Origin of the sequence: Actinoallomurus soli, assembly GCF_024055715.1 — a bacterium.
Taxonomy (GTDB): Bacteria; Actinomycetota; Actinomycetes; order Streptosporangiales; family Streptosporangiaceae; genus Actinoallomurus; species Actinoallomurus soli.
Genome location: NZ_JAMXMV010000003.1, coordinates 280975 through 338251, shown reverse-complemented (window position 1 = coordinate 338251; position 57277 = coordinate 280975). Strand labels below are relative to the sequence as shown.

Sequence of the window (57277 nt, the reverse complement as noted above, 5' to 3'; positions counted from 1 at the left end):
ATCTGTTTCGACGAACTGCAGGAGGTCGTCAGACGCATCAACGACCCCGCGGAGGAGCTCAGCGGCAGCATGCTGTCCTGGCTGCGCACGAAGGTGCAGTCCGAGTCCGACCTGCTTTTCCTCTGCACCGGGTCGGAGTCGTACGACGCGACCAAGCGCCGAGTGGAGAGCCGCCTGTGGGCCAACATGCAGCCGTACAACATCTCCTTCGTCGACAGGTCGGCCATGACGCGGATCGTCACGGTCCCCCTTCAGCGGGACGACGTCCGCTGGCTGCCCGAATCGCTCGACCTGCTGTGGGACCTCACCGAGGGCCACCCGTGGGTGATCCAGGTGCTGGCCGCCGGCGCCGTCACCGCCCTCAACCGGGAGCAGCGCCGCGTGGTCCTGCCCGGAGACATCATCCGCGCCGCCGACGTCGCGGCCACCGAGTCGCGGGTGAGCGACTGGTGGTGGAACGAAGAAGAGGGCGTGGTGACCGAGGCGCACCGGCAGATCGCCTTCCTGATCCTCAAGCACCAGCCCGGCCCGCGCCGCGGAGTGACGACGAGCGAGCTGTTCCAGGCGTGCGCGCGTTCGGGAATCCAGTCACCCGGGATGTACGTCGACACGATGGCGGCGCTGGAACTCCTGACCCTCGAAGAATCCGCGGACGGCGACCGCTGGCGCATCCGCGGCGGGTTCCTGGAACGGTACCTCGAGAGCCTGCTCGCCCGGGTGATCAGCGAAGCGCAGGTGGACACCTCGGCCAAGGCGGCCAACCAGCCGCTCGGGGTGTTCCTCGACGTGGAGAACATCAAGCGCTCGCTGATGGAGCTCATCGAAGAACGCCCGGTGCACGAACGGGCTCGCCTCGAACGCCGGATCCGCGGTGACGAGTTGGGGAACCGACTGCTGAAGGCGGCGGCCCGGCACGGCAATCCAATGATCAGATGGGCCGTCGCGAACTGGCATGTGGCCTACCTCGAGGGCGACCAGATGTCCTACAAGGCCGCCGGCTACCAGCCCGACATCGCCGGCGCGGACAAGGCCAACGCCTCGGACCATGTCCTGAAGGAACACATTCATGCCGCGCTTCGCGACAACGAGTTGAGCGCGTTCGTCATCGGAACCGGGGACGGCGATTACCAGGCCATCACTCAGACGCTGCAGTCGCAGGGCAAGTACCTTGTCCTCTGGGCCACCCGGAGGAACATGAGCAACGCCTTCGGGGCCAACCTGCGCAGCAGCGACGGGATGCTCGTCGTCGAATTCCTGGAGGACATCGTCTTCTCCGCCGACGACCTGACTTGACAGTTCTCCGACGGCCTACGCATCCTGAAAGGGAGGCAAGCCCCATACCTCGCTTCCTTATATCTCCTCGGTACGCGTCCGCCCAGCAGGAGCCGGCGTGCGAGCGAGGACAGGAGCGGGGAGATGCGAGGATTGGGTCGCCTCACGGCTGGAGCCGCCTTTGGAAGCGCATCCCTTCAGCTCGCGGGGCATGCCGCCGGTGGGCTCTTGATCCTCTTGGTGCCGGTGCTGTTGTACTGGCTCCTCATCATGGTCCTCGCGCTGGCCGCCGTGTTCTGCGGGCCGGCCCGGCGCCGCGCGGCCCGTGCCGTGCTCGAGCTCCTGCTCAGCCACGACGCGCGCTCCACGAGCCGGTCTCGTCGGTCCCGCGCACGTCGACGTGGCGCTTGACCCCCCGCGGCGGTCGGCATCCGGTGGCCGGTCAGCGCCCGGTGGCCGGTCCGCCCTCCTGGCCGCGTCCGTGCCCTTCCCCGGGTTCGTCGCCGGCGGTCGTCGCGGCGATGCCCGTCACGGCGGCCGTGGTCGAGGCGTCCGGCGGACCCGCACCGTCCGGCGTGGCCGGGACGGTCGCCTCGGCGGGGTCGGGGGCGGTCGGGGGGCCGACGGCGGCGGACAGGACCTGGGCGTTCGGCAGGTGGTAGTCGCCGTCCTCGGACCGGAGCAGGACGTACGTCAGGCCGATCTCCAGCACGGTGCCCTGGAACTCCCCGCCCAGCGGCCCGGACGACAGGCGTACCTCGTCGCCGACGGTGAAGGGCCTGGACAGCAGCAGGATGATGCCCGCGAAGAGGTTGGCGAGGGTCTGCTGGGCCGCGATACCGACGAGCACCCCGGTCAGCGCGCCGCCGAGCACGAGCTGCCCGACGGGCAGGCCGAGCAGTTGCAGCGTGAGCACGAGGGTCGTGAGCCCGCCGATCAGCACGAGGACGAGCCGCACCATCGTGGCGTGGCTGGTTCCGAAGCGGGGCAGCAGAAGGTCGCGCGCCCGGCCGGACAGGCCCAGCGTCGCGGCGAACGCCAGCAGGCAGAACACCACCGCGCACCCGACCGCCGCCAGTTGCCAGGGCAGCCGCTGACCGTCGGACAGCCGGGCCTGCTGGCGGGCGAGGATCGACCCGGCCATCGCGAGGACGGCGAGGACCGCCGCGATGATCGAACGCCATGGCCGTGCCCTCCTGCGAACCCGGGCGACCTGGTCGGCCAGGTGGATCTGGTTCACGCACGACCACCTTCACGAGCTTCGGAACCTGAATCGCGCGCATCCTAACGCCTCGTGGTTGGCACGATCCGGCCGATAACGCGTCAACCGCGGTCGTACGGGTTAGCGTCCAAGAAGGTGGTACGCGAACCACGATGGGGGTCTCATGGGCGCGCGAACCAGGGCCGAAGAGCCCGACGTCGACCTCGCCGGACTGGACTTCTGGGCACGCCCCGCCGAGGAGCGGCTGGCCGCCTTCGCGCGTCTGCGCTCGTGCGACCGGCCCGTGTTCGTCCGGGAGCGGCGGGTGCCGTTCGTACGGGACGGGCGGGGCTTCTACGCGCTCGTACGCCACGCCGACGTCGTCCACGCCAGCCGGAACGCCAAGGTCTTCAGCAGCGAGCCGGCGGCCACGTCGCCCGAGCCGCCACCGTGGATCGTCCTGCTGTTCGGGCGGCCGATGGTGAACATGGACGACCCGCGTCACGCCCGGCTGCGGCGGATCGTCTCCCGCGCGTTCACCCCGCGCCGGCTCGCCCGCATCGACGAGCACATCGCCGCGACCGCCCGGGCGATCGTCGACGACGTCCTGGAGCGCCGCTCGGGCGACTTCGTGGCCGACGTCGCCGCCCGCCTGCCCATCGCGGTGATCTGCGCGATGATGGGCATCCCGGAGCGGGACCACCCGAAGGTCGCCGCCTGCGTGGACGCCATGACGGAGTACTCCGGGATCCGCGGCGACGTCGTACGGCTCCGCGCGCTCCGCCTGTTGGTCGGCAACCTCAAGGCCATCGTCGTGCTGCACCGCCTGGTCGCGCGGCTGGGCCGGGAGCGCCGCCGCCGGCCGGCCGACGACCTGGTGTCGGCGCTGGTCACCGCGGACATCGACGGCGAGCGGCTGTCGCTGCGCGAGCTGGGCGCGTTCTTCGACCTGCTGCTGGTCGCCGGGAACGAGACGACGCGGAACGCTCTCGCGCACGGGCTGCGGCTGTTCACCGACCATCCGGACCAGCGGGCGCTGCTGCTGGCCGACTTCGACGGCCGGATCGGCGGGGCGGTCGAGGAGATCGTGCGGTACTCCTCCCCGATCATGCAGTTCCGGCGTACCCTGACCCGCGACTACGAGATGAACGGGCAGTCCTACCGCAAGGGCGACAAGGTCGTGCTGTTCTACGGATCCGCGAACCGGGACGAGAGGGTGTTCGCCGCCCCGGACGTCTTCGACATCACCCGGGATCCGAACCCGCATGTCGGCTTCGGCGGCCCGGGACCGCACCTGTGCCTGGGAGCCAATCTGGCGCGGCGGGAGCTGACCGCGATGTTCCGTGAGCTCTTCACCCGGGCGCCGGGGATCCGGGCGACCGGCGAGCCGGAGTTACTGCTGTCCGGCTTCGACAACGGCATCAAGCGCCTGCCGTACGAGATCTGAGGCGAGTCCGCCGTGGCCATCCGCAAGCGCCTGCCGATGCTGATCATCTGTGCCACCCTGCTGGGGGCGCTGGCCGCGACCCTCGGATTCGCGATCCAGCGCGCCTCGGAGGGCCGGGAGCCGGTGCGCACGGTCGGCGTCGTGGGGGCCCGCGGCCTCGGCGACTGGCCGGTGTGGGGCTTCACCCACACGGACTACAGCGCCGACGTGGGTCCGTCCGGCGGTACGGCCGCCTCCGCCATCGCCCGCCGGCCGGTCCTGCAGAACCAGCACATCATGGGCTGGGGCGCCGGCAACCCGGAGCCCGCCCCCGGGACCTTCGACTTCCGCTCGCTCGACCGGCGGATGGACTACATCCGGCGGACCCACGGCGTCCCCGTCATCACCCTGTGCTGCGCCCCCGACTGGATGAAGGGCGGCACGCCCGGCCGGACCGACTGGAACACGCTGGAGGTCGCCCCGACGCGCGACCACTACCAGGACTTCGCCGCGCTGGCCGCCACGGTCGCCCGGCGCTATCCGGACGTGCGCTACTTCGCGGTGTGGAACGAGCTCAAGGGCTTCTTCGACCAGAAGGCCGGCCGGTGGCGGTACGAGGACTTCACCGACTTCTACAACACGGTCTACGACGCGGTGAAGGCGGTGAATCCGCGGATCCGGGTCGGCGGGCCGTACATCCCCATGTACAGCTACGTGGGAGGCGGCCACCGCTCGGCGGTCAGCGGACCGTGGGGGAGCGTCGACCAGCGGGTGATCGACGCCATCGACTACTGGCTGGCGCACAAGCACGGCGCCGACTTCATCGCCGTGGACGGCCCGACGGCCAGCGACGACCGCGACGTCTACCCGGATGAGGTGACCGCCCTGGACAAGCTGGGCGCGATCGACGCCTGGCTGCGCTCGAAGACGAACCTGCCGATCTGGTGGGACGAGTACTACGTCGAGCCGCAGAGCCTTCCGTGGACCGAGCGCAAACGCGTCGCCATCAACGCGGCGGCGTTGATCGAACTGGCACGGACCGGCGTCAGCACGGTCCTGTACTGGAACAACGAGGCACAGGACGCGCGCTGCCAGGGCTGCCTGTGGATCAGCACGCTCGTGCCGAACGGCGGTGCGCCGGGAGGCATGCTGACCCTCCTGCAGGACTTCGCCCGGTGGTTCCCGGCCGGCACACCGCTGATCGGCCTGTCGTCGGCCGACCGCCGGGTTCGGGTGCTCGCCCAGCCGCGGGAGGCGGTCGCCGTCAACGTGAGCGATCGCCGGGTCCGCACCCGGATCGGCGGCGACGAGGTCACCCTCGCTCCGTACGAGATCCGCTGGCTGGACGGTTAGCGGCCCGGCGATCGTCGTTCAGCCGCTCCGCTCACCGCCGGAAGTGCCGGAAGCGGTACGGCCGGTAGTGCCGGTAGTGCCGGAAGTGCCGGTGGCGGTACGGCCGGTAGTGGCGGTAGTGCCGGAAGTGGCGGTGGCGGTACGGCCGGTAGTGCCGGAAGTGCCGCCGATAGCGGCGGTAGTGGCGCCGGCGGTGGTGGTCGCCCCGCACTACGGTGACCGGCTCGGTCCTGTCCTGGGCGACGCCGGCGGGTGCCGGCGCCTCAGGGGCCGTGCCCTCCGGTGCCCCCGCCACGCGGGAAGCGGTGCTCCGGCCCAGGTCGGACTGCGCGCTCGCGGGTGTTCCCGCGAACACGACGGCCGCCGTGGCGGCGCCGAGCAGGCCGATGATCGCGCTCTTCTTGATCAGCACATCGAACTCCTTCTTCCGAAACGGACTGTCGGGTTCTTCTCGGGCCGGGACCGGGGCGAGAAGAGCGTGCACGCGGTGCTTGCCACCGCACTCGCCTCCTCACTCACTACGCGGCCGGCTCGTACCTCACCGGGCACTCCGCTCGCTCGTCGGTTCACGCGGGTCAGTCGACGAAGGCCGCGGCGTCGCCCGCCCGCGCGAAGGTGCCGCGTCTGCCTACGACGGCCGTGACGCCATCGCCGAACCCGTCGACCCCGTCGATGAATCCGTCGCGCCCGAGGAACCCGTCGCGTCTGATGAAGCCGTCGCCGAGGAACCCGTCACGACCGAACCGGTTGCAGCAGCCGCCGCCGCCGAAGAACCGGTTCGGGCGGTTGACGTTCCTGGCCACCGCGACGTTGTTGTTCCGGTTGATCACGCGGACCGGGACCACGACGCGGGTCACGTTGATGTTCCGGTTGTGGTTGCGCGAGAACACCCGGTGACTCGCGACGTAGCGGTGGTATGAGCCCCAGCGGTGGTGGCCGTGCCCGGTGAGAGCCTGGGCCGACGCGGGCGAACCGGTGAGCAGGATGCCGGCTGTAGCGGCGGCGATGGCGAGACCGCCGGCAGCGCTTGTCGTCTTCAGCACGTTCATCTCCTTGTTGCCGGAAATGGCCCGATGGCCATGAGTGCCCGTTTTGGGCGCCATAGCCGTACTTTCCCGACGACTCTCTTAACGCGGCAACCTCGGCGTAACTTGCCTACAAAAGCGACGAAGACGACACCAGCCCCGGGGCGGGATTTCGTACTCCCTGCCCCGGGGCTGGATGTTCTGTCGGCGAGTCTTTACCGGCCAATGCCGCCCTTCACGGAAAAGGCACCTTAAAACCACCAAGTTCCCGTGCGGCATCCCTTTCGGCGCAAACCGCCGACGTGGGCGCATCAGACGTCAGACCGAGCGGAGGTCAGCGGATCACCGGCGGTCCTGGTTCTGGTTCTCGTCGACCTGCCGCTGGTTCTGCCGCTCGCGCTGGTTCTGTCGCTCGAACTGGTTCTGCCGCTCGTTCTGTGCCTGGTCGTTCCGGGCGACGGCGACGTTGTTGTTCCGGTTCCTGAGGCGGAGCCGGATGTAGTTGAACGTGCTGTGGTTGTTCCAGGTGAAGGCGTTCCAGCGGTTGCCGAGGGCGCCGAAGGCGGCACCACCGAAGCCGCCGCCACCGCCACAGCAGCCGAAGCCGCCGCCGCCGAAGCCGCCGCCCCCACCCCACTCCGGGGTGACGGCCGACGCGGGGGAACTGGTGAGGATCGCGCCTGCGGCGCAGGCGACCACGAGGCCCCCCAGGGTGAAGGACTTCTTCGACATCTCAATCTCCTGTCAGTGCTCGATCGGACGATGTGGTGGGTGATCAGGGCGTCTGCCACTCACTACTTCCGGCACCCTGCTCGGCACTCGCGCTCTGCCGGGCCGGCGCGGCCCCGGAGTCACCTGATGCGCCGGAGTCGCCGGGATCGCGCGCGACGCCGGATCCGCCGGCGACCTGCGGCCGGGCCTGCCGGGCCGCCGCCCCGACCGGCGCGGTGCCCGTGCCGGTCGTGGCGGGCGTGAGGTCCGAGCGACGGGTCAGGCCGCCGCCGTCGTCCCCGGCCCGCTCCTGCTGCAGTAGCCGCTGGCGCTCCAACTGCCGCTGGCGCTCACGCTGGGCCTGCTCGTTCCGCGCGATGGCGATGTTGTTGTTCCGGTTGTAGATGAAGATCCGGATGAAGATGCGCGGACGGTTGCTGTTGAGGTTCAGACTCCGGTGCCGGTGCACGGAGTAGTGACGATGGTGGTTGCTCCACCAGTAACCGGCGAGGTCGGGCTGAGCGTTCGCCGGCGAACTTGTGAGCAAGACGCCGGCGGCGGCCGATACCACCAAGCCGAGAGAGGCGTATTTTGTTTTCAGCACGCCGATCTCCTTTCGCTGTCGGGGAGAAGGGCGCCGAAGAGGTCATCTCCGGCGCCCTTTCCTGACCGGACGGCGCGGCGGCCGTCACCGCATGGTTCTCCGAGCCGTCGCCGGGCTCTGCCGGCTTTTACCGCCCTGGGTCAGACTCCGCTGGACTCAGACGACGGGAGCGCCGACGCCCGGGTTCTGGTTCCTGTCACGCCGGTCGCGGTCCTGGTCGATGAGGTCCTGCCGCTGCCGGTCGGCCTGCCGCTGACGCTCGAGCTGGAACTGGTTCTCACGCTGGGCCTGTGCCTGGTCGTTGCGAGCGATCGCGACGTTGTTGTTGCGGTTCCGGATCCGCAGCCGGATGTAGTTCCACACCGAGTTACCGTTGAAGTTCAAGTTGCGGTGGTTCGAGAAGTGGCGGAAGTTCTGGCCGGAGAACCAGCCGCCGCCGCCCCAGCCACCACCACCCCAGCCGCCCGGACCGAACTGGGCCTGGGCCGGCGAAGCGGTGAGGATCGCACCCGCGGCGGTGGCGATCACCAGGCCACCGAAAGCGAACTTCTTCTTAAGCACGTCGGTCTCCTTATCTCGGAATGGCGCGATGGCCTTCACGAAACGGCTCTGCCCCCCCGTTTCGGGTGGACGCCGTTGTTTGTAACATTCCCACGTCCTTTCTCGGCAAGATAACTACAGGGTAAGATGACAATAAAGAGCGAAATTCAAAAACCGGACTTATCGCCCTGTTCTCCGACCTGTCCGTTCTTTGTTCGCGGAATGGGCGCGATGACCCTCTGAGCCGTTCCGGATCTTGTTCTGGAGTCCGCCCCGGACGGTGTGTCGCCGCGTACGGGAGGCCCGCCCGGCACTAGGTTCAGGACGCCGGGCGTGCGCCCCGGCCGTTCCGGTCAGCGATCGAAGGCCCAGGACTCGTCGTCGTCATCCGGGTCTGTTTCCCTCAATAGCCGCGATTCCGGCGAACCATCGTTATTGCGATGACCGATGGCCAGTGCGGCGATAGGCGCGCAGATGGCGGCGACGGCGCTCAATCCGCCACGCGGCGACCAGATCGAGCACACCAGCATGACCTCGGCGACCGCGGCGTTCAGGACGATCGCGCCGATGCCCGCGACGACGACCCGCGCCGTCCGGTCGAGCCGGCTGAGCAGCCTGGCCAGGCAGAACGCCGGCGTGCCGAGGGCCAGCGCCGGCGCCAGCGGACGGGCGAGCGCGGGAACGGAGGGCAGGAGCGCCATCGCGACCAGGCCCGCGAGGAGGACCGCGCCGACCGCGCCGGAGAGCATCCGCCGTCCCGTCATCAGGACGACCCCAACGCCAGGAAGCGCTCGGCGATGACGCCCGCGCAGGCGATGAGCAGAACGGCCGCTCCCCAGGTGAACGGCCGCAGCCGCGACCCCGTACCGGGCGGCGCGTACAGCCGGACGATCTCGCGCGCGAGCAGAAGAACGATCAGCGCCGGCAACGCGACCAGGCCGATCGGCGTCCAGCGCGTCGAGCCGAACGTGAAGCGCGCCGCGCGGGCCGGAGGCGGTGGCGCGCCCGGCGCTGGGGTCCGCAGCGCGTAGACGGCGGCGTCGCCGTCCGTGAAGACGGGACGGAGCTGCGGCGCGGCGGCCAGCGCCGCCCGCAACCGGCCGGCGTACGCGGCGGGCAGGCCGTAGTTGTAGTGGTTGTACGCCTCGTTGGCCCGGCTGGTGACGAAGTACCCGCCGGGCCGTTCCCGGAGGGCCGCGACGATCCCGGAGAGGTCGGACGGGTTCGCGGAGGCGCGAACGGCGGTGTAGTCGAAGCGCTCCATCGACCGGGCGCCCCACGGCATCATCGGGAAGTACCCGGCGTCGTCCTGCGGGTCCGCCTGCCACACGACGTTGATCACGCCGGTCGGGGTCTGCCGCAGCATCGCCTCGAACGCCTTCACCTCGCCGGGGCGAACCTGCTCGAACGTCTCATTGCCGAAGCGGACGAACAGGAAGCCGCCCGCCAGCAGCAGCCCGGACAGCGCCGCGCCGCCGACCGCGAGGGTACGGCGCGGCGCGGGAAAGGTCGTCGGGAAGAAGGCGTACGCCGCGAGGAGGCAGGCGCCCGGAAGGACGAAGAAGTACACCCGCAGCGCGATCTCGCCCCCGTAGTTCTGCAGACCCGCCGCGAGGAACGGCGCGGCCAGCAGGACGAACGCGACCCGGTCGTCCAGGCGGCGCAGCCGCCGCCGTACCGCCCCGTACACCGCGAGCAGCACGGTCACGGCGGCGATGAGGATCCGCACGAGCTGCACCGTCGCCAGGCTCTCGCTGCCGTTGCTCACCCGGCCGGCGACCCCGCCGGTCAGGTTCGACAGCAGCGCGCCCGCTCCGGAGAACAGGTCGCCGATGTGCCCCGCCCAGTACGCCGTCGCCATGAAGCCGACCCAGCCGGCGACCATCACCGCGAGCAGGACCGGCAGCCCGCGCGCCGTGCAGCGCCGGACGACCACGAGCCCCGTGCAGGTGAACAGGGTCAGGAACGGGGTGAGCTGGTGGCTCGCCGTGGTCACCGCGAAGACCACCACGAGCACCACGAGCAGGGCGGCGCGGGTACCGGCCGGGACGTCGACGGGCGGGCGTTCCCCGGCGGCCAGCGGCCCGCTGACGAACGCCCGGACTCGCCCCGCGTCGGACCGCCACGCGGCGGGCCGTACCGGCGGGCGGAACCAGTTCAGCAGCACGCCGATGAACAGCAGGTAGAGCAGGTACGTGAAACCCTGCGGGCTGAAGTAGTCCTGCCCGACCCAGTCCACCACCACGAACAGCCACGCGGCCAGCCAGCGCGCGCGCCAGTTCGCGCGCATGGTCCGCAGGATGAGGTACAGCGGTGCGAGGTAGAGCAGCTGCGCGGCGACCGGCGCCCAGTGCAGCAGGGGCTCCAGGTCGCGTAGGCCGGCCGCCCGGGTCACGAAGGCGACGAGCGCGAAGAACCCCGGCCAGCTGAACCGCGCGTCCAGCGCGTAGTCCGCCGCGCCGGTCCGCCGGATGTACTCCACGAACCCGTAGTGCTGCCAGGCCGTCTCCGGCCGGGCGTACGGCTCCAGGGCCGGGGCCAGGCCGTGCAGCGCGACGACGATGGCGACGAGCTGCAGGAGCAGGAGGACCCGGCGCTGCCGGTCCAGCCACAGCGTGCCGAAGAACGCGGCGACGAGCAGGCCCGCGCCCACGAGGGTGGCGACCGGCAGCACCGAGATCAGGCCGTACCCGTTCATCCGGGCGAGCCGCACCTGCCGGAGCGGCAGCCAGTACAGGCCGAGCCCGGCGGCGAACAGCACCCACGGCGGCCAGGCGACCCGCGCCCTCCGGCGCGGCCGGCGCCCGGCGGCCCGCCGCCCGGGCCCGGAGACCGCGACGTCCCCGGACGCCGCGCCGGCCACCATCTCGTGCGCCATCTCGTGCGCCGTGCCGGGCGGCACCTGGGCCACCACCTCGGGCGTCGCGTCGTGCGCCACCTCAGAGACCGCCACATCCCCGGACGGCGCGTCGGCGACGGCCACAGGCGCCGCGTCGGGTACCGCCTCGGGTACCGCGCCGGACGCGGGCTCAGGCGGGACGGGCGTGACCGGGCGGATCACGCGGAGCATGGCCGGGAGGACGGCGACGGCGAGCGCGGCGGTGACCGTCAGGACGGCGTATCCGGGACCGGTCGCGTGCGCGCCGCCGGGCAGGAGGAGCACGAGCCCGAGCACGCCGGCGAACCGCACACCCTGCAGCAGCGCCACCAGCCGGGTGCGCCGCCGCACCCGCAGGACGCCGATGTACATCTCGATCAGCGCCTTGGGCAGGACGGCGAGGGCGAGCAGCCGCAGCAACGGGGCGCCCTCCCGCGCGTACCCGTGGCCGAAGATCGACAGGCCGAGCCGGGCGCCGAGCAGGAGGGCCACGGTCGCGGGCAGGAGGATCAGCGTCATCCGGACGAGCGCCGAACGGCAGGCGGCGGCGAGTCCGCCCGCGTCGAACGCCCCCTCGACCGTCAGCGACGTCGCCATGTTGACGGCCAGCACGTCGACGGTCGCGCCGAGCACCCACGCCAGGTAGAAGTAGGCGTTCGTGCGGGCGTCCAGGCGGGTGGCGACGACGACGGGCACCAGGTTGCACAGGGCGTAGTAGAAGAGCGTTCCGGTGTAGTCGCCGAGGATGTAACGGCCGATCTCCGCGCCGGTCGGGACGGGCCGGTCGTCGGCGGTGGCGGCGACGTGGCGGGGGATGAGCCGCTCGTGGAGCAGCGCCTCGACCGGGATGAGGACGAGCAGCGCCGCCAGCACCCAGGAGATCGCGATGCCGTCCTCCGGCAGCGCGCCCGCCAGGACGACCAGGAGCACGATCTTCAGGCCGGCGAACAGCGTGTTCTTGCCGAGCACGCCGGTGGCGTGCCGGAGCCCGGTGAGCACCCCGTCCTGGGCGGTGAACAGGCTCCACGAGACGACGGAGACGACGAAGAAGATCCCGGTGCCGCGGCCGGACAGGTGCGCGAACGACGGCCCCCACCAGCGCAGGGTGAGCAGGAACCCGGCGGCGAGGGTGGCGGCGGCCGTGATGCCCGCGATGTACGTGCGCAGCACCAGCCGGCTCGTGCCCTTCCCCATCTCCGGGACGAACCGGATGAGGATGAAGTTCAGCGCCGTGAGGCCGCCGAGGAACATCATGGCCTGGTTCTGCGCGGACTGCCGGCCGACCTCGGCGGGAGGGTAGAACCGGGCGGCGAGGAGCCAGTAGCCGAGCCCGAGCACGCCGGTGAGCCCACCGTTGATCATCAGGGCGTAGGCGTTACGGAACAGCGGATTGGACAGCTCGCTCCGCAGGGCCGCCATGGGCTCCAGTGTCGCCCTCTCGTCCGTTCGCGCAAGTGCCTTCGACCGCGTCACACGGTTCCTCGGAGGCGTCGTACGGCGTAGCGGGACCGGCGCAGGAGCGCGTATCCCTTGGTCAGCGCGTGGTCGGCGAGGAATCCGCGGCCGTGCAGCGCCCGTTCGAATCCCGCGAGCGACGTGCCGGCCCGTACGGTCACGCGCGGCACGGCCAGCCGGTCGCCGTCCCCGGGCGCGAGGGCGTTCGCGACCGCGCACGCCGCGTGGTACCCCGCCGCCCGCACCTCCCGGCGCACCCGCGCGCTGGAGTAGCCGTACGGGTAGGCCATCGTCGTGACGGCGCGGCCGACCCGGTCCTCCAGGAGCCGCCTGCTGCGCAGCAGTTCCGTGCGCAGCACCGCGTCGCGGAGCTGGTCGAGCTGGGCGTGACTGTGGCCGTGCCCGCCGACCTCGATCCCGCAGCTCGCGATCTCCGCGACCTGGCTCCAGCTGAGCGTCGGCCCGAGCGGCCGTCCGGCGGCGTACGGCCCGGCGTCCCGGATCCAGCCGGTGGTGACGAACACCGTCGCGCGGAAGCCGAACTTCTCCAGCAGCGGCAGCGCCCGCTCGTGGAAGTCGGCGTACCCGTCGTCGAACGTGATCACCACCGGACGGCCGGGCGCCGGGCCGCCCGCCGACAGCTCGCCGAAGGTGATCGGCGTGAAGTCGTTGTCCCGCAGGTGGGCGAGCTGCTCGGCGAACGCCTCCGGGCGGACCGCGAGCCGGTCCGATCCGCCGATGGAGTGGTACATCAGGATCGGGACGGGAGCAGTCGGGTCGTCACCCATGGGACCTCCGGAGGGAGCCGGCGGCGTATCCGGGGAGTCTGAGGGACCCGGCCGCGTACCCGGACATCGTGAAGGCGAGCCCGGCCACGATCGCCGCCGCGCGCCCGAGCCCGGCCGGGTCGCCGGTGACCGCGGCGCGCAGCCCGCGCCCGACGCCGCGCGGCAGTTCGATGAGGGCGTGCCGGCGTTCGCTGGCCAGCCCGTCCCCGACGCCCACGCTCCGGGTGACCATCGCCTTCGACAGTCCCTCGGCGTAGCAGCGGGTGCGGAAGTACGCGAAGCGCGCGCGCTCGCCGGGCACGCGGTGCCAGATCACGGCGCGGTCGTCGAACAGCAGCACCGTCTCCGGCGCGGCCTGGCGCAGCCGGATGCAGAATTCGGTCTCCTCGCAGCCCAGCGGCCGTTTGCCGGGGGCCCGCCCGATGCCGCTGCGGAAGCCCCCGGCGACCTCGAACGCCGCGCGCCGGAACGAGGCGTTGCCGCCCATGAGGTTCCGGATCGGGCCGGCGGCCATTCCGCGGTACGTGCAGCCGACCACCCACGCGAACTCCTCGGGGAACCAGCGGGGCGCGTCGGACGGCCAGAGTGGCAGCGTACGGCCGCCGACCCCGGCGACGTCCGGGTCCGCGTACCCGGCGGCGAGCACGGACAGCCAGTCGGCGTGGGCGACCGCGTCGTCGTCGAGGAACGCGACCACGTCGCCGCGCGCCGCCGCCACGCCCGTGTTCTTGCCGCCGGACAGGCCGCGCGGCCCGGCGTTGGGGATCACCCGGACGTCCGGCAGCGCGGCCCGCAGGCGGTCCAGCAGCGCCGCGTTGTGGTCGACGACGAGGATGATCTCCGAGGGCGCGAGCCGCTGCGCCCGTACGGAGGCGACGGCGGCCAGGACGTCGTCCCATCGCCGCTCGGTGTAGGCACAGATGACCACGGAGATCCTCACGCCGCGTCCCCTTCCCGGACCGCGGCGCGCCCGGCCGCCCCTTCTCCGGCGGTGGCGTGGCCGGCCGCCCCGTCCACGGACGCGGTACGCCCGGCCGCGCGGCCCTTCGGGCGCAGCCGGGCGTACGTCCGCAGCACCCGGTCCGCGCCCGCGTACAGTGCCGGGTGCGCCAGCACGGCGCTGCGCGCCCGGCGGACCGGGGCCTCGCGGACCCAGTGCAGCCCGGCGGCGGCCGACACCCGGGCGGCGCGGCCCTCGGCGATGCCGAACTCGGCGTTCTTCAGCCAGTCCTTGTACTCCCGGCCGCCCCGGCCCATCGCGATCCAGCCGATCCCGGCGCCGGCCGCCGCCTCCGCCATCCGGAGGTGACCGATCATGCCGGGGGAGTACCGTCCGAAGTCGACGTCGTACGCGGGAAACCAGCCCGCCATGACCGGGCCCGCCCGCAGTCCCAGGTGCGCGGAGACGGGACGGCCTCCGGCGCGCAGCACGCTGAGCACCCCGGCGCCGGTCTCGTGCAGGTGCTCGACGAGCGCCACGATCCAGGGCACGGCGAACCGGTCGGTGCGGCCGGTCCGGCGGTACTGGGCGGACTTCCATGCCATCAGCCGCCGCAACTCCGCCGGGTCCCGCTCGTCGAACGTGTAGGTCACCTCACCGGCCTCGCGGCCGAGCTTGCGCTCCTTGTACCGAACCGTCTTCAGCGTCTTCGGCGACCGCTTCCGAACCTCCTCCGCGTACGCGGCGAAGCCCGCGCGCAGGTCCATCACCGGCTCGACGCGGGTCTCGGCGTGGAACGGCGCGAACGCCGCCTGGTCGGCGAGCAGGTGGTCGAACTCCCACACCGACAGGCGGCAGGCGCGCAGCAGCGCCCGTACGTCGAACTCCAGGTCCGGCGGGCCGATGAGGCCCTGGCAGTCGGTCAGCCCGGCGCCGATCGGACGGCCCAGCCCGAGCGCGTGCCGTTCGTACGGGAAGAAGCCCGCGATCCCGGTGCCGTCGCTCAGCACGGCCACCCGCGCGCCGGCCCGGAACCGGCCCACGGCCAGCGTGAACTCCGGCGCGAGGAACGGGTTGCCCAGGGCCGGGCCGCCGGGGATCGGGCTGGTGGGGACCGGCCCGCCAGAGACCGGAGCGGTCGCGACCGGCCCGGCAGAGACCGGGCTGGGGCCGTCGGGGGCCCGGCCGGGGGCGCCGAGGGGCGGGCCGGCGTACTGGAGCGCGCGCCAGCGCGCCAGCTCCGCTTCCCCGAGCTCGTCCGGGCGCGCGATGTCGAACCTCACCCGCGCGCCTCCTCCAGGACCTGCTCCAGGGCCGCGCGCTCCGGGGCGAGGGCGGTCCGCGGTCGCGGCCGGGCCCGGTTCGCGGGTCCCCGGCGGCCCCGGATCATCGTGCGCAGCACCCGCAGGCCGTCCCGCCCGGCGTTCAGCTTTGAGACGCCGGACCTGCGGTCGAGCTCGTGACTGGGCAGCTCGGCGATGCGCAGCCCGGTCGTGACGGCGTTGACGCACAGCTCCGTCTCGATCTCGAACCCGTCGGCGGCCAGGCCCAGCCGGTCCACGACGGAGCGGCGCAGCGCGATGTACCCGTAGCACAGGTCGGTCCAGCGCACCCGGTACAGCACGTTGGCGAGCCTGGTCAGCCAGAGGTTCCCGGCTCGCCGCAGCAGCGTGAGGTCGTCGGAGCCGCCGCCCACGCAGTAGCGCGAACCCTTGACGACGTCGAACCCACAGCAGATCAATGCGACGAACGCGTCGATCTCCCTCGGGTCCATGCTGCCGTCGGCGTCGATGGCGACGATGACGTCGCTGGTGGCGGCCTGGAAGCCGGCGCGCATCGCCGCGCCCTTCCCGGCGGGCGGCTGGCTGATGACGACGGCGTCCGGCCGCAGCCGCCGCGCCACGTCGGCGGTGCCGTCCGCCGACTCCCCGTCGACGACGATGACCTCGTCGACCCCGGACAGGCGGGGCAGCAGCCAACGGAGGTTGTCGGCCTCGTTGAGGGTGGGGATGACGGCCGTCACGGTCGGTCGGGTCGCGCGGTGCCGCGCGACGTCGCGATGGTGGTCGCGATGATGCAGGAGCGCGCCGGGTCGGACGCCGGCGCCGTGGAGGAATTCCGGCTCGTGCATGGTGGTGCCCCCGGTTAGGCAGGGGAGGCTCGGAGGGGACGAGATCCTGCCGAGGTCGATTGACACCATCGATCGTCGCCTCGCCAGGGCGGAAAGCCCTCCCCTGCCTGACGCAACCGGCCTACGTCAGCCGGAGGGATCCATCCGGTGAGAGAAGCCTCACCTTTGATGGACGCTTCTATTCCGGCGGGACCTAAAGGAGGGCTTTGGGCCGACTTTTCCGCGAGTGTTGACGTTCGCAAGCCCGGCATGTTTTGTTGATCAAAGCCGTCTGAAACCGGGCGGCCGTATCCGGTCCGTCGCACGAAGGGATGGTCGCATGAAGATCAAGCGCCGCTCGAAGGTCGTCGCCCTTTCCGGCGTGCACCTTTGATCCAGAACACGGGCCGGGTCGTGGCGGGATTCCGCCGCGGCCCGGCGTTCGTCGGCGACCTTTCGCGAAGGAACCGGACATGAACGAACAGCACGGCGACGGCAGGATCGTCCCGGAAAGACCGCTGCTCCTCGCCGAACACCGTCGAGTGGGCGACGCGATCGAGCTGCGCACCGCGACCGAGACCTTCGACGTCGAACCGGCCGAGGGCCTCACCGTCGAGCAGCTCGCGGCCGTGCTGGGCCGCCTGGACGGCGGGACACCCCTCACGGAGATCGCGGCGCGGACCGAGGTGCCCGAGGGGACCCTCCGCGACGTCCTGGTCCCCGCGCAGGTCGCGGGCCTCCTCGACGAGGGTGCTCCGGCCGTGGGACGCCACCCCCTCGCCGTGCTCGCCGACGTCGAGCACGTGCTGAACGAGCTCATGGAGGAGCTGATCTTCGACGGGCCGTTCTGGCAGGCGGTCGTGCGGCGTCCCGAGTCCCTTCCGCCCAGCGTCTTCCACGGCTTCGGGCTGGAGAACTGGTTCTTCCTCTTCCATGAGAACGAATTCGACTCGGCCATTCTCGCGCTGCCGCAGAACGCGGGACTCCGTACCCTGGCGAACGAGTTCTACCAGGAAGAGCATAAACACGACGATATCGTCGTACGGGCGTTCTCCTGCCTGGGGATAACGAAGGACGACCTGCTGCGGTCCCGCCCGTTGCCGACCACCACCGCGCTCATCAGGATGCTCTCCTGGTGGGCACGGACCGACCCGCTGTTCTTCATGGCGACCATCGGCGTTCTCGAAGGGCGTTTGAACAGCGAGGGCGACGCGGAGAACGCCGCGTACGACTCGTTCCTGGAGGCCTGCGGAAAGGCCGACCTCGATCCCGAGTTCGTCGAGCCGCTCCGCATGCACGCCAAGATCAACGCCGCGCACGACCACGGCAGCGTCAGCAGGGAGCTGTTCTCCCGGCTGCCGGGTCTCGACGCCGCCACCGAGGCGCGGCTGATCGGCAAGGCCCACCTGTTCGTCGAGGCGTACGCCGCGTTCTTCAACGGGATTCTCGACTACTACGGCGACCCGGCACGCCCCCTGCTGCGGCCGGCGTACGAAGGGGACGGCAGATGAGCGGACATCGTCTCTTCGAGCGGCCGGCGCTCCGCCCGCAGGTGCGGATCGAGGCGGGCGACGCCGGAGCCACGCTGCGCTACCTCGGCGACCGCCGCTGGCTCGAACTCGACTTCCTCCACGGCGGAGACGCCGAGCAGCGCTTCCTGAAGCTCCTCCAGGAGGGCGGACGGAGCGCCGCGGACCTGGCCGAGGTCTTCCCCGGAACGGCGGACGAACTCGACGAGCTGCTGGCCGCCCTCGACGAGCAGGGCATGCTGACCGAGTCGGCCACCGCCTCCGCCGAAGGACTGTCCGGCGTCGCCGCGTACGGGCGGCTCAAGCGCAACGCCGACGCCGTCCGCGCCCGGCTGCACAGCCCCTTCGTGCAGGCCCTGGCCGCCGGTGAGGTGACCCGCGACCAGCTCATCGGCTACGCCGTCGAGTACTGGCACATCACCCACCTGTGCCCGCGCGCCCTCGCCCCGGTGCTGGCCCGCGACGACATCAGCCCGACCGCCTGGGCCAAGACCATGGCCTTCTACCAGATGGAACGCAACCACGACCGGCTGCTGGAGAAGTCCCTGCAGGCCGTGGGCGTCTCACGGGAGGTGCTGCGGCGCGTGCAGCCGCTCCCGGCGACGATGGCGCTCATGGCCGCGCTGGGCGTGTACGCCTACGAGTTCCCGGCGGCGCTGTTCGCCACGCTGTTCCCGATGGAGGAGCCGGAGCCGGAGTTCCTGGAGCTGTTCGTACGGCGCTGCGAGGAGCTCGGCCTGCCCGGGGAGTTCACCGGGCCGATCGTCGCGCACTCCGGCGTCAACGAGGACGAGGACCACGAGGCGGTCACCCTCGAACTGCTCGCCGAGCTGCCCTTCGTCGGCTTGGAGGAGGTCCGCGAATGCGCCGCCGCCGTCACCGACATCCTCGAGCAGCGCGCCCGCCTCGACGGAGAGATCATCGCCTGGTACGGCCGCGCGAGCCTGCGCGACCTCACCGCGGGGTCCTACCCGTCCGCCGCCGGTAAGGCACTGACGTGCGTGTCCTCAGCGTCGTCGGCCTGACCGCACTCGCGGTCATCTGGGGCACCAACTTCCTCCTGGTCGAGGAGGCCCTGCACGGATCCGACCCCGCGCAGATCGTGCTGGCCCGTCTCTGGCTGGGCGGGCTGCTGCTGCTCGCCTGTTCGCTCGCGACCCGGACCCCGCTTCCCCGGCGGCCGGGCGTGTGGCTGCGGCTGACCGGCATGGGCCTGCTCGGCCAGGCCGTGCCCTGGCTCCTGTTCGCCTGGGGACAGGAGAGCGTCACCAGCAGCCTGGCCGGCATCTACAGCGGCGCCACGCCCCTGATGACCATTCCGGCCGTCTGGCTGATCCTCCGCAGCCGCAGCAGCCGGATCGAGGTCGTGGCCTCCGCGATCGGCTTCGCGGGCCTGTTCGTGGTGCTCGCCCCGTGGCGGGGCACCGGCGGCTCCTCCCTCACCGGCCAGCTCGCCTGCCTGGGCGGCGCAGCCTGCTACGCCCTGGCCTACACCTACGCCCGGCACCTGATCGACCACCTGGGCTATTCCAAGCTCACCCTCGCCACCACCCAGGCCCTGTCGGCCGGGCTGGTCATGCTGGTGGTGTCCGCGCCGGAGGTCACCCGGCCGCTGCACCTGACGGCGGGCGTGACCGTGTCCCTCCTCCTCATGGGCATCGGCACCGCCGTGGCCTTCGGCATCAACTACTGGCTCATCGCCTCCATCGGCCCGGTCCAGGCGGGACTGGCCTTCTACCTGCTCCCCGTCGTCGCGGTCGTCATCGGCGTCACGTTCCTCGACGACCGGCTCGCCGCGCACCAGCTGACCGGCATGGCGATCGTCTTCGCCGCGCTCGCCGTCCAGTTCATCGGCCAGGGCAGACCGGCCGCCGATCCCGAGCCCCCCGCCGACCGGCCGCTCGAACCCCCACCGGCCGACCGGTCCGAGGCGAGTGACGATCTGAGGATCGGCAGGCGCCTTCAGGGGTGAGCAGGCCGGTCAGGTGGCCGTGGCGGGGAACCTCACGAAGCGGTCGGCGCGGTGGCCGCCAGGTACGTTCCGCCGCACGCCTCGGCCAGTGAGGGGCCGAACAGGGCGGCCGGCGTGTACGCGCCGGGCCGGCCTTCGCCCGACAGCAGGCGGCGCACCACCTCGGCCGGGACCGTACCGGTGAACTCCTGCGCCTCACCGACGCGCAGCCAGCCCTCCTGGACGGTGCCGTCGGCCCACTCCAGGCGCGCGTGTCCCCAGGAGTGCGGGCGTGGCCGCGGGCGGGCCTTGACCTGCACTCGGGCCAGTCGGCGCCGGGCGAAGTCCCGTATCCGGGTGCTGGCCAGCAGCGAGGTGGCCGCCGGCAGGACCGCGCGCATCAGCGGCGAGGAGGGTGCCTCGCTGGACGCGGCGACGACGTCGGGCGCCCCGCTGGCCCGCTGGGCCGCGACCAACTCGCCGAGCGGGACGCTCGCGGTGGTGACCCGCTCGCCGTCGGGGAGTACGAGGTGGGCCGGTTCACCGCCGATGGGTGCCGGTGCGAGCCGGCCGTCCCGGTAACGGCGACCTCCGTACCGGCGGCCGCCCTCGACGCCAGGGATGCCCTCGACGAGGGTGGCGGCGAGCGCCTCGCCGACTTGCCCGGCGGCCATGTCCATCGAGGGCACCATGTCGACCCTTACCCGCACCGGCGCCGGACGGCCCGCGCACAGGTGGACCACCACGCTCTCGGTGGCCGTGACGCCGAACCCGGCCCCGGTCACCAGGCATCGTCCCGCGGCCGACGCCGCCTCGTGCAGGCCGAGCACGCCGGTCACCGCGGCCACGTCGTTGGCCAGGTCGACGTAGTCGCCGACGGCCAGGCAGGCGCGCGTGACCGGCGGCGCGGTCGCGGTGAACGGCCCGACCGTGTTGACCACCACGGCCGGTTCCTGCCGGTGGATCTCGTCGACCATCGCCTCGACCGAGCCTGCGGCCACCGTACGCGCGCCGTCGACCCGCGCCGCCGCGGCGGCCAGCCGCTCGGCGTTCCGGCCGACCAGCACCGGTGCCACGCCCCGGCGCGCCAGCTCCGCCGCGATCGCTTGGCCGCTGCGGCCGCTGCCGCCCAGGATCCAGACCTCGCCACCCACGTCGTGCTCCTCTCCACCGTCACCAGAGTGATGACATGTCGTGTCATCACGGTAGCCCGATGATGACACGACATGTCATCACTTAGACTGGTCCCATGAGCAGATGGCGGCCGGACGCGCGTGAGCGCCTACAGCGGGCGGCGCTGGAGCTGTTCGCCGAGCAGGGATTCGCCGCGACGACCGTGCCGGAGATCACCGCCCGGGCGGGCCTGACCACCCGAACCTTCTTCCGCCACTTCGCCGACAAGCGCGAGGTGCTGTTCGCCGAAGACGAGTTCTCCCAGATGGCCGCCCGGATGCTGGCCGACGCGCCGGCGTCGATGGACCCGGTGACGGTGCTCCTGGAGGGCGTCCGCGCCGTGGCCGAGACCCTGTTCGACGGGCGGCGGGACGAGATTCGGCGGCTGCGCGCCATCGTCCGGTCCGACGACGGCCTGCGCGAGCGCGACCTGCGCAAGCGTGCCGTCATGCGGGAGGCGATCCGGGACGGCTTCGTGCGCCGCGGCCTGGCCCCGATGACCGCGGCCGTGCTCGCCGACACCGGCGTCACCGTGCTCACCGTGGCACTCGACGAGTGGCTGGACCGAGACGACGAACGCCCCCTGTTCGAGATCGCCCTGGACGCCCTGGAGTCGCTGCGGACGGCCCTGGCCGCAGGCCCCGCCTTGGCGCCCCCGGCCGGACCGACCGAACCGCCAGAGCCGGCCGACGGCCTCGGCGAGCCGCGAACCGCATAGCCGGGCGTCCGCCTTCGTCGAAGTTGCGATTCAGAAGCACGTCGAACAGGCTGCAAGGCGCTGGCCATTGCATACTTTCTACTTCTCGTCACGAACGCAGCCGACATGGCCTATGTGCTCCGCCGTTCCCACCTTCGGCGAGCGCACGATTCGGGACGCATGCAAGGTAGAATAAAGCGGTTATGTCTGGTCACCTCGCCGAATTCTGCAGAGAATCACGTCGGTTCGCTGTTCGCCGCGCAGTCGTGCCGGTCATGATCTTAGTTGGGGTGGTCATCGCCGCTGTACAAGCGGGCCTCGTGATTCGAGCGCATGGGTCCGGAGTGGTGAAGTGTCCCTCGGTCCCGCCTGCGGTCGGACGCCTGAATCGGGACGATGAATACCGTAAGCTGGATGAAAGCGGATGTTCTCCGGAGATCCCAGCGCGCTTCGAGCCTGCTTCTACGTTGCGAGTGATCACAGCGCCGACAATGTCGAGCTGAATGCAGATGTATCAATCTCCGTGCGTCATATCGATCGTATAGCGACTCTGATGAGATCGCCTATACTGCCGGGCGATCACGGGTGTCCTGAGGTGGCTTCTCGGTCGCAGGTATTCCTGATTTCGAGTTTCCCTGCGGCGCCCAGGCTGGTTGTGTCCATCCGCACCGACTGTGGCACCGCGACGAATGGGTCTCTGGTGGGATCTTTCGCTTCCCGTTCGGTCGGTCCGACACTCGTGTCCGTGCTCCGCGAAGGCTGAGCCCGGGTCCTCACGGGGCCGACCAGATCCGGCGCCGCAAGGACCGGGGCAGCCAGGGCGGTCGGCCGCCTACGTTCTGCGCGATCGACCACCGGCAGCACTGAGCTGTCGTTGAGGCAGGCACTAGTAGGGTTGTCGTCCTCTCATGTCGACCTTCTCCCCTTCCCCCGCCGCGATCGTCGCCCGTCTCCGGGCCGCCGGCTGTGTCTTCGCCGAGGACGAGGCCCGGCTGCTGCTGGACACGGCGCGTACGCCCGGTGACCTCGCCGCCATGGTGGACCGGCGCGTCGCCGGCCTGCCGCTCGAGCACGTCCTCGGCTGGGCAGAGTTCTGCGGGCTGCGCGTCGCGGTCGATGCGGGCGTGTTCGTGCCGAGACGCCGCACCGAGTTCCTCGTCCACCAGGCCGCCGCCTTCACCCGCCCGGGCGCGGTGATCCTCGACCTGTGCTGCGGCTCAGGCGCCTTGAGCACCGCGCTGGCCACGCTGCTCGCCGGCACGGAGGCACTAGACGCCACCGGGACACGCGGAGCCGAGACGTGTGGAGCCGAGGTGTACGCCGCCGACATCGATCCGGCGGCCGTCGCCTGCGCCCGTCGCAACCTCGCGGCCGTCGGCGGCCGGGTGTACGAGGGCGACCTGTACGAACCGCTGCCCGCGACGCTGCGCGGTCGTGTCGACGTCCTCCTGGCCAACGTCCCGTACGTCCCCACGGGAGAGGTTTCCCTGCTGCCCGCCGAGGCCCGCGACCACGAGGCGCGTGTCGCGCTCGACGGCGGCGCCGACGGTCTGGACATCGCCCGCCGCGTGACCGCGGAGGCGCCGGCGTGGCTGGCCCCGGGCGGTCACCTGTTCTTCGAGACCAGCGACCGCCAGGTTCCGTCCGCGCTGGAGGTCGTCGCGCGCGCCGGCCTGTCCGCCCGCGTGGCGACCTGCGAGGAGACCGACGCGACGGTCATCATCGGCACCCTCCCGTGAACCGGGGCGCGGCACCGGCAGGGCACGACGGGCGGGCGTCGGTCCGGCCCGGTTGAATGTCCCGATTGCTGCATTTCGCTGATCAGTAGAGACCAGGGCCGCCGTTATTGCCGTGGATTTTGGTTGCTGACGGCACCACGATCCTCGGCGTTGTCCAGAAGGCAGCTTCCCTTACCGGCGGGCGTCCCGGATCCGCTTCAGTTCCTCGGACGTTAACGTGACGTCGGGTGCCGCGACGACGACGTGCACCGTCTTGCCGTGCTCCGCGTAGGTGACCCATCGGGCGGCCGCGATGTGGTCGACGATTCCGAGGCCGCGTCCGTGCTCGACGAGTTGCCCGCCCTCATCGGATGCGGGTAGCGGCCGATGATCGGGGTCCGTGACGGCGAGGTACGCGCACCGGCTGCAGGCGGCGACGTCGAGGCGCAACGGCCAGGCGTCGTACGGCCATTCGCGCAGGGCGCGGGCGGCGTTGACGGCGTTCGTCAGCAGCTCCGAGACCAGGAGCCGGACCGTATAGGCGTGATCGGCGTCGAGGGTGTGCCCGGAGATGACGTCACCGGCGAAGCGGCGGCCACGAGCGACGGCGGCGGGTTCGGCGCGCAGCGCGATCCATGACGGCCGCCGGAGGCCGGGGGTGACGAGGGGCGAGGCGCCGGCGGGGGTGACATGTCCGGCAATAGTTGGTTCAGGTGACATCGTCACTACTCTCGGTAACGAATGAAGGCCTGGGCTGTCCGACTTGGTGGCCAGGTACTGAGCTAGCATGGCGTTGATGAGGCAAAGTTTCAAGGGCAATGTTTGCCTGGCATGAAAAGTGACTTATGACTGGTTCCCTGACGGTGGTGGCTACGATCGCCTGCATGCCAGAACGCCGTAGCCCGACCCTGCGCCGTCGGCGCTTGTCCGCCGAGCTACGGCAGTTGCGTGCCCATGCCGGGATGACCTTGGAGCAGGTCGCCGAGCGACTGGAGTTCTCCGTCGCGAAGCTGCGGTTCATCGAGAGCGCTCAGTGGATCCGGCCGAACATCGGCGACGTCCGTAACCTCCTGGAGATCTATGGCGTCACCGATGAACGCGAGCGAGAGGAACTTCTCCGTCTTGCTCGGGAAGGCCGCCAGAAGGGTTGGTGGCAGCCGTACAGCAAAATGCTCTCGGCGACGTACACGACTTACATCGGTCTCGAAGCAGAAGCGACGAAGCTCCTCACCTACCAGCCGCTGATCGTCCCGGGCCTTTTTCAGACCGAGGCGTACGCCCGTGCCTTGATCCGGGTCACGCCGGACGAGGCCAGTGAGAAAGTACTCGAAGACCGCGTCACCGTACGGATGGAGCGCCAGCAAATCCTTACCGGGCCTGATGCGTTGAGTGTGTGGGCGGTCATCGACGAGGCGGTGCTGCGCCGCCCGATCGGCGGACCGCAGGTCATGCGTGCCCAGTTGGAGCGGTTGGCGGAGGTGGCCCGCCTGCCCGGCGTGACCTTGCAGTTGATCCCGTTCGCCATCGGCGCGCATCCCGGTGCCGGGCGTGGCCCATTCACGATCCTGCAGTTCCCGGAAGAGGCCGATCGGGACGCCGTCTACGTCGATAATTTCGCCGGCGAACTGTACGTCGAGGAGAGAGCCGAGGTCAGCGCGTTTCACGAGGGATTCAGGCATCTCGTCGGGGTGGCGTTGAGCCCCGCCGATACGATGACGTTCATCGCCGGGGAACTGGCGAATTCTTGACCCACCCAGCGAGGGACGTGCGTTCATGTCCGAGATCGATCTGTTGAACGTCGACTGGCGGAAGACTGAGTCCAGCACGAACACCGGGGAGTGCGTCGAAGTGGCGGTTGTGATCTGCTGACGGACACTGCGGAGTCCCGGGTCTTACGCCGTTCGGTGCGCCCTGGGGGCGGGGGAGCGGGTCAGGAGGCCGGGTCGGGGGTCTGCGGGTCTCCCTCGGTGGCCCAGAGGTCGAGGTTCTGGTCGATGACCTGGCCGGGCGGTACGTGGCCGGCTCTCAGCCGGTACTCGACGCTGCGGCCGATCGGCAGGACGGTCGCCGCCGAGGCGCCGACGACTCCGACGGGGTTCCGTACCGAGCGCACTCCGCCGTTGCCGTCCGACACCTGGTACGACATCATCCGGATGTGCCGCTTGCCGTCGGGATAGCGCTCTCCCGTCGGGGTGGTGCGATACAGGTGAAATCCGAACTTGTTGAGAGCGCCGTTCTGCGTGGCTCGTACGGCCTGCTTGGACGTGCTCACGAAGATGTGGAAGTCGCTGATCTTCGCGTGCCTTCCCCGTACCGCGTCCTCTTTGACGTAGTCCATGGTCTGGCGTCCGCCGCCGTACGGCGAGTTCCAGAACTTCGCGCCGACGGACGAGTCGAGGAGTTTCGCGAAGGACTTCTCCTTGATGTGCCGTAGCTCGGTGCGCAGCCGGGCCATGAGTTCGCCGATGCGCCGGATGAAGGCCTTGAGCAGGGTCAGCACGCTCGTCACCTGGCCGGCCGTTCTCGACGACTCGGCGGTGATCTGCCTGACGGCGGCGACCTCCGAGACGCCGAACGACTCGGCCGCGAGCAGTCCGGCGCTGATCCAGGCGTAGACCGCCCAGGCGACGAGATTGCTGATCATTCCCCGCAGGATGGTCTCGACGTCGGCGATGAGCGAGCTGACGAGTTGCAGCAGGGCGGCGATCCGGTCGGCGCTGTTCCCGGTGTCCGCGATGCCGTCGCGCAGGGCCGTCAGGCGGGTGCGCGCCGCGTCCGCGGCGTCCCCTCGTTCTCCGCTCAGGGCGCGGCTCAGGGCCTCGCCGAGGTCCTCCGCGAGTCCGCGGCAGCTCTCGGCGATGCTGTCGAAGTTGTACGCGGCCTGTCCGACGGCGATCGGATCTCCCGTGAGCCAGTCCACGACCCACTTCGTCCAGTAGAAGGCGTTGAGCAGGAAGCCGAGGCCGTAGCGGACCAGGAAGCCCATCGGATCGGCGAGGAGGAAGTCGTAGTTGGCGCGGATCTCGAGGAAGGCCGAGGAGGCGTCCGTGGCCAGCAGGGCGATGTCCGTGCCGATGTTGTACTTGTCGTCGCTGGTCAGGTCGCCGGTGAAGCGCCATGCGTCGAGAGCGGCCGCCCCGGCCGCGCCGAAGGGCGGGGGAAGGGCGGTGATGACCCCGTTCCAGGTCCGGTGGTCCCGGTAGAAGCGCGAGGCCGGATTCAGCCGGCGGACCTCCTGGCCGCTGCCGTGGTCGCGCCCCGCGAGGGCCAGGGTCTGCAGGATCATCGTCTCGGTCGCGGAGTAGTGGGCCCCCATGGTGTGGAGGCGTTCTCGCGCGCCCTCGATCGCACCGGACATGTGGCCGAGGTGCTGCTGGAACTCGGCCGCCAGCGACAGGAACTCACTTCGTACGGGCCTGAGGATCCCCCACGGGTGCGAACCGGACAGCGAGTGCGCCACGGCGTCGGTGGTGCGGTGGATGTCCTGGACGCGGGAGGCCAGGGCATCGGCGCCGCGGGCCGCGTCGCCGATGGCCTCGGAATGAGCCGTGAATCCGTCCATGCGGCTCGGCGCTCCTTCGGACTCCTCCACGCCCCGGAAGGCTCAGTGAGCTCCGGGGGTCACGACGGACAAGAGGACATCGACGAGCCGGTCGGCGGCGTCCGGGCGTCCTGCGGCGCGGGCCCGTTCGGCCATGGCGACCCGCCGGGCCGGGTCGGAGAGCAGCGGATCCACCGCGGCGCCGAGGGTCTGCGGCGTCGCCTCCCCGAGCAGGGCGACGGCGGCGCCGGTCTCCTGCAGGTGACGCGCGTTGTGCGCCTGCTCGTCGCCCGCCGCGGAGGCGAGCGGGATGAACACGGCGGCCTTGCCCAGGGCGGTGAGCTCGGCGATCGTGCCGGCGCCGCTCCGGGAGATGACCACGTCGGCCAGCGCGAGGACGTCGGGCAGCTCCGGGCCGACGTAGTCGGTGAGCAGGTAGCGGGCCGCGAGCTCCTGCGGCAGGGACGCGGTGTGCTGCCGGAGGCCGGCGAGGTTGTCCGGCCCGCACTGGTGGATGACGTTGGCGCGGGACAGCAGCCACGGCAGGATGCCGGCGACGAGGGTGTTGATCTGCTGCGACCCCTGCGCGCCGCCGGTGACGTACACGGTCGGGCGGTGCGGGTCGAAACCGTGCAGGTTCAGCGCGTGGACCGCCTTCTCCGGCCGTCCCTGGAGGACCTCCGGCCGTACCGGGTTGCCGGTGACCACGGCGTTCGCGCGGGTCTTCTCGGGCAGCAGCGGCAGGGTCGATTCCGAGGAGACGGCGACGCGCGTCGCCCGGCCGGCGAGGCTCCGGTTGGCCAGGCCGAGCCGGACCGTCTGCTCGTGGACCACCAGGGGACGGTGGCACAGCCGGGCGGCGGCGACCCCGACCGGGACGGCGACGTAGCCGCCCGTGGCCAGCACCACGTCCGGGCGGAACCTCTTGATGATCTTCCGGGCCTGGAGCACGCCCAGCGGGACCCGGAGCATGTCCTTCACGTTGGCCGGCGACAGGAGCTTGATCGGGTTGCTGGAGCGGCGGATCTTGCCGGTGACGACCGTGGCGAAGGGGATGCCCTCCCCGGCGGCGACCCGCGACTCGAGGCTGTCGGCCTTGCCGACCCACAGCACCTCCAGCGCGCGGCCCGAGCGCTGCAGCCGGGCCCGGAGGGTCCGCACCGCGGTCAGGGCCGGGTAGGTGTGGCCGCCGGTCCCCCCGCCGGTGACGATCAGGCGGAGCGGCGGCTCCGCGGCGAAGGGCGGGTGGGAGACGTTCTCATTGTTCACGGGAGGCAACCTCGGTCGACGTAACCGGTTGATCTTCATACCGGCCCTCCCACGGTAGCCATGAGCACGGGGGCGGGGCGCGGGAACCGCGGCCATGTGATCCATCCCGCCCCCGGACAGGGGCCTGGCGGGGCCGTGCGTGCGCTGCACGGCCCCGCCAGGGAGCGGGGAGAGGAAAGTCGGGTCAGCCGGTGAACGCCCTGGTGAAGTCCAGGTCGTTCTGGGCGACGCCGCTGCAGGTGGCGCTCGCCCACTGCTGCGGTCCGCCGGGGCACGCCTTGTCGCGGGTCGCCGACCACATCGACAGCCACGCGAGGTTCTTCTGCTTGGCGAAGGCCGCGAGCTTCTTGGCGTCGGCGACGGTGAACACCTCGGTGTTCGTGTCGTTCACGCCGATCATCGGGGTGACCGCGATCCGGCTCCACGCGCTGCTCAGGCCGAGCGCGTCACGGACCTGCGCCTCGGTGGAGGTCGCCGCCTGGATGGCGTAGTCGCCCATCTTGCCGCTCGGGTTCGGTGCCTGGCCGTCGCCGTAGTCCATCGCCATGATGTTGACGGCCGAGACGGAGTCGCCGTTCTGCCTGGCGTTCTTCAGCAGGTTCACGCCGTCCTGGGTCAGCCCGGACGGCAGGACCGGCAGCGTGAACGACACGTCCAGGCCCGGCACCTGCTTCTGCAGCGTGGCGATCGCCTGGGCGCGCCGGCCGTTGGCGGCCTGGTCGGCGATCGCGGCGCCCTCGACGTCGAAGTCGACCTTCTTCAGCTTGAACGCGTCGATGACCTGCCTGTACGCGGACGCGAGCGTTCCCGCGTCGGAGCACGCCTGGGCGAGTTCGGTGCCGTTGGCGCCGCCGAACGACACGCGGACGTCACCGCCGGCCGTGCGCAGCGCGCCGATCTGCTTGGCGACGTCGTTGTCGGCGAGCGCCTGGGAGCCGCCCCACTTGGGCGTGCAGCCGCCGCCGGCCACGATGAAGGCCAGGTTGAACGTCGTGACGCCCGTCTTGGCGGCCGTGCCGGTCAGGTCGAACGGCGGGTAGAGGCCCACGTCGACGTACGGCGCGAAGCCGCCGCTCGACGAGGACGGCGGGGTGGTCGGCGGATCCGAGGGCGGGGTCGACGGCGGGGCGGGAGTGCTCGTGGTGGGGGAGGGCGCGGGCGCGCCGTCACCGGAGCAGGAGGCGCCGTTGACCTGGCAGGCGGTCGGGGCCGCCGCCTTGCCGTCCACGGTGAACCCGACCTGCCGCTCCTGGCCGGGCGCGAGGTCGGTGTTCCAGCTCTCGTTCTTCACCGTGACGTGCGTGCCGTCCTGGTGGGACACGCCGTTCCACAGACTCGTCACCTTCGCTCCGGCCGGCAGGTCGAAGGACAGGTCCCAGCCGTGCACGGTGTCGGTGCCGCCGTTGGTCAGCGTGTACTGGCCGGTGTAGCCGGTGTCCCAGGAGGAGACGGTGCGGTACGCGGCCCGTACGGAGGCGGTGTCGGCCGAGCCGCTCGCCGCCATCAGGCCGCCGGTGCTCGCGCCGCCGGTCGCCAGGGCGACGCCGCCGGCGCCGATCACGGCTGCGAGGCCGACCAGCAGCGGCATCCGCCGTCGGCGGCGCGCGCGGTCTGCGTTCATGAGGGACTACCTCCAGTGGAACCGGGGATGCGGGGTCTGCGCCTGCAGGGCGGTGCCAACGTACGGCCGCGCGGCGCCCCGTGGACGGCCGTTAAGGCGTGCTTAAGGAGCGGTTGAAGCGCGTTTGATCCGGTGCCCGGCTCCGAGTGGAGCGTCCGGCTTCACGCCACCCCGGGTCCGTTCGCGGAGCTTGGGGAACGGAAGCGGTCGGTGGCGTCGATCAGCTGGTGCCGGATTCCGGATTCCATGCTGCCGTGGCCCGCGTCCTCGACGATGTGGAACTCGGCCTCGGGCCAGGCCTGGTGCAGATCCCATGCCTGGCGAGGCGGGGTCTTCATGTCGTAACGACCATTGATGATCACGGCGGGGATGTGCCGTATGCGGTCGATGCCCGGCAGCAGGCCGCCGTCGGGGAGGAACCCGCCGCCCGCGATGTAGTGGTGGAGGATGCGGGCGGAGGCGAGAAGCGCCACGTCGTCGAGTGCCGGGGGCTCGACGGGGAGCAGGGTGTTGGCGGACATCTCCCAGTCCATCCAGGCACGGGCGGCGGGGAGGTGCACCGCCGGGTCCGGGTCGCCGATACGGCGGCCGTAGGCGGCGATCAGGTCGTCCCGCTCGGCGGCGGGGACGGCGTCGCGGAACGCCGCCCACTCGGCGGGGAACAACTGGGCGATGCCGGTGTCGGTGAACGTCCAGGCCTCGTCGGACCGGCGGACCAGGTAGATGCCGCGAAGCACGAGTTCGGTGACGCGGTGCGGATGGGCCTGGGCGTACGCGAGGGCGAGGGTGCTGCCCCAGCTGCCCCCGAAGACCAGCCAGCGGTCGATGCGCAGATGCTCGCGGAGCCGCTCGATGTCGGCGACCAGGTGCGGGGTCGTGTTGTGCTCCAGCGAGACCCGCGGGTCGCCGGCACTGGGCCGGCTGGCACCGCAGTTGCGCTGGTCGAACAGCACGATGCGATAGGCGGCCGGATCGAAGAACCGGCGGAAGCCGGGCAGGATGCCGCCGCCCGGGCCGCCGTGCAGGAAGACCACGGGCTTGCCGGCGGGGTTTCCGCAGACCTCCCAGTGCAGGTCATTGCCGTCACCGACACCGAGGAGGCCGGACTCGTACGGCTCGATCGGGGGATAGAGCTCTCTCAACGCCATGAGGGTAATTAGTAGCCAACCGGTGATCAGCGGCCCGCACGAGCCCCGGATGCGGACGGACGGTCCTGCGACGCCACGGACGGTTCTGTGACGCTAGGGCCGCCGGTTCCGGCGGGGGCGCTTGGGCGTCGTGGGCAGCCAGATCTGCACCTGCGCGCCACCGAGCGCGGGGGAGCGGTCGATCCGGACGTCGCCGCCCACGGTCTCCGCCATGCGGCGGGCGATGTCCAGGCCGAGGCCGGTGGAGCCGCCGCCGCTGGATCCCCGGCGCAGCGCGGCCTCCGGGTCGGCGATGCCGGGGCCCGCGTCGGCCACGAGGATGCCGACCAGGCCCGCGCCCGCGTGCAGCGTCACCGCGAACGCCGTGCCCTCCGCGGTGTGCCGGAACACGTTGCCGAGCAGCGAGTCCAGCACCGCGCTGAGCTCGCCGCGCGGCACCGGGACGGCGACGGGCGTGTCCGCGCCGATCAGCTCGCAGTCGCGTTCCTGGTCCTCGGCGAGCGCGGACCAGAAGGCCATCCGGTCGCGGAGCACCTCCGCGGCGTCGCACCGGGCGGTCTCCTTCGGCTTGCGCGCCGAGCGGATGATCGAGTCGACCTCCTCCTCCAGGCGCGCGACGGCGAGCCGGGTCTGCTCGGCGGCGGGTTCGGGGCCGAGCGCCGCGGCGTTCAGCCGCATCGCGGTGAGGGGGGTGCGCAGCCGGTGGGACAGATCGGCGATCAGCTCGCGTTCGGCGGCGAGGAGCTGCTCGACACGGTCGGCCATCGTGTTGAAGGCGCGGCCCGCGTCGCGCAGCTCCGGTGGCCCCTGCGGGTCGATCCGGGTGCGCAGGTCGCCGCCGCCCAGGGCCGTCGCCGCGCGGGCCAGGGTCCGCGCGGAGCCGACCACGCGGGCGCCGAGGCGGTCCGCGACGACGACGGATCCGGCGACGAGCACGGCGGCCACGACCGTGAGCGTGATCCACGCCGGCCGTACGCCCCGCGCCAGGTCCTGGCGCGGCAGGTACACCTCGACGATCGCCGTACGGTCCTGGTCCAGCGCCACCGGCTGCAGCAGCACGTAGCCGCCCGCCGCCGGTGCGGAGAAGGACCGGCCGCGCGTGGTGGCGGTGGCGAGGTCACCGGACCGCGCCCGCGAGGTCCCCACCGTGCCTCCCGTCCGGAGGGGGAGGTGGACCGCCATCCGGCCCGCCGCTCCGGCCTGGGTGCTGGCGACGGCGCGCTGCAGCGCGGCGCGGTCGGTGGTGACGGCCAGGGCGGGGGCGAGCGACCCCGCCTGGCGTTCGGCGTCGTTCAGCGCCCGGTCGCGGGCGATCTCCTTCACCATCAGCGCCAAAGGGATGAGGAACGCCAGCGCGACCATCGAGGTGACGGCCGCCGACACGAGCGCGAGCGACCGCCTCACGGCGCCATCAGCTTGACGCCCACGCCGCGTACGGTGTGCAGGTAGCGCGGGCGGGAGGCGGTCTCGCCGAGCTTGCGGCGCAGCCAGGACAGGTGCACGTCGATGGTCTGGTCGTCGCCGTACGGCTGCCGCCACACCTCGGTCAGCAGCTCCCGCCGGGAGACGACGTGGCCGGGGCGGGACGCCAGGTGGGCCAGCAGGTCGAACTCCCGTCGCGTCAGGTCGAGCGGCCGGTCGTCGAGGAACGCCTCGCGCCGGTCCGGATCGACCCGCAGGCCGCCCACCTGGTACGCCCGCGGCTGGGCCGTCTGCTGGGACCGGCGGAGCACGGCGCCGAGGCGGGCGCTCAGGTGCTCGGCGGAGAACGGCTTGATCAGGTAGTCGTCGGCCCCGGCGTTCAGCAGCCGTACGATCTCGGTCTCGTCGTCGCGCGCGGTCGCCACGATCACCGGGACGTCGGAGACGCCGCGCAGCATCTTCAGCGCCTCCGCGCCGTCGAGGTCGGGCAGCCCCAGGTCCAGGATGACGACGTCCGGCGCGGCGCGGGTCACCTCACGGAGGGCGTCCAGCGCCGTACCCGCGCTGCGGACGGCGTGCGCCCGCTCGGTGAGCTCCCGGATCAGTGCCGACCGTACGAACGGGTCGTCCTCCACCACGAGCACATTCGCCATGCCCGGCACCCTAGAGGTTGAGCGCCGCATAACCGCCGAAAAGGCAACAAAGTACGGCTATTGCGGCACCATGGGGCGGTGCGACGGGCGATGACATACGTGGCCGCCTGGGGCGGCGCCACCGCGCTGGCGGTGATGCTGGTGTGGTTCGGCGCGCGCCCGGTCCTGCACAACGCGGTGTTCGGCCCGCCGCCGGCCCGCTCCGTGGTCGACCACGTCCCCGTCTCCCCGGGTGCCGACCCCTCCTCGCCGTCACCGGCGAGCCCGACCGTACGCGCGACGCCGAAGCGGACCGTACGGCGCGCGTCGCCCCGGCCGTCCAGTGCGCGGCCCACGCCGTCGCCGCACACGGACGCCCGGAGCTACACCCTGACCGGCGGCCAGGTCGTGCTCTCGATGACCGCGACGTCCGCCCGGCTGGTCTCCGCCACCCCGGCCGGCGGGTACGAGGTGCGGACCTGGCACGCGCCGGGCTGGCTGCGGGTCGACTTCACGAAGGACGCGCACACCTCGACGTTGTTCTGCACCTGGAACGGTCACGCACCCGCCGTACAGGTCCAGGAGCAATAGCGGTCGGACCGCTTGGACAATTTTTGATACGCGTGAGTAACATCACTAGAATTTGATTCGGCCTCGTCCGGTAGCCTCCTGCTCATGGACGTAAACGGAGTTGCCGCCATCGTCACGGGCGGCGCGAGCGGACTGGGTGAGGCGACCGCGCGGGACCTTGCCGCGCACGGTGCCAAGGTGGTCGTCGCCGACCTCAACGAGGACAAGGGCAAGACGATCGCCGACGAGATCGGCGGCGTCTTCGTCAAGGTCGACGTCTCCGACGAGGAGCAGGTGCAGGCCGCCGTCGACGCGGCCGTCGCCACCGGCGCGCCGCTGCGCGTCGTGGTGAACAGCGCCGGCATCGGCTGGGCGACGCGGACCGTCAACCGCGACGGCTCTCCGCACGACCTCGCCTCGTACAAGAAGGTCATCGAGGTCAACCTGATCGGCACGTTCAACGGCCTCCGGCTCGGCGCCGCCGCGATCGCCAAGACCGACCCGGTGGACGAGTTCGGCACCCGCGGCGTGGTCATCAACACCGCCTCGGTCGCCGCCCTCGAAGGGCAGACCGGCCAGATCGCCTACTCCTCCTCCAAGGGCGGCATCGTCGGCATGACCGTGCCCGCCGCCCGCGACCTGGCCGCCATCGGCGTCCGCGTCAACACCATCTGCCCCGGCATCATCGACACGCCGATCTACGGCCAGGGCGAGCAGGCCGAGGAGTTCAAGAAGAAGCTCGTCGCGCCGGTCGTCTTCCCCAAGCGCATGGGCCGGCCGTCCGAGTTCGCCCACCTGGTCCGCTCCCTGGTCGAGAACGACTACGTCAACGCCGAAGTCATCCGTTTCGACGGCGGCATCCGCTTCCAGCCCAAGTGAGGTCCTGATGTCGGACGCGGTCCTGACCGAGGTGGACGGCGGCGTCGCCGTCATCACGATCAACCGGCCCGAGGCGAGGAACGCCGTCAACGGTGCCGTCGCCCAGGGCATCGCGAGCGCGATCGACGAGTTCGACGCGCGCAAGGACGTCTCCGCCTACGTCCTCACCGGCGCCGGGGGCACCTTCTGCGCCGGCATGGACCTCAAGGGGTTCCTCACCGGCGACGATCCGAGCAAGGGCGGGCGCGGCTTCGGCGGCATCACCGAGCGGCCCCCGGCCAAGCCCATCATCGCCGCCATCGAGGGGTACGCCCTGGCGGGCGGCTTCGAACTGGCGCTGTCCTGCGACATGATCGTCGCCTCGTCGGAGTCGAAGTTCGGGCTCCCGGAGGTCAAGCGCGGCCTGGTCGCCGGAGCGGGCGGCCTGCTCCGGCTGCCGCAGCGGATCCCGTACCACGCCGCGCTGGAGATCGCGCTGACCGGCGACCACTACCCTGCCGCGCGACTGGCCGAGCTCGGCCTGGTCAACCGGGTCACCGAGCCCGGAGAGGCCCTGCGGACCGCCAAGGAGCTGGCCGCCAAGGTCGCGGCGAACGCCCCGCTGGCGCTGGCCGCCACCAAGCGCGTCATCGTCGAGTCCCGCGACTGGCCGAGCGATGAGCAGTTCGCCCGGCAGGGCGAGATCATCATGCCCGTCTTCGGATCCAAGGACGCGATGGAGGGCGCGGCCGCCTTCGCCGAGAAGCGCACGCCCAACTGGTCCGGCGAGTGACCCTCGCGCCGGGGGCGTGACCCGCCACGCCCCCGGCGCCCCGGCGCCCGGGAGACCCTCCCACTCCCACGGCGCCCGCCCGTGGAGGGCCCGGCCCAGGGAGGCGCCGCACGTACGGGATCACCGCGCTGGGGAAGGAACGCCCGCGCCGGTGCGACGTCTACGCCGATCCGGCCGTAAATGAGGCGACAGGGAGCGCGTGCGCCGGGGATAATCGGGCGTATGTCCGAACCCGTGCGTGTCCGCGGCTCGGTCGTCATCCCCGACGCCGAGCTCCGCTGGCGTTTCTCCCGCTCGTCGGGGCCGGGCGGGCAGCACGTCAACACCAGCGACACCGCGGCCGAGCTGTCCTTCGACCTCGCCGGATCGGCGGCGCTGCCGCAGGTGTACAAGGAACGCGCGCTGCAGCGCCTCGCCGGACGTCTGGTCGACGGGGTGATCAGCATCCGCGCCGAGGAGTACCGGTCGCAGCTGCGCAACCGGGAGGCCGCCAAGGCCCGGCTGGCCGCCCTGCTCACGGAGGCCACGGCCCCTCCGCCCAAGCCGCGCCGTCCGACCAAGCCCAGCCGCCGCGTCCACGAACGCCGCCTGGAGAACAAGCGCCGCCGCGGTGAGGTGAAGCGGGGCCGCTCCGGCCGCTTCGACGGCTGACCGCCACCGCCCCGAAGGGCGCTGTACGGGCGGGGCGGCGCGCGCACGTTAATTCGATTGCGAGACTGTCGGTGCCCCCCGGCATGATGGTCCGCCGATGCGACACGGCATCATGGTTCGCCGCTGAAACCGCAGCTAGTCGCCCCGATGGGCGTCACCGACGATTGGAAGACCCAGATGAGTGCCGTCCCCTCCCCTGAACTCGCGGAGGATCCACCGCAGATATCCGAGCCGCCGGCAGGGCTCGACCGGGGAGTGCTCGCGGTCGCCATGGTCGTCGTCCTCGGCGCGATCATGTCGATCCTCGACGTCACCGTCGTCAACGTCGCGATCAACCACCTCGCCGGAGCCTTCCACTCGTCACTCGCCACGATCCAGTGGGTGGCCACCGGCTACACGCTGGCCCTGGCCACGGTGATCCCGGTCACCGGGTGGGCGTCGGCGCGGTTCGGCACCAAGCGGCTCTACATGATCTCCATCGCGCTCTTCGTGCTCGGATCGGCGCTGGCCGGCATGGCGTGGTCCGCCGAGTCGCTGATCGCCTTCCGTGTCCTGCAGGGCCTCGGCGGCGGCATGATCATGCCCGCCGGCATGACGATCCTCACCCAGAAGGCCGGCCCGTCGCGGGTCGGGCAGGTGATGAGCGTCGTCGGCATCCCGATGCTGCTCGGGCCGATCTGCGGTCCCATCCTCGGCGGCTGGCTGGTCGACGACGTCTCCTGGCGCTGGATCTTCTTCATCAACCTGCCGATCGGCGTCGTCGCGCTGTTCCTCGCCGCGCGGATCCTCGAGCGCGACACCCCGCGCCCGGGTGAACGCCTCGACCTGCTCGGCCTCGTGCTGCTGTCGCCCGGCCTGGCCTCGCTGATCTACGGCCTGGCCAAGGGCGCTCAGGCGAGCGACTTCAGCAAGCCCGAGGTCCTCATCACCACGATCGCCGGAGCGGTGCTGGTGGTGCTGTTCGCGGTCCGCGCGCTGACCGCCCGCGTTCCGCTGATCGACCTGCGGCTGCTGAAGCGGCGCTCCGTCGCGGCGGCGTCGGGCACGATGGTCCTGTTCATGTGCGCGTTCATGGGCGCGATGCTGCTGTTGCCGCTCTACTACCAGGTCGTCCGCCAGGAGAGCGCCTTCTCCTCCGGTCTGCTGCTCGCCCCCCAGGGCATCGGCGCGATGGTCACGATGCCGGTCGGCGGCAAGCTCACCGACCGGATCGGCCCCGGCCGGGTCGTCCTGATCGGCCTGCTCGTGGTCGTCGGCTCCGTGGCCGGCTTCACCTCGGTCCTGCACGCCGACACCTCGTACTGGACGCTCGGCGCCGTGCTGTTCGTCATGGGCCTGGGGATGGGCATGACGATGATGCCGACCATGGCGGCCGCGATCCAGACGCTGTCCCACGACGAGGTGCCCAAGGCCAGCACCATGCTGAACATCATTCAGCAGGTGTCCGCCTCGATCGGCACCGCGCTGATGTCCGTCCTGCTCGCCAACGCCCTCACCGACAAGCTCGGCGGCGGGGCGGGCGGCGGCGGGCTGTCCGCCGCCCAGAAGCTGCCGCCGCAGATCATGCAGAAGATCGTCGGCCCGATGGCCGACGCCTTCCAGAGCACCTACTGGTGGGCGGTGGGCCTGCTCGCGCTGGCCTTCATCCCCGCCCTGCTCCTGCCGCGCCGCAAGCCGACCGGCGCTCCGGCGGAGCCCCCGATGCCGATGCACTGATCCGCATCGAGCACTCGTCCCGGCCCCGTGGCCTCCCGGCCACGGGGCCGTCGTCGTCCTCCGTCTCGGCGCCGCCGAGCGGGTCATGCCGACGACCTCGTGCCCGGCCGGCCCGCGGAGCGCTGGTCGGGGGTGGGCCGTCGCGGGGAGCGGGTCGCCACCGGTCGTACGCCCGGTGGCGTAGGGGAGGTGCCTCCGGGCAGGGGACGACTCGCCGAAGTGACATGGGGATCGTGGTCTGACATGACCGACGTGTCCAGTCCTCCTTCGTCAGCCTCCGCCGTTCGTACGCCGTCGCGTCTCCGGCTCTCACCGGCCGCCCGGAAGACCACGCTGGTCGTGCACCTGATCACGTCGATGGGGTGGCTGACGCTGATGGTCTGCGTGCTCGTCCTCGCGCTGTGCGCCCTCGCCACCTCGGACGCGGACACGCTGCGCACCGCCTACCGCGCCATGCCGCTGCTGGGCGACGCGCTGGTCCTGCCGCTCAGCCTCCTCTCCCTGATCAGCGGGCTGATCCTCGCGCTGGGGACGCCGTGGCGGCTGTTCCGGTACCGCTGGGTGGCGGTGAAGTTCTGGCTGACCCTGGCCGCGACGGCGGCGTCGAACCTCGCCTTCACGGCCAGGCTGCACGACGCGGCGCGTGCGGCGGCGCGGCATCCCACGGGATCCATCGCGCGGATGCACCTGGGCTTCCTCCCGTACAACCTCGTGATCATCTCGTGCGTCGCCATCGCCCTGTACACGACGAACGTGGTGCTCTCCGTCGTCAAACCCTGGGGGCGCCGCGGCTGAGCGCGGAGTGCCGAGGGCTCTGGTGGCGGGAACGACGAAAATCCTCGGCGTAGAGCGGGGCTTATCCACAGACCTTCCCCGGACCCGCTCCTCTCCCATCGGTGGCTCAGGCGTGTACCGCGGCGGCGCCGGCCGGGGAGCCGAAGCCGCGCAGCAGGGTGTCGACGACCTTCGTGGCGAGGGCGTCGGCGTCTCCGTCGTCGGTCTCCGCGGTGGCCTCGTGGATCAGCGCGTAGTAGACACGGCGGGTCCAGTCGAGGTCGGCGTCGGGTCGGAGCACTCCCGCCTCGCGGGCGCGACGGAGGAGCTGGACGCAGCGCACCTGGATCTCGGCGTGGATGCGGGCGGCCTCCGAATGCGCCTCGTCGAAGGTGCGGTTCATCGCGAACGACCAACTGGTCTTGACGCGCAGGACGTTGGCAGTGACCTGGTACAGCGCCACGAGGGGCGGGGTGGCGTCCGGACGCGCCGAGTCGACCGCCTCGGCGAACTGGCGGGCGGCCCAGCCGGTCAGCTCGTCCAGAAGCGCCTCACGGGTCGCGAAGCGACGGTGAACGGTCGTGCGGGCCACTCCGGCCGCCTCGGCGACCTGCTCCATGGTCGCCGCCGGATTGGCGGCGAGGACGCGCTCGGCCGCCTCCAGGATCGTGCGCACCGTGCGCTCGGCGTCGGCCCGGAGTGGTCGCTTCGTCTGCTGCCGGGGCTGGTTCACTGTCGCCACCCCGACATGTTACCTCCCAGGCCCGACTGAGGATCTACTTGCAACATATACGTCGCGGTTATTAGATTGACTGCGTCGCGAAGGTCGCGACTTTCGGTGTGGGAGGTTCGGATGGACACTCAGCTCACTGGTCGTACCGCCCTGGTGACCGGCGCGAGCCGCGGGATCGGGCTGGCGATCGTGACGGCTCTCGCCGCGGAGGGCGTCCGCGTCGTGGCGGCGGCACGGACGATCACGCCCGAGTTGAAGGAGACCGGTGCGATCACCGTTCCGGTGGACCTGGCGACGCCCGACGGTCCCGCCCACTTGGTCGACCAGGCCCTCGCCGAGCTCGGCGGCGACCTGGACCTGCTGGTCAACAACGTCGGCGGGGGAGACGACGGGTCCGAGACGGTCCCGGGCTTCCTGGGGTTCGCGGACGGCGACTGGCAGTCCTTGTTCGACGTGAACTTCTTCGCCGCCGTCCGTACGACCCGCGCCGCTCTGCCCGGCCTGCTCCGCAGCCGGGGCGTGATCGTCAACATCTCCTCGAACAGTGCGCGCATGCCGCACGCCGGGCCGGTCCCCTACACGACGGCCAAGGCGGCGCTGACCGCGTTCGGGAAGGCGCTCGCCGAGGAGTTCGGGCCTCAGGGGGTCCGGGTGAACACGGTCTCGCCGGGGGCGGTGCGGACCGCGCTCTGGGAGGCGCCCGACGGTTATGGCGCCGGGCTGGCGAAGGCGTTCGGCGTGTCCCAGGAGGAGCTCCTGGCGGCGCTGCCCCAGCAGACGGGCATGACGACGGGCCGGCTGATCGAGCCGGCCGAGGTGGCCGCGCTGGTGACCTACCTCGCCTCGCCCCTCGCGGCCAGCGTCAACGGCGCGGATCTGGTCATCGACGGTGGTGCGATCAAGACGGTCTGACCGGGGTGGTCGGCGAGGGCCTGCAGCGGGCCGGGACCCTCGCCGGGCACGCGCGTCAGGCGAGCGGCTTGGCCAGGTGCACGAGGTCGACGCCCGGACGGAGCGGCTCCCGGCGCTCCTCGACGTAGCCGAGGCGCTCGTACAGGCGGAGGTCGGCCGTGCTGAGATGGCCGGTGAAGAGGGCGGCGCGCCGTACGGCGGGGGTGACCGACTCCTCGATGGCCGAGAGCAGGGCGGTGCCGAGGCCCCGGCCCTGGAAGTCCGGTGCGACGGTCAGCCGGCCGATGTGGAGAATGTCGTCCTCGACGCGGCCGCGTACGGCGCCGACGATCCGATGGCCGTGGGTGACCTTGAGCGCGATGCCCCGCTGCAGCTCCTCGGTGAGCTCGTCGAGGGTCTGGACCAGCGGCGGGAGCCCGGGGTCGCCGTAGATCCGCGCCTCGCTCGCGTACGCGGCGCGCTGCAGCGTCAGCAGCTCACCGGCGTCCTGGGTGCCCGCGGGTTCGATGGCACGCGGGGCCGTCCGCTCCGGTCGTGGGCGGGGGCCGTCGGCTCCGGTGGTGGGGGCGTCAGCTCCAGTCGGCGGCGCGGACGGCGCGGAGCGCGGCCTTGCGCGCGTCGCCCTGGAGGGTGTCGACGTACAGCCGTCCCTTGAGGTGGCCGGTCTCGTGCTGGAGACAGCGGGCGAAGTAGCCGGTGCCCTCCACGTGCAGCGGTGCGCCTGTCATGTCGACGCCTTCGACGACCGCGTGGTCGTACCTCGGCGTCGGGAAGCGGAGGCCGGGCAGCGACAGGCAGCCCTCGTCGTCCGAGATGGTCTCGCCGTCGGCGGACACCAGGATCGGGTTGACCACGTGGCCGACGTGGTTGCGGCCCTCGTCGTCGTCACAGTCGTAGACGAAGACCTGCAGGGAGACGCCGATCTGGTTGGCCGCGAGTCCGGCGCCGTCATTGGCGTACATCGACGCGAACATGTCGTCGATCAGCCGTCGCAGGTCGGCGTCGAAGGAACGCACCGGGTCGCACTCGGTGCGCAACCCGGGGTCGCCCATGTAGCGGATCGGCCGTACGGTGCCCGCACCGCCGCGTCGTCGTCTCACAGCCCAGGACTCTAGATGATCGGGCCGGTGACCGGCCAACGGTCACCGGCCCGATCGTCACTCTTCGGGCTCGCCGCTCGCCGGGAACACCTGGACATTGCGCTCCTGCGGCTGCTGCATCGGCTGCGGCTGCACCGGCTGCACCGGCTGCGGCTGGGCCGAGGGCTGGGCCGGCGCGGCCGCCTGGTGATGACGGCCGTTCGGGGGCTGCGCCTGTTGTTGCTGTTGCTGCGGCGCCTGGGGCTGCTGCTCGGGACGGACCGCGGGTCGCTCGGGACGGGCGGCGGGCCGCTCCGGCTCGCTCTGGCCGACGGCGTCGGCGACCATCTCCTCCAGCGGGCCGGCCTTCTCCTCCTGCTCCAGCAGCGTCACGAGCGTCTCGGTGATCTCGCTGAGCCGGCCGAGGGCCTGGGTGTGCCGCTTCGTGAGCTGGGCCAGGCGGTCGGAGGCGTCCTCGTTGATGACCGCCGAGCGGCGCTCGGCGGTGGTGAGGGTGCGCTCGGCCTCCGTGCGGGCCTCGGTGATCATCGTGTCCGCGTCGTTCTTGGCCGTGGCCATGATCTGCTCGGACTCGCGCTGGGCCGCCGACAGCATGTGGCCGGCGTTCTCCTGGGCCTGGGCGAGTGCCCGCTCGGACTGGCCGCGCGCCTCGTCGACGATGCGGTTGGCCTCGCGCTCGGCGTCCTGCTGGATCTGGGCGCCCTTGCGCTCGGCCTCGCTGAGCTTCGACTGGGCCTCTTCCTCGGCGAGGTTGATGATCTGGCGGAGTCGCTCGCTCAGGTCGTCGCCGGTCGGACGCCGGGCCTCGCGGACCTCGGTCATCTCGCGGCGCGTGCGTTCGACCTCGTCGAGGGCGCGCGACAGCCGGGCCTCGAGCTCGCGGATCTGGTTGCGGGTACGGGCGATGTATTCGTCGACCTGACGGCGGTTGTAGCCGCGCATGACGATCTCGAACGTCTCCTCGCGGAGGGGCTCCTCGCGGAAGAGGTTCGGCAGGATCTCGGCTTCGTTGCTCATGGCCCTCGGGGGTCGAAGGAACGTCTGTGACGACTCTCGATGGTTCCCCCCTTTTCGCGCAAGGGGAATGGGAGTACTGGCAGGAATTCCCGGCCCGCCGGCGCGGCGACACGAGAGTCTTCCCAGCTTGAATATCGCAAAATACGGTATTTGGGAAATGCGGCGCGCCAACCGGACGGAGGCGGCACCATCGCCGCTTCTAGACTGGACGACCGTGACTGACTTCTTCCACGGCACGCTCGGTGAGCACGGGCCCGACATCCACCCGGAGGCCTGGGTCGCCCCCGGAGCCGTCGTCGTCGGCCGCGTGCGGCTCGGCCGCGAGGCCAACGTCTGGTACGGCTCGGTGCTGCGCGGCGACGACGAGGAGATCATCGTCGGCGAGGAGTGCAACATCCAGGATCTGTCCTGCCTGCACGCCGACCCGGGCATGCCGGCGGTGCTGGAGGACCGGGTCAGCCTGGGGCACAAGGCCATGGTCCACGGCGCGTACGTCGAGACCGGCTCGCTCATCGGCATCGGCGCGATCGTGCTCAACGGCGCGCGGATCGGCGCCGGAACGCTCGTCGCGGCGGGCGCCCTCGTCGGCCCCGGCAAGAAGATCCCCGCCGGGGTCCTCGTCGCGGGGGTTCCGGGCAAGGTCGTACGGGAGCTGAACGACGACGACCGCGCGGTCCTCGCCTACACGCCCGAGACGTACGTGCGGAAGGCCGCCCTGCACCGCGAGGCCCGCTGGAGCTGACACGGGCGGCCCCGCGCGGACGAGCGGACGCGGGCGTGCCGCACCCGGATGCCAGGTGCGGGTGCCGTCCGGATGCCAGGTGCGGGTGCCCGGTCCCAGGCGCCGGTGGCATCCGGGACCGGGCACGCGTAGATGTCAGTGGTTGACCGAGGCCCCCGGCCGTGGCCCTCCTGACGTGCCGCCCCGCGGCGCTGCGGAACCACCGGGCGGCGCCGAGTCCGTCCAGCCCTGCCTCACGACCGTCGTGGAGTTCCACACGGCTCCGGGGGCGAACCCGGCGGTTGAGCCGCCCGGCTTGACGACGACGAGTTCCTCGCCCAGCGCCCGTCCGGCGGTGGTGTCGATGATCAGGCGGTGCTGGTAGGTGCCGCCGACCTTCGTGCGCTCGGTGATGGCGATGGCCGTGCCCGTGCGCCCCTGGGCGTCCTGAACCCTGCCCGCCGCCGTCACCGACGGCAGGTCCGCCAGCATCCGGAAGGCCGCGCCCCGGACCTTCGGCGTCACCGGCATATCCATGATCAGACCGCGGGCGACGGTGTACAACCACAGGTCGGAGGACATCGTCTCGCTCGACGACTCGGTGCCGTGTCCCTGGTACCACCGCTTCAGCGAGGCCTTGAGCCGCCGCGGATCGGCCGGCAGAGCCCGCAGATCCTTCATGGTGACATTGCGCCCGAGCCAGAACACCTTGTCGCCGTCGACGAGCGGGGAACGACTCGTCATCACCCGCCCGGGCCGCGTCGAGAGCGTGACCCTGCCCCCTTTGCCGTCAGCAGCCTGCACGCTGATGTCGGCGGGCGATCCGGCGCGGGTCCATGCCGCCCGGTCCGCCGCGGTCGCCGGCTGGACACCGAGGTGCTGCGAGACGCTCACCTGGGCCTGTCGCGGCGCGCTGGGCGTCCACATGTCATCCCGCTGCTGGTCGACGATGGTGTAGGCGCTCCCGGCCGTGCCCGCCCGGTAGTAGTACCGGCCCACGCTCACCGTGTGCCAGTACCCCCCGACCCGGTCCGCCTGGCCCTCCGCGCTGCTCGCCGCTGCGAGCAGAATGGAGCGCGCGTCGAGCGTCGTCGTGGTGGTCGAGCGGCCCGCCCGGGGACCGGCCGACCGGTTCTCGGCCGTCCCGGCGGTTCCGGTCGTGGAGATCGCGACCGCCGCCGCGGCCGTCGCGGCGGTGAGGCCGAGACCGCCCGTCGCCCACAGGGTCCGCCGGGCCGGCATCGTACGGCGACGGCCGCGCGTCTCCGTACGGAGCCGTTCGCGTCCCTTCGCGACGACCGCGTCGTCGGGGGCGGGCCGGTCCAGCATCGTGCGCACCATGCGCAGCTCATCCATTGACGTCGATCTCCTTCTCGAGAGCGGTGCGAAGCTTCTTCCGGGCCCGGTTGAGGCGCGAGCCGACGGTGCCGTACGGGATCCGCAGGGCCTGGGCGACCTCCTCGTGACTGAGGTCGGCGAGCGCCACGAGCAGCAGGACGTCTCGCTCCTTGCGGGTCAGCGCGGCGAGGGCACGGGCCAGCTGCGGCTGCAGCCCGGCCGCGGCGACCGCCGTGACGACCTGGTTCTCGTGACCGTGATCGTCCGGGGCCGCCCGCACGCGCGTGAGGGTCTCGTAGTGCCGCGACTCGACGCGCCGGTGCTGGGCGACGAGCTTGGTGGCGATGCCGAACAGCCACGGCCGCAGCGCCCCGCGCGCGGGATCGAACCGCTCCCGCTTGCGGAACGCCACCAGGAACGTCTCGGCCGCGATGTCGTCGGCCGCCTGGGTGTCGAGCCGTCCCGCGACGTACCGGTGGACGTCGCGGAAGTACCGGTCGTAGACCGCGGTGAACCGGTCGGGGTCGCGGCGGTACTCCCGGACGAGGTCGGCGTCGCTCACTTTCCCGGCCGCCTGTGTGTCGGCCAGGCCGGTCACGTCTTGGTCTCCGTCATGGGCGCCTCCCGGGCGAGGTGATGGGCGGACACCGGTTCTCCGCGCCTTCGCCCGATCGCTTTCGCTCCCGAGGGGGAATCTTCCGGGGCCATCCCGGCGCCGGCTCTCGAGTACGGGGCCGGTGCCCGATATCGGGCCCCGAGGGCTCCGCTCCGTGATCGCTGTGAACCCGGCGGTCTTGGGGTGGCGTTTACCATTGCATGGTGGTCTGGGGGCAGGCGTACGGCGGGGCGCCCTCGGCCGCCGCCCAAGATCCGTTCGCGGTGGTCGAGCGGGACACGCGTGCCATGGTCACGGCCGGCTGGTGGCCCGCGACGCCACCCCTCCAGCGGCAGAACCTCGTCGCCGGCCGCATGCTCGTCCTGCCCGACGGCACGTGGTGGCTGTTCGGCGCCTGGGCCCGCTGGTACCGCTGGCTGCCCGCCGACGGCCAGTGGCACCTGTGCCCGCCGCCCCGGCTGCCGATGACGCGGACGTCCGCCCGGCCCCTCGGCCAGGGGATGCCGGTGCCGCGCATCCCTCCCCACCTGGTGCCCTCCGGCCCCGACTTCACCGTCGAACCGCCGCAGTCACTGCCCTTCGTGGATGTCGACGTACGGCCCGAGGTGACCTCCCGCGTACGCGCCACGGTCGAGTCGGCGGCCGCCCTGCCGCCTCACGACTACCCGCACTGGTGGAACACCTTCTCCTCCGCCACGCCCAGCACGGTGGCCATCGGCTGGGGCGTGATGCTCTGGTCCGCAGCGGCTCCGGTGTTCGACTCCGGCCTCGACGCGCAGCTCCTGGGCCTGTGGTCGCCGTACCGCGCCCGGCCGCTCCCCGCGGCCGACGGGCCGCGCTGGCTCACCCCGCCACCGTTGGAGGCCCTGGTCGGCCTGTACGCCGAGCGGCTGCGCGCCCACCGGGTGGACGCGGCCGTCGTCATTCTGCGGACGATGTGGGCGATGGCCAGCGCCCTGCGCGAGGACTCGCGCTTCCGTGCCCGCGCGGACGCCCTCCTCGCCATCCTCGGCGCGACCCTGCACAATCCCACGGTCGACTACGCCGCCCTCCCGTACGGCGACCAGGCGCTGGTCCAGCAGTGGCTCACCCGATGCCCGCCCGCCCTGGCGCCCGCGCTGCGCATCGAGGCGTCGGCGGGCGAACACTTCCGCAACGCGTTCTACGACCTGGCCGTCTGCCTCGCCTCGATCGCCGGCGACCCGGCCGAACACGGATACGTCGAGCCCCGCCTCATCGCGGCGGCGCTGCTCGCCGCCGACCTGGCGGTCGTCCGGCATGACGTCGTCGAGCAGGTGATCGGCTGGCTCGATCCGGAGACCCGCCGCGCGACACAGGCGATCCTCACCGGTACCGACCACCCGCTGCGGCGCTTCTGGCCGCAGGACGGCCGGCTGCCGCCTCTCCTCCGGCGGCGCGTCGAGACTCTCCGTCCGGCCGCACGCGGCGCGCTCCTCGCCACCGTGTACGCGGCGGACCTCGCCTGGTGCAGGCTGGGCGGCGGCATCCCCGCCCGCCCACGCGGCTTCCCCGTGCCGGTCGCCGTCCTGGCCGAGATCCTCGGCGCCGACCGCGCCAGGTCGGCGGCCCCCGCCGACCCGGTGACCCCCGATCTGGCCCCGGTCGCCCGGCAGTACCCACCCGTTCCCGCTCCCGGGTCGGTCGTGCCCCCTGTCGCCCATCAGCCGCCCACCGGCCCGCCAGGCCAGGCCCCGGCCTGGGCGGCGCCTCCCGCCGCGGCCGGACAGGCTGCGGACGCCGGCCGGTTCGGGGCCGCCCCGGCGATGGGGGCCGCCCCGCCGTCGGCCGTTCCCCCCACATCGGCCGTCGGCACCCCGCGAGCGGCCGGAACCGGTGAGCCGGCGCCCGTCCCCGCCGAAAGCGCCGGGACCCGTGCGGTCGGCGCCCCGGCGCCCGACGACCTGTTCGCGACGCGCATCGAGCACGATGCGCCGAACGTTCCCCGTGACGCCGCGCGGAACGTCCCGCCAGACGCCCCGCCGGACGCATCGCCGGACGTCCCGTCGGACGTCTCGCGGGATGCCCCGGCGAACGCCGCGTCGGACGGCTCCCAGGACGCCGCACGGAACGTCGCGCCCGATGTTCCGTCGGACGTCCCATCGGGCTCGTCGCCGGGTGACGTGTCTCCCGCCGTAAGTTCCGGGATGGAGACGGACGGCGGCTCGGAGCAGGACGACCTGTTCGCGACGCGGGTCGAGCACGACGCGTGGGACGCCTGGCCGGGCGCCGCGTCGGATGGCTCCCGGGACGAATCGGCGAATGCCGGGTCGGATGACCCGCGGAACGTCTCGCCGAACGCGGCGTCGGATGGCTCCCGAGACGCGGCGTCGGATGCCTCGCGGGACGAATCGGCGAATGCCGCGTCGGATGACCCGCGGGATGCCCGGGCGAACGCCCCGTCGGAGGCATCGCGGGATGTTCAGGCGGAGGCCCCGTCGGAGGCATCGCGGGATGTCTTGTGGGACGCCCTGGCGAACGCCGCGTCGGCCGCCTGGCCGGACGCCCCATCGGACGCCTCGCGGGACGTCCCGGCGAACGCGGCGCCGGGGCCCGCGTCGGGCGAAGCGTCGCCCACCACGCGAGCCTGGCACCCGTCCGCCGAACCGAAGTCCGCGCATGGGGGAGGGGCGGAGCCAGGGGCGGACGAGGTCACGATGCTGGACCCGCCACCGATGGCGCCGGCCGACGCCACGTACGTCGATCCGTTGGCGGACGGTACCCGGGCGGACGGCTGGGCGCCGGTTCCGGGCCCGCAGCCGGGCGTTTCGGTGTCGGCTTCGCCGCCCGGCCCTTCGGCGCAGTCCGCGCCGCTCCTGCCCGGCGGCCCTCCCCTACCGCCGGGGGCCTCCGGGCAGCCCGGATTCTCGGGGCCATCTGCGTTGCCCGGTCATCCGGGGGCATCTGCGCAGCCCGGTCATCCGGGGCCGTTCGCGTTGCCCGGTCCTTCAGGGCCATCCGCGCAGCCCGGACTTCCGGGGGTGTTCGCGCAGTCCGGTCATCCGGGGGCGTCCGGGTTGCCCGCGCCTCCTGTGCCTCCTGCGCCGCCCTCGCCGGCCGGGCCTCCGTCGCCTCCCGCGCCCGTGCCGCCGACGCGGGTGCCCGGACCTCCGCGCACCCGGGTCCTCGGCGAGGCTCCGGGCACCCGGGCCCCGGGAGACCAGCCGGAGCGGCCGGGCACGCGGATCATGTCGCAGACGATGATGGGCGACCTCCTGGGCGCGCCCATGCCCGGCCGTCCGGTGGGCGAGATCGAGCCACCGCCCGCCGGGTCGGCCCTGCCGGAGGTGACCGAGCGGTTCGGGATCCGGTTCGTCTCGGGCGCCGATGACCTCGCCCGGCTCCTCGATGACGTGCATCGCCGCGCGTCCTCCGGCGAGGAGACGGCCCCCGCCCTCCTCGTCGTCGGCGCCCCGCACAGCGGGCAGCGCCGGTTCGCCCGGCTCCTCGCCCGTACGCTCGCCGGCGCGGGGACGGGCGACGGCGCCGTCCGTACGGTGGACGGCACGGAGGCCGGTCACACGGCCGAGACGCTGGACGCGGCCCTGAGAGGCGGCGCGCCGCTGCTGCTGGAGTGGATCGACGCGGCCCTGCGGCGGGCGGCCGAACCGGCGGCGGTCGCGGCGGCCGTGATCCGCTCTCGCGAGGGCGCGGCGGGTGCGGCCGCGCTCATCGCGACCTGCGAACCGGGGGCGTACGACCGGCTGAAGAGCGACTTCCCGGAGCTGGCCGAGGTGTTCCGGGTGTTCCGGCTGCCGGACCTGGACGACGCGGAGACCCGGCTCGCGCTCGTCCACGTGCTGGCGGACGAGCGCCGCGTGACGGTCAACGCGCCCGCCCTGCAGACCCTCAAGGCCGACCTGCCGAGACTGACCGGGTACGGCGACCTGGTGAACGCGCGTCTCGTCGAGGCGTACCTCGACCGTGCGGTCACGCGGCACACCGACCGGTTCGGGGTGCCCCGGGATCGGCTGGTCCTGACGCCGGAGGACTTCACCGGCGTGGCCGAGGAGATCGAGCCGGCCCTGCGCGCACCGGGGGACGTCGACGGCTTCCTGCGCACGCTGGACCAGATGATCGGGCTCGACGAGGTGAAGGAGACCATCGGCGGCCTGGTCGCCGAGGCGCGGCTCGCCGCCGCCGAACGCGCAGGCCAGAGGTCGCCGTCCGGTGATCCGAGTCGCCATTTGATCTTCCTGGGGCGCCCGGGCACCGGGAAGCGTACGGTCGCGGGGCTGGTCGGCGGCGCGTACGCCGCGCTGGGCCTCCTCGACTCGGGCCAGGTGGTGGTGTGCGACGCGCGCGACCTCGCCGACGACGACGTGGAGGCCCAGGTCGCGGCGCAGGTGGACCGTGCGGCCGGAGGCGTCTTGCTGATCGAGAACGCCTCCCTGTTCGACCGGATGTCCGGAGCGGTCGCGGCGCTGCTCCGGCGGATGGACGTCCGCCGTGACGAGTTCGTGGTGATCTGTTCGAGTGAGCCGGGCGAGATGGACGGGTTCCTGCTCGCGAATCCCGAGTTCCGGGCGGAGTTCGGGGCGATCGTGGAGTTCCCCGAGCCGACCGACCGTCAGCTCGTGCAGTTGTTCTCCCGGTTCGCCGAGCGCGAGCTCTACCTGCTGGACGAGGAGCTGCGCGTCGAGCTGCTGGGGAGGTTCGGAGAGATGCGCGCGTCGCGGAGTTTCGCGTTCGCCGAGACGGTGCGCCGGCTGTTCGACGCGATCGTCGCGCGGCAGGCGGCGCGCCTGGCGGGGGCGCGGGTCGACGCGGCGACCGTGGCCCGTCTCACCGTCCGTGACCTGCCCGAGTCGCCCGCCGAACGGCTGCTGCAGAGCCTCCACCAGGAGCGTACGGGGCGGTAGTCCGAGGTGGCCCCCGGCCTCACCTCGGCGGGTGGCCGCCGAATGGCCCTCTTGGGTCATGTGCGCCGGCGGGTCGGGCGCGTAGCCTTTTCCACAGGTGTGGGGACGAACGGAGGTGGACGCGGTGCGCCAGTCGAACCTCGATATGCGCGTCCACGACCGGGTCGCGTTGGATGAGATCGAGCTGTACTCGGAGATGCTCAGCGCTGTCGCGACGGCGGATCGGCCGTTGACGACCGATGAGATCGACATGGTGCTCGGGATCGGCCACTCGCCACGGTCGTAACGACGTGAGGTCGGCGCACGCGGGGATGCGCCGACCGGCTCCCCACCGATCGGCTCCACGCCGACCGGTTCACCGCCCCCGTACCGATCATCGCCGCGTAAGCATCGCCGCGCGACGGATCATCTCGCCGATCGGCTTGCCGGACGCGCCGGGCTCAGGACTTCACGAGGCGTGCGATGGCCGCCGAGGCCTCCTTGACCTTCTCCTCGGCCGCGGGGCCGCCCTCGGCGACGGCTTGGGCGACGCAGTGGCCGAGGTGGTCCTCCAACAGCCCCAGCGCGACGGACTGCAGGGCGCGGGTGACGGCCGAGACCTGGGTGAGGACGTCGATGCAGTACTCATCCTCGGCTACCATCCGCTGCAGGCCCCGCACCTGGCCCTCGATCCGGCGCAGCCGAACGAGGTAGGCGTCTTTGTCCTTCGCGTACCCGTGCATACCGGCCACTGTATACCCCCTAGGGGTAGACGCCCAAGTGATCGTTTGAGGTTCCCGCCCCGGGGCAGGGACGAACCGACCCCCGCAGCCGAGGCGGGCGGCCGTGACCGAGCCGATCGCGGGAGACTTGTTGCGGTAAGTAACAGGGGGGCGAAGGTTCGCTTTCCCCCTGGTAAGCCGTACCATCCTCTGCGGACTGTTCCCGCACTTCAGGAGAAGGACGTGCGATTCCGACTCACCCCGCGTGAGGACAGCTACTACGACATGTTCGCGGACTCCGCCAACAACTTGGTGACGGGTGCCCGGCTGCTCGTGGAGCTGATAGGCGACGGGGCCGACCGTGAGGGGATCGCGGAGAAGATGCGCGCCTGCGAGCACGCAGGCGACGAGTTCACTCACGCGATCATGCGGAGGCTCAACGAGAGCTTCATCACGCCCTTCGACCGGGAGGACATCTACCGGCTCGCGTCCACGCTCGACGACGTCATGGACTTCATGGAGGCGGCGGCCGACCTCGTCCTGCTCTACAAGCTCGACGAGCTGCCCCGTGACGTCGTGGCCCAGGTCGAGGTGCTGGAGCGGGCGGCCGAGCTGACCGCGGAGACCATGCCGCGGCTTCGCGGACTCCGGGATCTGAGCGAGTACTGGATCGAGATCAACCGGCTCGAGAACCAGGGCGACCAGATCTACCGGCGCCTGCTGGCGGAGTTGTTCGGCGGTGACTACGACGCGCTGACCGTCTTGAAGCTCAAGGAGGTCATCGACCAGCTCGAGGCCGCCGCGGACGCGTTCGAGCACGTCGCCAACATCGTCGAGACGATCGCGGTCAAGGAATCGTGATCTCCGTGTCGCCGACGCGTGTGTTCGCCATGTCCGCGATCCGATGTCCGCGGTCCGCTGCGGGGAAGGGAACGTCGCCGTGGAGTTGACGGCCCTCATCGTCGTCGTGGGCATCGCGCTGTTCTTCAACTACACCAACGGTTTCCACGACGCCGCCAACGCGATCGCCACCTCGGTCTCCACCAGGGCGCTCACCCCACGGGCCGCCCTGGCCATGGCCGCCGTCATGAACCTCGTCGGGGCGTTCCTCGGCACCGGGGTCGCCAAGACGGTCGGCAGCGGCATCATCGATCCGCCGAAGGACATGCACGGCCTGTCGATCGTCGCGGCCGCGCTGATCGGCGCGATCGTGTGGAACCTCATCACCTGGTACTTCGGCCTGCCCTCCTCGTCCACCCACGGGCTGGTCGGCGGGCTGGTCGGGGCGGCCCTCGCGGCGTCCACCAAAGTGCTGTGGCACGGCGTCATCTACAAGGTCGTCCTGTGGATGGTGGTGTCGCCGCTGATCGGCCTGGTCCTCGGCTATCTGGTGATGGTCGTGATGCTGTGGATCTTCCGTAACTCCAACCCCAGCAAGGTCGGGCGCCGGTTCCGCATCGCGCAGTCGCTGTCCGCGGCGGCGATGGCCCTCGGCCACGGCCTGCAGGACGCCCAGAAGACGATGGGCATCATCGTGCTCGCGCTGGTCACGACCGGGTACCAGTCGGCCGCCGACTCGCACGTCCCGGTCTGGGTGATCCTCGTGTGCGCGGCGGTGCTGTCGTACGGGACGTACGCCGGCGGCTGGCGGATCATGCGGACCCTGGGCCGCAGGGTCATCGAGCTCGATCCGCCGAAGGGCTTCGCCGCCGAGGCCACCGCGGCCAGCGTCCTGTACGCGACGGCGTTCATCTGGCAGGCGCCGGTGTCCACGACTCACACGATCACCGCGGCCATCATGGGCGTCGGGTCGACCAAGCGGCTCTCGGCGGTCCGCTGGGGCGTCGCGGGCAACATCGTGGTCGCCTGGATCCTCACCATTCCGGCGGCGGGCATCGTCGCCGCGATCGCGTACTGGATCATGCACCTGTTCGGCTGAGGTCCGCGTGACCCGTTCGTGGAACGGGCCAATGGACAGCGGGGCGGGGTGGCCGTAGGGCGACCCCGCCCCGCGCCGTTCGCGCATCAGCCGAAGCGGCCGGTGATGTAGTCCTCCGTGGCCTTCTCGCCCGGGTTCGTGAAGATCTTGTTGGTGTCGTCGATCTCCACCATCCGGCCCGGCTTGCCCGGCCCCGCGAGGTTGAAGAAGGCCGTACGGTCGCTCACCCGCGCGGCCTGCTGCATGTTGTGGGTGACGATGACGATCGTGTACTGGTCCTTCAGGCCGGCGATCAGGTCCTCGACCGCCAGCGTGGAGATCGGGTCCAGCGCCGAGCAGGGCTCGTCCATCAGCAGCACCTGCGGCTCCACCGCGATGGCGCGGGCGATGCACAGGCGCTGCTGCTGACCACCGGACAGGCCGGCCCCCGGGCGGCCCAACCGATCCTTGACCTCGTTCCAGAGGTTCGCCCCGCGCAGGGACTTCTCCACGATCTCGTCGAGCTGCGCCTTACGGCGAACGCCGTTGAGCTTCAGGCCCGCGACGACGTTCTCGTAGATCGACATCGTGGGGAACGGGTTCGGCCGCTGGAAGACCATGCCGACCACCCGCCGTACGGCGACGGGGTCGACGCCCGGCCCGTACAGGTCCGTCTCGTCGAGGAGCACCTTGCCCTCGACCCGCGCGCCCGGGATCACCTCGTGCATCCGGTTGAGGGTCCGCAGGAACGTCGACTTGCCGCACCCGGAGGGGCCGATGAACGCGGTCACCGAGCGCGGTTCGATCGTCATCGAGATGTCCTCGATGGCCCGGGTCTTGCCGTAGTAGGCGTTCAGCCCGGAGACCTCGATCCGCTTGGCCATGGGGGGAGTTCTCCTATCGGGATACGGGCTTGCGCAGGCGGGCGATGAGGCGCGCCGCGAGGTTCAGCAGCATGACGAAGAGGATCAGCGTGAGCGCGCCGGCCCACGCCCGGTCGATGGCGACCTGCTGCGGCAGCTGCGCCTGGTCCCAGACGAACAGCGGCAGCGACATCTGCGGGCCCTTGAACGGGTCGTTGTTGATCGCCGTGGTGACGAACACCGTCATCAGCAGCGGCGCGGTCTCGCCCATGACGCGGGCGACGGCCAGCATGACGCCGGTGATGATGCCGGTGAAGGCCGTCGGCAGGACGACGAAGCAGATCGTCCGCCAGCGCGGCACGCCGAGCGCGTACGACGCCTCGCGCAGGTCGTTCGGGACGAGCTTGAGCATCTCCTCGGCGGCCCGGACGACCGTCGGCAGCATCAGCACCGACAGGGCCAGCGAGCCGGCGAAACCCATGTACTCGAAGCCGAGCAGCGCGATCCAGAACGCGAACACGAACAGGCCCGACACGATCGAGGGCACGCCCGTCATGACGTCGACGAAGAACGTCACGACCCGCGCCAGCCGGCCGCCGCCGCCGTACTCGACGAGGTAGATGGCGGTGAGCACGCCGATGGGGATCGAGATCACGCTCGCCAGGCCGACCTGCTCGATCGTGCCGATGATCGCGTGGTACGCGCCGCCGCCCGCGTCGCGGCCGCCGATGGCGTTCATGGAGTGGGTGAAGAACTCCATGTCGAACCGCTTCGCGCCGTTCTTGATCACCGTGTACAGCAGCGTCACCAGCGGGATGACGGCCAGCGCGAAGGCGGCGCAGACCAGGACGAGGGCGAGCTTGTCCTTGAACTTGCGAAGACCGGACGGGCCGGCGAGGTTCACGGTGCTCACACGAACTCCTTGCGGCGGGCGATGACCGCGCGGGCGGCCATGTTCACGAGAAGGGTGATGACGAAGAGCACCAGGCCGGAGGCGATGAGCGCGCTCTGCCCGATCTTCCCGGCCATCGCGAACGTGTTGGCGATGTTGGCGGCGAAGGTGTTACCGCCCGGCTTCAGCAGGTGCAGGCTGATGCCCGAGGCCGTGCCCAGCACCAGGGCGACCGCGATCGTCTCGCCCAGGGCCCGGCCGAGGCCGAGCATCGAGGCGCTGATCATGCCCGAGCGGCCGAACGGCAGGACCGCCATCCGGATGACCTCCCAGCGCGTCGCACCGAGGGCGAGGGCGGCCTCGACGTTGGCCCGCGGCACCTGCAGGAAGACCTCGCGGGTGATCGACGAGATGATCGGCAGGATCATGATCGCCAGCACGATCGAGGCGGTCAGGATGCACTGCCCGCCGACCGTGTCCCCGCCGAACAGCGGGATCCAGCCGAAGTCGTCGTGCAGGAAGGTCGCCACGCCGTTCATCTTCGGGACGAAGAACTGCAGGCCCCACAGGCCGTACACGATGCTGGGCACCGCGGCGAGCAGGTCGACGACGTACCCGAGCCCGTCGGCGAGCCGCCTCGGCGCGTAGAACCCGATGAACAGCGCGATCCCGACCGCCACGGGCGTCGCCAGGATCAGCGCCAGCAGCGACGACAGGACGGTGCCGAAGGTCAGCTGGGCGATCCCGAACCGCGACTGCGCGGCGTCGGGGTTCCACTCCTGCGAGGTGAGGAAGTTGGCCTTGTCCGCCCGCAACGCCGGCAGCGCCTTCACGATGAGGAACACCGCGATCGCCGCCATCACCGCGAGCAGGAGGATGCCGGAGCCCTTCGCTGAGAGGCCGAACAGCCGGTCCCCCGTGCGCCCGGTACTCATCTTGCGGGCTCTGCCGCCCAGAGCGCGGGTCGCGCCCTGCTCAAGGGTCTCGCTGGTCATCCTGCCTCCCATGCCCACCGACTCACCCTGTCGTTCATAGAGGTCTCTTCACATGCACGCGACCGAGCCGGTACGGGTCTCCCGCACCGGCTCGGTACTCCTATCGGTCAGGACAGGCCCTTAACGGCGGCCTGGACCTTGGTGAGGATCGAGTCGGGCAGCGGCGCGTAGCCGAGGCCGCTGAGCACCGACTGGCCCTGCTGGCTGGAGGTGTAGGTCAGGTAGGACTTGACGAACTTCGCCTGCTGGTCGGGCAGACCCTTCTCGCAGGCGATCTCGTACGTGAACAGGATGATCGGGTAACCCTGCTTGGTCTTGTAGTCGACCTTGAGGGACAGGTCGTTGCCGGTGCCGACGATCTGGGCGCCGGCCGCACCCTGCGACGCGGTCTCGGGGGAGGGCTCGACGAACTGGTTCGCGCCGTTGCCGATCTTGGCGGTCTGCAGCTTGCCGTTGGTCGCGTAGGACATCTCCGTGTAGGAGATCGCGCCGTCGGTCTGCTTCACGACCGTGGAGACGCCGTCGGACTTGGTCGCGCCCTGGCCGCCCGGGGCGGTCCACTTCTTGCCGCCCGGGAACTTCCAGATGTCCGGCGCGGTGTCGGTGAGGAACTTGGTGAAGTTGTCCGTCGTGCCCGAGTCGTCGGCGCGGTGCACCGTCTTGATCGGGGTGCTCGGGAGCTTCGCCTGCGGGTTGTCCTTCTTGATCGCCGCGTCGTCCCAGGTCTTGATCTTGCCGGCGAAGATGCTCGCCAGGGTGGTCGGCGACAGCTGCAGGCCGTCGACGCCCTTCAGGTTGTAGACGACCGCGATCGGGCCGATCACCATGGGCAGGTCGAGGGCCTTGCCGTCCTTGCAGCGCTGGTCGGCCGGGCCGTGCTCCTCCGGCTTGAGCGCCGAGTCCGAACCGGCGAAGGCCACCTGGCCCTGCGTGAACGCCTGGATGCCCGCGCCCGAACCGTTGGCGTTGTAGTTGAGGTTCGCTCCGGCGCAGTTCTGCTGGTAGCCCTTGGTCCACTCGCTGATCGCGTTGGCCTGGGCCGTCGAGCCGGCGGCGTTCACCGCCGTCTTCACGCAGTCGCCGCTCGCGGCGGTGCCGCCGCCGCTGGCGCCCTTGCTGCCGTTGTTGTCCGTACCGCACGCGGTCAGCGCGAGCGCACCCGCAAGGGCCACGCCGCCAAGAGCGGCCAGCCGAGTGCTGTTGATCACCGAAGTATCTCCTCAAGTAAGTGTCGGGCGGGGCCCCGAGCGTTCGCACGGTCGGGGGGCACCGTCGAGTCCCGACGCTAAGCAGGAGAGATGACCAGCCACTCCGATCCAGGTGAACGGAAGATGAACGTGATGGTGACTTGTCGGAAAATGAGCGCTTCTGTAGGGCGTCCGTACGGTTAACACCCCAGGAGGCGGGCCCCGCCGGCCCCTGTGGCCACCCGCGTGCGGGCGGTCAGCGGGCCGGCGGTCAGCGCGCGGGCGGCGCCGGCGGACGAGCGGTGCCGGCGAACGGGCGGTCAGCGTACGGGTGGCGCCGGCGGGCGGACGGTCAGCGCGCGGGGGAGCGATACATCGCGTCGGTGGCGAAGTGCTCGAAGCCCAGTCGCGCGTACATGGTGGTGGCGGGGGTGTTCGCCTCGTCGGCGTACAGGATGACCTCCGGCAGGGCGAGCGACCTCAGGTGGTGCAGGCCGGTCAGGGTCAGCGCCCGGCCCAGACCCAGCCCCTGCGCGGACGGGTCGACGCCCACGACGTACACCTCGCCCACGCCGTCCTCCACCTTGGTCCAGTGGAAGCCGAGCAGCTCGCCGTCCCGCTCCGCCAGGAAGAACCCCTCCGGGGAGAACCACGGCTCGCGCTCCCGCCGCTCCAGGTCCGCGCGGGTCCAGGCGCCCTGCTCCGGATGGTCCGCGAAGGCCCGCGCGTTCACCCGCACCCACGCGTCCTCGTCCGCCCCCACCTCGAACGTGCGCAGCCGCACACCCGCAGGCCACGCCACCTCCGGCAGCGACGCGTCGAGCGGACGGCGCATCTTCCACAGCGCCCGGAACCGCTCGAAGCCCAGCGAACCCGCCAGCGCCACCGCACCCGGAAGCTCCCCGTGCGCCCACACCCGCAGCGAACCGGCCTGCCCGAGCAGCGCCGTCGCCAGGGCGCGGCCGTGTCCCCGCCGCCGGAACCCCGGATGCACCACGAACTCGCCCGCGTCGCCGTCCAGGACGCCGACCCCCGCGA

Annotated in this window: 53 protein-coding genes (2 of these 53 running past the window's edge); 21 read left to right on the top strand and 32 right to left on the bottom strand. The window is 71.5% G+C overall.

The features are described from left to right. Window positions 1-1293 carry the end of an AAA family ATPase gene (locus NDW01_RS10770; RefSeq protein WP_252819381.1) on the top strand. Its footprint begins 2928 nt before the window's first position, so the window shows 1293 of its 4221 coding nt (coding positions 2929-4221); its start codon lies off the left edge, out of view; it ends in the stop codon at window positions 1291-1293. Window positions 1294-1714: 421 nt separating this feature from the next. On the opposite strand, the gene NDW01_RS10765 is transcribed toward NDW01_RS10770, so the two are convergent. Beyond that, a complete protein-coding gene (locus tag NDW01_RS10765; protein ID WP_252819379.1) occupies window positions 1715-2512 on the bottom strand; it encodes a mechanosensitive ion channel family protein in 798 nt (265 codons plus the stop codon). 145 nt (window positions 2513-2657) lie between these two features. Here NDW01_RS10765 and NDW01_RS10760 point away from each other — a divergent pair, with 145 nt between their 5' ends. Then, complete coding sequence (locus tag NDW01_RS10760; RefSeq protein ID WP_252819377.1) at window positions 2658-3920, top strand: cytochrome P450; 1263 nt, start codon at window positions 2658-2660, stop codon at window positions 3918-3920. A gap of 12 nt (window positions 3921-3932) precedes the next feature. Next, the gene (locus NDW01_RS10755) at window positions 3933-5252 is read left to right on the top strand and encodes a GH39 family glycosyl hydrolase (protein WP_252819375.1); all 1320 of its coding nucleotides are present in this window, start codon (window positions 3933-3935) and stop codon (window positions 5250-5252) included. Between the two features lie 31 nt (window positions 5253-5283). On the opposite strand, the gene NDW01_RS10750 is transcribed toward NDW01_RS10755, so the two are convergent. From NDW01_RS10750 to NDW01_RS10700, 11 genes are all read right to left on the bottom strand, one after another. Next, window positions 5284-5664, bottom strand: coding sequence for a hypothetical protein (locus NDW01_RS10750; protein ID WP_252819373.1), 381 nt, complete (start codon window positions 5662-5664; stop codon window positions 5284-5286). 163 nt (window positions 5665-5827) lie between these two features. Then, window positions 5828-6295 carry a hypothetical protein gene (locus NDW01_RS10745; protein ID WP_252819371.1) on the bottom strand — a complete coding sequence of 156 codons (468 nt, stop codon included), beginning with the start codon at window positions 6293-6295 and terminating at the stop codon, window positions 5828-5830. Between the two features lie 324 nt (window positions 6296-6619). Beyond that, on the bottom strand, window positions 6620-7009 hold the full coding sequence (locus NDW01_RS10740) for a hypothetical protein (protein WP_252819369.1): 390 nt from the start codon (window positions 7007-7009) through the stop codon (window positions 6620-6622). 43 nt (window positions 7010-7052) lie between these two features. Further along, on the bottom strand, window positions 7053-7592 hold the full coding sequence (locus NDW01_RS10735) for a hypothetical protein (RefSeq protein WP_252819367.1): 540 nt from the start codon (window positions 7590-7592) through the stop codon (window positions 7053-7055). A gap of 156 nt (window positions 7593-7748) precedes the next feature. Continuing rightward, window positions 7749-8192, bottom strand: a complete 444-nt coding sequence (locus NDW01_RS10730; RefSeq protein ID WP_252819365.1) for a hypothetical protein — start codon at window positions 8190-8192, stop codon at window positions 7749-7751. A gap of 293 nt (window positions 8193-8485) precedes the next feature. Further along, window positions 8486-8881 (bottom strand): hypothetical protein, encoded by a 396-nt coding sequence (locus NDW01_RS10725; protein WP_252819363.1) that lies wholly within the window; start codon window positions 8879-8881, stop codon window positions 8486-8488. Window positions 8882-8895: 14 nt separating this feature from the next. After that, the gene (locus NDW01_RS10720) at window positions 8896-12429 is read right to left on the bottom strand and encodes a hypothetical protein (RefSeq protein ID WP_252819361.1); all 3534 of its coding nucleotides are present in this window, start codon (window positions 12427-12429) and stop codon (window positions 8896-8898) included. 50 nt (window positions 12430-12479) lie between these two features. After that, a complete protein-coding gene (locus tag NDW01_RS10715; protein ID WP_252819359.1) occupies window positions 12480-13253 on the bottom strand; it encodes a polysaccharide deacetylase family protein in 774 nt (257 codons plus the stop codon). Next, window positions 13246-14193 (bottom strand): glycosyltransferase family 2 protein, encoded by a 948-nt coding sequence (locus tag NDW01_RS10710; RefSeq protein WP_252819358.1) that lies wholly within the window; start codon window positions 14191-14193, stop codon window positions 13246-13248. Before NDW01_RS10710 ends, NDW01_RS10715 begins: the two co-directional genes overlap by 8 nt. Beyond that, complete coding sequence (locus NDW01_RS10705; protein ID WP_252819356.1) at window positions 14190-15476, bottom strand: GNAT family N-acetyltransferase; 1287 nt, start codon at window positions 15474-15476, stop codon at window positions 14190-14192. The genes NDW01_RS10710 and NDW01_RS10705 overlap by 4 nt, the downstream gene beginning before the upstream one ends. Further along, entirely contained in the window at window positions 15473-16324 is an 852-nt protein-coding gene (locus NDW01_RS10700; protein ID WP_252782529.1) for a glycosyltransferase family 2 protein, read from the bottom strand. Before NDW01_RS10700 ends, NDW01_RS10705 begins: the two co-directional genes overlap by 4 nt. A 452-nt stretch (window positions 16325-16776) precedes the next feature. Here NDW01_RS10700 and NDW01_RS10695 point away from each other — a divergent pair, with 452 nt between their 5' ends. The 3 genes from NDW01_RS10695 to NDW01_RS10685 are packed head-to-tail and all read left to right on the top strand — an operon-like array spanning window position 16777 to window position 19804. After that, a complete protein-coding gene (locus tag NDW01_RS10695; protein ID WP_252819354.1) occupies window positions 16777-17814 on the top strand; it encodes a thiaminase II/PqqC family protein in 1038 nt (345 codons plus the stop codon). Further along, window positions 17811-18857: a thiaminase II/PqqC family protein gene (locus NDW01_RS10690; protein WP_252819352.1), complete on the top strand. Its 1047-nt coding sequence runs from the start codon at window positions 17811-17813 to the stop codon at window positions 18855-18857. Before NDW01_RS10695 ends, NDW01_RS10690 begins: the two co-directional genes overlap by 4 nt. Beyond that, complete coding sequence (locus NDW01_RS10685) at window positions 18830-19804, top strand: DMT family transporter (RefSeq protein ID WP_252819350.1); 975 nt, start codon at window positions 18830-18832, stop codon at window positions 19802-19804. The genes NDW01_RS10690 and NDW01_RS10685 overlap by 28 nt, the downstream gene beginning before the upstream one ends. 32 nt (window positions 19805-19836) lie before the next feature. Here NDW01_RS10685 and NDW01_RS10680 read toward each other — a convergent pair whose 3' ends face one another. Then, window positions 19837-20937, bottom strand: coding sequence for a saccharopine dehydrogenase NADP-binding domain-containing protein (locus tag NDW01_RS10680; RefSeq protein ID WP_252819348.1), 1101 nt, complete (start codon window positions 20935-20937; stop codon window positions 19837-19839). Window positions 20938-21032: 95 nt separating this feature from the next. On the opposite strand from NDW01_RS10680, the gene NDW01_RS10675 reads away from it, so the two are divergent. Both NDW01_RS10675 and NDW01_RS10670 read left to right on the top strand, forming a co-directional pair. After that, entirely contained in the window at window positions 21033-21674 is a 642-nt protein-coding gene (locus tag NDW01_RS10675) for a TetR/AcrR family transcriptional regulator (protein ID WP_252819346.1), read from the top strand. A gap of 887 nt (window positions 21675-22561) precedes the next feature. Further along, complete coding sequence (locus tag NDW01_RS10670) at window positions 22562-23392, top strand: putative protein N(5)-glutamine methyltransferase (RefSeq protein ID WP_252819344.1); 831 nt, start codon at window positions 22562-22564, stop codon at window positions 23390-23392. 171 nt (window positions 23393-23563) lie between these two features. On the opposite strand, the gene NDW01_RS10665 is transcribed toward NDW01_RS10670, so the two are convergent. Further along, window positions 23564-24091, bottom strand: coding sequence for an ATP-binding protein (locus tag NDW01_RS10665; RefSeq protein WP_252819342.1), 528 nt, complete (start codon window positions 24089-24091; stop codon window positions 23564-23566). Window positions 24092-24255: 164 nt separating this feature from the next. On the opposite strand from NDW01_RS10665, the gene NDW01_RS10660 reads away from it, so the two are divergent. Then, on the top strand, window positions 24256-25119 hold the full coding sequence (locus NDW01_RS10660; protein WP_252819340.1) for a helix-turn-helix domain-containing protein: 864 nt from the start codon (window positions 24256-24258) through the stop codon (window positions 25117-25119). A gap of 182 nt (window positions 25120-25301) precedes the next feature. Here the strand turns inward: NDW01_RS10660 and NDW01_RS10655 are convergent, their stop codons facing one another. The 6 genes from NDW01_RS10655 to NDW01_RS10630 all read right to left on the bottom strand — a co-directional run bounded on the left by NDW01_RS10655 (window position 25302) and on the right by NDW01_RS10630 (window position 33025). Then, complete coding sequence (locus NDW01_RS10655) at window positions 25302-26933, bottom strand: hypothetical protein (protein ID WP_252819337.1); 1632 nt, start codon at window positions 26931-26933, stop codon at window positions 25302-25304. 42 nt (window positions 26934-26975) lie between these two features. Next, window positions 26976-28181, bottom strand: a complete 1206-nt coding sequence (locus NDW01_RS10650) for a UDP-N-acetylglucosamine--N-acetylmuramyl-(pentapeptide) pyrophosphoryl-undecaprenol N-acetylglucosamine transferase (protein ID WP_252819335.1) — start codon at window positions 28179-28181, stop codon at window positions 26976-26978. Between the two features lie 184 nt (window positions 28182-28365). After that, the gene (locus NDW01_RS10645) at window positions 28366-29802 is read right to left on the bottom strand and encodes a glycoside hydrolase family 18 protein (protein ID WP_252819333.1); all 1437 of its coding nucleotides are present in this window, start codon (window positions 29800-29802) and stop codon (window positions 28366-28368) included. Between the two features lie 161 nt (window positions 29803-29963). Beyond that, window positions 29964-30944, bottom strand: a complete 981-nt coding sequence (pip, locus tag NDW01_RS10640) for a prolyl aminopeptidase (RefSeq protein ID WP_252819852.1) — start codon at window positions 30942-30944, stop codon at window positions 29964-29966. 99 nt (window positions 30945-31043) lie between these two features. After that, complete coding sequence (locus NDW01_RS10635) at window positions 31044-32354, bottom strand: sensor histidine kinase (protein ID WP_252819331.1); 1311 nt, start codon at window positions 32352-32354, stop codon at window positions 31044-31046. After that, window positions 32351-33025, bottom strand: a complete 675-nt coding sequence (locus NDW01_RS10630) for a response regulator transcription factor (RefSeq protein ID WP_252819329.1) — start codon at window positions 33023-33025, stop codon at window positions 32351-32353. Before NDW01_RS10630 ends, NDW01_RS10635 begins: the two co-directional genes overlap by 4 nt. Window positions 33026-33115: 90 nt before the next feature. Between NDW01_RS10630 and NDW01_RS10625 the strand changes: the two genes are divergently transcribed. The 6 genes from NDW01_RS10625 to NDW01_RS10600 all read left to right on the top strand — a co-directional run bounded on the left by NDW01_RS10625 (window position 33116) and on the right by NDW01_RS10600 (window position 38387). Then, window positions 33116-33595, top strand: coding sequence for a hypothetical protein (locus NDW01_RS10625; protein ID WP_252819327.1), 480 nt, complete (start codon window positions 33116-33118; stop codon window positions 33593-33595). A gap of 84 nt (window positions 33596-33679) precedes the next feature. Continuing rightward, window positions 33680-34453 (top strand): SDR family NAD(P)-dependent oxidoreductase, encoded by a 774-nt coding sequence (locus tag NDW01_RS10620; RefSeq protein WP_252819324.1) that lies wholly within the window; start codon window positions 33680-33682, stop codon window positions 34451-34453. 7 nt (window positions 34454-34460) lie between these two features. After that, window positions 34461-35225, top strand: a complete 765-nt coding sequence (locus NDW01_RS10615) for a crotonase/enoyl-CoA hydratase family protein (protein WP_252819320.1) — start codon at window positions 34461-34463, stop codon at window positions 35223-35225. Between the two features lie 222 nt (window positions 35226-35447). After that, window positions 35448-35876, top strand: a complete 429-nt coding sequence (gene arfB, locus NDW01_RS10610) for an alternative ribosome rescue aminoacyl-tRNA hydrolase ArfB (RefSeq protein WP_252819317.1) — start codon at window positions 35448-35450, stop codon at window positions 35874-35876. Window positions 35877-36023: 147 nt separating this feature from the next. Continuing rightward, entirely contained in the window at window positions 36024-37592 is a 1569-nt protein-coding gene (locus NDW01_RS10605; RefSeq protein ID WP_252819315.1) for a DHA2 family efflux MFS transporter permease subunit, read from the top strand. A gap of 243 nt (window positions 37593-37835) precedes the next feature. Next, window positions 37836-38387, top strand: a complete 552-nt coding sequence (locus NDW01_RS10600; protein ID WP_252819314.1) for a hypothetical protein — start codon at window positions 37836-37838, stop codon at window positions 38385-38387. A 106-nt stretch (window positions 38388-38493) separates the two neighbouring features. Here the strand turns inward: NDW01_RS10600 and NDW01_RS10595 are convergent, their stop codons facing one another. Further along, window positions 38494-39108, bottom strand: a complete 615-nt coding sequence (locus NDW01_RS10595; RefSeq protein ID WP_252819311.1) for a TetR/AcrR family transcriptional regulator — start codon at window positions 39106-39108, stop codon at window positions 38494-38496. Window positions 39109-39219: 111 nt separating this feature from the next. Between NDW01_RS10595 and NDW01_RS10590 the strand changes: the two genes are divergently transcribed. Then, entirely contained in the window at window positions 39220-40011 is a 792-nt protein-coding gene (locus tag NDW01_RS10590; protein ID WP_252819309.1) for an SDR family NAD(P)-dependent oxidoreductase, read from the top strand. 55 nt (window positions 40012-40066) lie between these two features. Here the strand turns inward: NDW01_RS10590 and NDW01_RS10585 are convergent, their stop codons facing one another. The 3 genes from NDW01_RS10585 to NDW01_RS10575 form a co-directional block, all read right to left on the bottom strand. Then, entirely contained in the window at window positions 40067-40417 is a 351-nt protein-coding gene (locus NDW01_RS10585) for a GNAT family N-acetyltransferase (protein ID WP_256511442.1), read from the bottom strand. Between the two features lie 163 nt (window positions 40418-40580). Then, the gene (gene def, locus NDW01_RS10580; RefSeq protein WP_252819307.1) at window positions 40581-41111 is read right to left on the bottom strand and encodes a peptide deformylase; all 531 of its coding nucleotides are present in this window, start codon (window positions 41109-41111) and stop codon (window positions 40581-40583) included. Window positions 41112-41168: 57 nt separating this feature from the next. Then, window positions 41169-42128, bottom strand: coding sequence for a DivIVA domain-containing protein (locus NDW01_RS10575; RefSeq protein ID WP_252819305.1), 960 nt, complete (start codon window positions 42126-42128; stop codon window positions 41169-41171). A gap of 214 nt (window positions 42129-42342) precedes the next feature. Here NDW01_RS10575 and NDW01_RS10570 point away from each other — a divergent pair, with 214 nt between their 5' ends. Then, window positions 42343-42870, top strand: a complete 528-nt coding sequence (locus tag NDW01_RS10570; protein ID WP_252819303.1) for a gamma carbonic anhydrase family protein — start codon at window positions 42343-42345, stop codon at window positions 42868-42870. Window positions 42871-43005: 135 nt separating this feature from the next. Here NDW01_RS10570 and NDW01_RS10565 read toward each other — a convergent pair whose 3' ends face one another. Together NDW01_RS10565 and NDW01_RS10560 are read right to left on the bottom strand one after the other, a co-directional pair. Continuing rightward, the gene (locus tag NDW01_RS10565) at window positions 43006-44205 is read right to left on the bottom strand and encodes a CU044_5270 family protein (RefSeq protein ID WP_252819300.1); all 1200 of its coding nucleotides are present in this window, start codon (window positions 44203-44205) and stop codon (window positions 43006-43008) included. Further along, on the bottom strand, window positions 44198-44785 hold the full coding sequence (locus NDW01_RS10560) for an RNA polymerase sigma factor (protein WP_252819298.1): 588 nt from the start codon (window positions 44783-44785) through the stop codon (window positions 44198-44200). Before NDW01_RS10560 ends, NDW01_RS10565 begins: the two co-directional genes overlap by 8 nt. A gap of 221 nt (window positions 44786-45006) precedes the next feature. Here NDW01_RS10560 and NDW01_RS10555 point away from each other — a divergent pair, with 221 nt between their 5' ends. Continuing rightward, window positions 45007-49683: a hypothetical protein gene (locus tag NDW01_RS10555; protein ID WP_252819295.1), complete on the top strand. Its 4677-nt coding sequence runs from the start codon at window positions 45007-45009 to the stop codon at window positions 49681-49683. Window positions 49684-49780: 97 nt separating this feature from the next. Then, window positions 49781-49969 carry a hypothetical protein gene (locus NDW01_RS10550; protein WP_252819292.1) on the top strand — a complete coding sequence of 63 codons (189 nt, stop codon included), beginning with the start codon at window positions 49781-49783 and terminating at the stop codon, window positions 49967-49969. Between the two features lie 154 nt (window positions 49970-50123). Here the strand turns inward: NDW01_RS10550 and NDW01_RS10545 are convergent, their stop codons facing one another. Further along, window positions 50124-50405 (bottom strand): metal-sensitive transcriptional regulator, encoded by a 282-nt coding sequence (locus NDW01_RS10545; RefSeq protein ID WP_252782499.1) that lies wholly within the window; start codon window positions 50403-50405, stop codon window positions 50124-50126. A 222-nt stretch (window positions 50406-50627) separates the two neighbouring features. On the opposite strand from NDW01_RS10545, the gene NDW01_RS10540 reads away from it, so the two are divergent. Continuing rightward, entirely contained in the window at window positions 50628-51245 is a 618-nt protein-coding gene (locus NDW01_RS10540; protein ID WP_252819290.1) for a DUF47 domain-containing protein, read from the top strand. Window positions 51246-51324: 79 nt separating this feature from the next. Next, a complete protein-coding gene (locus NDW01_RS10535) occupies window positions 51325-52323 on the top strand; it encodes an inorganic phosphate transporter (RefSeq protein ID WP_252782497.1) in 999 nt (332 codons plus the stop codon). 86 nt (window positions 52324-52409) lie between these two features. Here NDW01_RS10535 and pstB read toward each other — a convergent pair whose 3' ends face one another. From pstB to mshD, 5 genes are all read right to left on the bottom strand, one after another. Beyond that, the gene (pstB, locus tag NDW01_RS10530) at window positions 52410-53186 is read right to left on the bottom strand and encodes a phosphate ABC transporter ATP-binding protein PstB (RefSeq protein ID WP_252782496.1); all 777 of its coding nucleotides are present in this window, start codon (window positions 53184-53186) and stop codon (window positions 52410-52412) included. Window positions 53187-53199: 13 nt separating this feature from the next. After that, the gene (gene pstA / locus NDW01_RS10525) at window positions 53200-54069 is read right to left on the bottom strand and encodes a phosphate ABC transporter permease PstA (protein ID WP_252819848.1); all 870 of its coding nucleotides are present in this window, start codon (window positions 54067-54069) and stop codon (window positions 53200-53202) included. Window positions 54070-54074: 5 nt separating this feature from the next. Further along, complete coding sequence (gene pstC, locus NDW01_RS10520) at window positions 54075-55052, bottom strand: phosphate ABC transporter permease subunit PstC (RefSeq protein ID WP_252782495.1); 978 nt, start codon at window positions 55050-55052, stop codon at window positions 54075-54077. Between the two features lie 107 nt (window positions 55053-55159). Beyond that, window positions 55160-56260, bottom strand: coding sequence for a phosphate ABC transporter substrate-binding protein PstS (gene pstS / locus NDW01_RS10515; protein WP_252819288.1), 1101 nt, complete (start codon window positions 56258-56260; stop codon window positions 55160-55162). Window positions 56261-56591: 331 nt separating this feature from the next. After that, a protein-coding gene (mshD, locus tag NDW01_RS10510; protein ID WP_252819846.1) for a mycothiol synthase crosses the window boundary here: on the bottom strand, window positions 56592-57277 show its 3' portion. It continues 169 nt past the right edge of the window; only the last 686 of its 855 coding nucleotides appear in the window; its start codon lies beyond the right edge, outside the window; the stop codon is at window positions 56592-56594.

What these genes read in the sequence shown, in the direction of transcription:
- NDW01_RS10760 (WP_252819377.1), top strand. Translation starts at nt 2,658, where the DNA reads ATGGGCGCGCGAACCAGGGCCGAAGAGCCCGACGTCGACCTCGCCGGA.
- NDW01_RS10740 (WP_252819369.1), bottom strand. Translation starts at nt 7,009, where the DNA reads ATGTCGAAGAAGTCCTTCACCCTGGGGGGCCTCGTGGTCGCCTGCGCC.
- NDW01_RS10725 (WP_252819363.1), bottom strand. Translation starts at nt 8,881, where the DNA reads ATGCTCTCCGGCGCGGTCGGCGCGGTCCTCCTCGCGGGCCTGGTCGCG.
- NDW01_RS10720 (WP_252819361.1), bottom strand. Translation starts at nt 12,429, where the DNA reads ATGGCGGCCCTGCGGAGCGAGCTGTCCAATCCGCTGTTCCGTAACGCC.
- NDW01_RS10715 (WP_252819359.1), bottom strand. Translation starts at nt 13,253, where the DNA reads ATGGGTGACGACCCGACTGCTCCCGTCCCGATCCTGATGTACCACTCC.
- NDW01_RS10700 (WP_252782529.1), bottom strand. Translation starts at nt 16,324, where the DNA reads ATGCACGAGCCGGAATTCCTCCACGGCGCCGGCGTCCGACCCGGCGCG.
- NDW01_RS10695 (WP_252819354.1), top strand. Translation starts at nt 16,777, where the DNA reads ATGAACGAACAGCACGGCGACGGCAGGATCGTCCCGGAAAGACCGCTG.
- NDW01_RS10690 (WP_252819352.1), top strand. Translation starts at nt 17,811, where the DNA reads ATGAGCGGACATCGTCTCTTCGAGCGGCCGGCGCTCCGCCCGCAGGTG.
- NDW01_RS10675 (WP_252819346.1), top strand. Translation starts at nt 21,033, where the DNA reads ATGAGCAGATGGCGGCCGGACGCGCGTGAGCGCCTACAGCGGGCGGCG.
- NDW01_RS10670 (WP_252819344.1), top strand. Translation starts at nt 22,562, where the DNA reads ATGTCGACCTTCTCCCCTTCCCCCGCCGCGATCGTCGCCCGTCTCCGG.
- NDW01_RS10665 (WP_252819342.1), bottom strand. Translation starts at nt 24,091, where the DNA reads ATGTCACCTGAACCAACTATTGCCGGACATGTCACCCCCGCCGGCGCC.
- NDW01_RS10660 (WP_252819340.1), top strand. Translation starts at nt 24,256, where the DNA reads ATGCCAGAACGCCGTAGCCCGACCCTGCGCCGTCGGCGCTTGTCCGCC.
- NDW01_RS10655 (WP_252819337.1), bottom strand. Translation starts at nt 26,933, where the DNA reads ATGGACGGATTCACGGCTCATTCCGAGGCCATCGGCGACGCGGCCCGC.
- NDW01_RS10645 (WP_252819333.1), bottom strand. Translation starts at nt 29,802, where the DNA reads ATGAACGCAGACCGCGCGCGCCGCCGACGGCGGATGCCGCTGCTGGTC.
- NDW01_RS10630 (WP_252819329.1), bottom strand. Translation starts at nt 33,025, where the DNA reads ATGGCGAATGTGCTCGTGGTGGAGGACGACCCGTTCGTACGGTCGGCA.
- NDW01_RS10625 (WP_252819327.1), top strand. Translation starts at nt 33,116, where the DNA reads ATGACATACGTGGCCGCCTGGGGCGGCGCCACCGCGCTGGCGGTGATG.
- NDW01_RS10620 (WP_252819324.1), top strand. Translation starts at nt 33,680, where the DNA reads ATGGACGTAAACGGAGTTGCCGCCATCGTCACGGGCGGCGCGAGCGGA.
- NDW01_RS10615 (WP_252819320.1), top strand. Translation starts at nt 34,461, where the DNA reads ATGTCGGACGCGGTCCTGACCGAGGTGGACGGCGGCGTCGCCGTCATC.
- arfB (WP_252819317.1), top strand. Translation starts at nt 35,448, where the DNA reads ATGTCCGAACCCGTGCGTGTCCGCGGCTCGGTCGTCATCCCCGACGCC.
- NDW01_RS10605 (WP_252819315.1), top strand. Translation starts at nt 36,024, where the DNA reads ATGGGCGTCACCGACGATTGGAAGACCCAGATGAGTGCCGTCCCCTCC.
- NDW01_RS10600 (WP_252819314.1), top strand. Translation starts at nt 37,836, where the DNA reads ATGACCGACGTGTCCAGTCCTCCTTCGTCAGCCTCCGCCGTTCGTACG.
- NDW01_RS10590 (WP_252819309.1), top strand. Translation starts at nt 39,220, where the DNA reads ATGGACACTCAGCTCACTGGTCGTACCGCCCTGGTGACCGGCGCGAGC.
- NDW01_RS10575 (WP_252819305.1), bottom strand. Translation starts at nt 42,128, where the DNA reads ATGAGCAACGAAGCCGAGATCCTGCCGAACCTCTTCCGCGAGGAGCCC.
- NDW01_RS10565 (WP_252819300.1), bottom strand. Translation starts at nt 44,205, where the DNA reads ATGGATGAGCTGCGCATGGTGCGCACGATGCTGGACCGGCCCGCCCCC.
- NDW01_RS10545 (WP_252782499.1), bottom strand. Translation starts at nt 50,405, where the DNA reads ATGCACGGGTACGCGAAGGACAAAGACGCCTACCTCGTTCGGCTGCGC.
- pstB (WP_252782496.1), bottom strand. Translation starts at nt 53,186, where the DNA reads ATGGCCAAGCGGATCGAGGTCTCCGGGCTGAACGCCTACTACGGCAAG.
- pstC (WP_252782495.1), bottom strand. Translation starts at nt 55,052, where the DNA reads ATGACCAGCGAGACCCTTGAGCAGGGCGCGACCCGCGCTCTGGGCGGC.